This is a genomic window from Spirosoma gilvum (assembly GCF_054776815.1).
In genome coordinates this window covers 633,785-691,455 of the sequence record NZ_BAAHBH010000002.1, presented here as the reverse complement: position 1 = coordinate 691,455, position 57,671 = coordinate 633,785, and the positions used below count along the sequence as shown (strand labels likewise).

50 protein-coding genes, 1 pseudogene and 1 riboswitch (2 of these 52 running past the window's edge) are annotated in these 57,671 nt (G+C 47.8%); of the genes and pseudogenes, 25 read left to right on the top strand and 26 right to left on the bottom strand.

Annotated elements, in window-relative coordinates; all coding sequences use genetic code 11:
• From ACYVFD_RS07605 to ACYVFD_RS07575, 7 genes are all read left to right on the top strand, one after another.
• On the top strand, nt 1-1,162 hold the 3' portion of the coding sequence (locus ACYVFD_RS07605; protein WP_461089197.1) for an alkaline phosphatase D family protein. Its footprint begins 230 nt before the window's first position; 1,162 of the gene's 1,392 nt are visible here — the last part of the coding sequence; its start codon lies off the left edge, out of view; the stop codon is at nt 1,160-1,162.
• Nucleotides 1,163-1,198: 36 nt separating this feature from the next.
• Nucleotides 1,199-1,921 (top strand): glucosamine-6-phosphate deaminase, encoded by a 723-nt coding sequence (locus ACYVFD_RS07600; RefSeq protein WP_461089196.1) that lies wholly within the window; start codon nt 1,199-1,201, stop codon nt 1,919-1,921.
• A gap of 102 nt (nt 1,922-2,023) precedes the next feature.
• A complete protein-coding gene (locus ACYVFD_RS07595; RefSeq protein WP_461089195.1) occupies nt 2,024-3,355 on the top strand; it encodes an NCS2 family permease in 1,332 nt (443 codons plus the stop codon).
• 149 nt (nt 3,356-3,504) lie between these two features.
• Nucleotides 3,505-4,344 carry a 5'-methylthioadenosine/adenosylhomocysteine nucleosidase gene (locus ACYVFD_RS07590; protein ID WP_461089194.1) on the top strand — a complete coding sequence of 280 codons (840 nt, stop codon included), beginning with the start codon at nt 3,505-3,507 and terminating at the stop codon, nt 4,342-4,344.
• A 289-nt stretch (nt 4,345-4,633) separates the two neighbouring features.
• A complete protein-coding gene (locus tag ACYVFD_RS07585; protein WP_461089193.1) occupies nt 4,634-5,716 on the top strand; it encodes a lipase family protein in 1,083 nt (360 codons plus the stop codon).
• Nucleotides 5,717-5,870: 154 nt separating this feature from the next.
• On the top strand, nt 5,871-6,485 hold the full coding sequence (locus ACYVFD_RS07580; protein ID WP_461089192.1) for a TetR/AcrR family transcriptional regulator: 615 nt from the start codon (nt 5,871-5,873) through the stop codon (nt 6,483-6,485).
• Between the two features lie 10 nt (nt 6,486-6,495).
• The gene (locus ACYVFD_RS07575) at nt 6,496-7,638 is read left to right on the top strand and encodes an FAD-dependent oxidoreductase (protein WP_461089191.1); all 1,143 of its coding nucleotides are present in this window, start codon (nt 6,496-6,498) and stop codon (nt 7,636-7,638) included.
• A gap of 13 nt (nt 7,639-7,651) precedes the next feature.
• Here the strand turns inward: ACYVFD_RS07575 and ACYVFD_RS07570 are convergent, their stop codons facing one another.
• The 4 genes from ACYVFD_RS07570 to ACYVFD_RS07555 all read right to left on the bottom strand — a co-directional run bounded on the left by ACYVFD_RS07570 (nt 7,652) and on the right by ACYVFD_RS07555 (nt 11,546).
• Nucleotides 7,652-8,332: an esterase family protein gene (locus ACYVFD_RS07570; protein WP_461089190.1), complete on the bottom strand. Its 681-nt coding sequence runs from the start codon at nt 8,330-8,332 to the stop codon at nt 7,652-7,654.
• Nucleotides 8,333-8,454: 122 nt separating this feature from the next.
• Nucleotides 8,455-9,048: a GDSL-type esterase/lipase family protein gene (locus tag ACYVFD_RS07565; RefSeq protein WP_461089188.1), complete on the bottom strand. Its 594-nt coding sequence runs from the start codon at nt 9,046-9,048 to the stop codon at nt 8,455-8,457.
• A gap of 6 nt (nt 9,049-9,054) precedes the next feature.
• Nucleotides 9,055-10,134: a homoserine O-acetyltransferase family protein gene (locus ACYVFD_RS07560; protein WP_461089187.1), complete on the bottom strand. Its 1,080-nt coding sequence runs from the start codon at nt 10,132-10,134 to the stop codon at nt 9,055-9,057.
• Between the two features lie 98 nt (nt 10,135-10,232).
• A complete protein-coding gene (locus tag ACYVFD_RS07555; protein WP_461089186.1) occupies nt 10,233-11,546 on the bottom strand; it encodes an O-acetylhomoserine aminocarboxypropyltransferase/cysteine synthase family protein in 1,314 nt (437 codons plus the stop codon).
• Between the two features lie 218 nt (nt 11,547-11,764).
• A riboswitch (SAM riboswitch) is annotated at nt 11,765-11,868 on the bottom strand.
• A gap of 188 nt (nt 11,869-12,056) precedes the next feature.
• On the opposite strand from ACYVFD_RS07555, the gene ACYVFD_RS07550 reads away from it, so the two are divergent.
• Nucleotides 12,057-12,383 (top strand): DciA family protein, encoded by a 327-nt coding sequence (locus ACYVFD_RS07550; RefSeq protein WP_461089185.1) that lies wholly within the window; start codon nt 12,057-12,059, stop codon nt 12,381-12,383.
• A gap of 155 nt (nt 12,384-12,538) precedes the next feature.
• Here ACYVFD_RS07550 and ACYVFD_RS07545 read toward each other — a convergent pair whose 3' ends face one another.
• The 3 genes from ACYVFD_RS07545 to ACYVFD_RS07535 all read right to left on the bottom strand — a co-directional run bounded on the left by ACYVFD_RS07545 (nt 12,539) and on the right by ACYVFD_RS07535 (nt 16,079).
• Entirely contained in the window at nt 12,539-13,330 is a 792-nt protein-coding gene (locus ACYVFD_RS07545) for a polysaccharide deacetylase family protein (protein ID WP_461089184.1), read from the bottom strand.
• Nucleotides 13,282-14,280, bottom strand: a complete 999-nt coding sequence (locus ACYVFD_RS07540) for a glycosyltransferase family 2 protein (RefSeq protein WP_461089183.1) — start codon at nt 14,278-14,280, stop codon at nt 13,282-13,284. Before ACYVFD_RS07540 ends, ACYVFD_RS07545 begins: the two co-directional genes overlap by 49 nt.
• Nucleotides 14,281-14,474: 194 nt before the next feature.
• Nucleotides 14,475-16,079, bottom strand: coding sequence for a Na+/H+ antiporter (locus ACYVFD_RS07535; protein ID WP_461089182.1), 1,605 nt, complete (start codon nt 16,077-16,079; stop codon nt 14,475-14,477).
• 111 nt (nt 16,080-16,190) lie between these two features.
• On the opposite strand from ACYVFD_RS07535, the gene ACYVFD_RS07530 reads away from it, so the two are divergent.
• The 3 genes from ACYVFD_RS07530 to ACYVFD_RS07520 are packed head-to-tail and all read left to right on the top strand — an operon-like array spanning nt 16,191 to nt 18,938.
• Nucleotides 16,191-17,183: an ion channel gene (locus ACYVFD_RS07530; RefSeq protein WP_461089181.1), complete on the top strand. Its 993-nt coding sequence runs from the start codon at nt 16,191-16,193 to the stop codon at nt 17,181-17,183.
• Nucleotides 17,184-17,221: 38 nt separating this feature from the next.
• A complete protein-coding gene (locus ACYVFD_RS07525) occupies nt 17,222-18,127 on the top strand; it encodes a S66 peptidase family protein (protein ID WP_461089180.1) in 906 nt (301 codons plus the stop codon).
• 13 nt (nt 18,128-18,140) lie between these two features.
• A complete protein-coding gene (locus ACYVFD_RS07520) occupies nt 18,141-18,938 on the top strand; it encodes an SDR family oxidoreductase (protein WP_461089179.1) in 798 nt (265 codons plus the stop codon).
• A gap of 77 nt (nt 18,939-19,015) precedes the next feature.
• On the opposite strand, the gene ACYVFD_RS07515 is transcribed toward ACYVFD_RS07520, so the two are convergent.
• Nucleotides 19,016-20,368: an amidohydrolase gene (locus tag ACYVFD_RS07515; RefSeq protein ID WP_461089178.1), complete on the bottom strand. Its 1,353-nt coding sequence runs from the start codon at nt 20,366-20,368 to the stop codon at nt 19,016-19,018.
• A gap of 270 nt (nt 20,369-20,638) precedes the next feature.
• On the opposite strand from ACYVFD_RS07515, the gene ACYVFD_RS07510 reads away from it, so the two are divergent.
• The 6 genes from ACYVFD_RS07510 (at nt 20,639) to ACYVFD_RS07485 (ending at nt 28,170) form a co-directional block, all read left to right on the top strand.
• Nucleotides 20,639-20,974 (top strand): hypothetical protein, encoded by a 336-nt coding sequence (locus ACYVFD_RS07510; RefSeq protein ID WP_461089177.1) that lies wholly within the window; start codon nt 20,639-20,641, stop codon nt 20,972-20,974.
• A 35-nt stretch (nt 20,975-21,009) separates the two neighbouring features.
• Complete coding sequence (locus ACYVFD_RS07505; RefSeq protein ID WP_461089176.1) at nt 21,010-22,992, top strand: glycoside hydrolase family 97 protein; 1,983 nt, start codon at nt 21,010-21,012, stop codon at nt 22,990-22,992.
• A 269-nt stretch (nt 22,993-23,261) separates the two neighbouring features.
• Complete coding sequence (locus ACYVFD_RS07500; RefSeq protein WP_461089175.1) at nt 23,262-23,999, top strand: isoprenyl transferase; 738 nt, start codon at nt 23,262-23,264, stop codon at nt 23,997-23,999.
• Between the two features lie 206 nt (nt 24,000-24,205).
• Nucleotides 24,206-26,761 (top strand): outer membrane protein assembly factor BamA, encoded by a 2,556-nt coding sequence (bamA, locus tag ACYVFD_RS07495; protein ID WP_461089462.1) that lies wholly within the window; start codon nt 24,206-24,208, stop codon nt 26,759-26,761.
• Nucleotides 26,762-26,900: 139 nt separating this feature from the next.
• On the top strand, nt 26,901-27,476 hold the full coding sequence (locus ACYVFD_RS07490; protein WP_461089174.1) for an OmpH/Skp family outer membrane protein: 576 nt from the start codon (nt 26,901-26,903) through the stop codon (nt 27,474-27,476).
• Between the two features lie 22 nt (nt 27,477-27,498).
• Complete coding sequence (locus tag ACYVFD_RS07485) at nt 27,499-28,170, top strand: OmpH/Skp family outer membrane protein (RefSeq protein WP_461089173.1); 672 nt, start codon at nt 27,499-27,501, stop codon at nt 28,168-28,170.
• A 381-nt stretch (nt 28,171-28,551) separates the two neighbouring features.
• On the opposite strand, the gene ACYVFD_RS07480 is transcribed toward ACYVFD_RS07485, so the two are convergent.
• Both ACYVFD_RS07480 and ACYVFD_RS07475 read right to left on the bottom strand, forming a co-directional pair.
• Nucleotides 28,552-28,938: a hypothetical protein gene (locus ACYVFD_RS07480; RefSeq protein WP_461089172.1), complete on the bottom strand. Its 387-nt coding sequence runs from the start codon at nt 28,936-28,938 to the stop codon at nt 28,552-28,554.
• A 142-nt stretch (nt 28,939-29,080) separates the two neighbouring features.
• Nucleotides 29,081-29,209 (bottom strand): hypothetical protein, encoded by a 129-nt coding sequence (locus tag ACYVFD_RS07475; RefSeq protein WP_461089171.1) that lies wholly within the window; start codon nt 29,207-29,209, stop codon nt 29,081-29,083.
• Between the two features lie 895 nt (nt 29,210-30,104).
• On the opposite strand from ACYVFD_RS07475, the gene ACYVFD_RS07470 reads away from it, so the two are divergent.
• On the top strand, nt 30,105-30,236 hold the full coding sequence (locus ACYVFD_RS07470) for a hypothetical protein (RefSeq protein WP_461089170.1): 132 nt from the start codon (nt 30,105-30,107) through the stop codon (nt 30,234-30,236).
• Between the two features lie 129 nt (nt 30,237-30,365).
• On the opposite strand, the gene ACYVFD_RS07465 is transcribed toward ACYVFD_RS07470, so the two are convergent.
• The 6 genes from ACYVFD_RS07465 to ACYVFD_RS07440 all read right to left on the bottom strand — a co-directional run bounded on the left by ACYVFD_RS07465 (nt 30,366) and on the right by ACYVFD_RS07440 (nt 35,699).
• Nucleotides 30,366-31,169, bottom strand: coding sequence for a LytR/AlgR family response regulator transcription factor (locus ACYVFD_RS07465; RefSeq protein ID WP_461089169.1), 804 nt, complete (start codon nt 31,167-31,169; stop codon nt 30,366-30,368).
• Nucleotides 31,166-32,200: a sensor histidine kinase gene (locus ACYVFD_RS07460; protein WP_461089168.1), complete on the bottom strand. Its 1,035-nt coding sequence runs from the start codon at nt 32,198-32,200 to the stop codon at nt 31,166-31,168. The genes ACYVFD_RS07465 and ACYVFD_RS07460 overlap by 4 nt, the downstream gene beginning before the upstream one ends.
• A 38-nt stretch (nt 32,201-32,238) precedes the next feature.
• Nucleotides 32,239-33,267, bottom strand: a complete 1,029-nt coding sequence (locus ACYVFD_RS07455) for a S41 family peptidase (protein ID WP_461089167.1) — start codon at nt 33,265-33,267, stop codon at nt 32,239-32,241.
• A gap of 33 nt (nt 33,268-33,300) precedes the next feature.
• On the bottom strand, nt 33,301-34,125 hold the full coding sequence (locus ACYVFD_RS07450) for a hypothetical protein (RefSeq protein ID WP_461089166.1): 825 nt from the start codon (nt 34,123-34,125) through the stop codon (nt 33,301-33,303).
• Between the two features lie 513 nt (nt 34,126-34,638).
• The gene (locus ACYVFD_RS07445) at nt 34,639-35,328 is read right to left on the bottom strand and encodes a hypothetical protein (protein WP_461089165.1); all 690 of its coding nucleotides are present in this window, start codon (nt 35,326-35,328) and stop codon (nt 34,639-34,641) included.
• Between the two features lie 14 nt (nt 35,329-35,342).
• A complete protein-coding gene (locus ACYVFD_RS07440) occupies nt 35,343-35,699 on the bottom strand; it encodes a PadR family transcriptional regulator (RefSeq protein WP_461089164.1) in 357 nt (118 codons plus the stop codon).
• A 183-nt stretch (nt 35,700-35,882) separates the two neighbouring features.
• On the opposite strand from ACYVFD_RS07440, the gene ACYVFD_RS07435 reads away from it, so the two are divergent.
• A complete protein-coding gene (locus ACYVFD_RS07435) occupies nt 35,883-36,299 on the top strand; it encodes a PH domain-containing protein (RefSeq protein ID WP_461089163.1) in 417 nt (138 codons plus the stop codon).
• 279 nt (nt 36,300-36,578) lie between these two features.
• Here ACYVFD_RS07435 and ACYVFD_RS07430 read toward each other — a convergent pair whose 3' ends face one another.
• The gene (locus ACYVFD_RS07430; protein ID WP_461089162.1) at nt 36,579-37,955 is read right to left on the bottom strand and encodes an alpha/beta hydrolase family protein; all 1,377 of its coding nucleotides are present in this window, start codon (nt 37,953-37,955) and stop codon (nt 36,579-36,581) included.
• A gap of 537 nt (nt 37,956-38,492) precedes the next feature.
• Between ACYVFD_RS07430 and ACYVFD_RS07425 the strand changes: the two are divergent.
• The 3 genes and pseudogenes from ACYVFD_RS07425 to ACYVFD_RS07415 form a co-directional block, all read left to right on the top strand.
• Nucleotides 38,493-38,666, top strand: a pseudogene (locus ACYVFD_RS07425) (RNA polymerase sigma factor); the annotation flags it as partial.
• A 22-nt stretch (nt 38,667-38,688) separates the two neighbouring features.
• A complete protein-coding gene (locus ACYVFD_RS07420) occupies nt 38,689-38,814 on the top strand; it encodes a hypothetical protein (protein WP_461089463.1) in 126 nt (41 codons plus the stop codon).
• A 313-nt stretch (nt 38,815-39,127) separates the two neighbouring features.
• Complete coding sequence (locus ACYVFD_RS07415; RefSeq protein WP_461089161.1) at nt 39,128-39,886, top strand: PAS domain-containing protein; 759 nt, start codon at nt 39,128-39,130, stop codon at nt 39,884-39,886.
• A gap of 1 nt (nt 39,887) precedes the next feature.
• On the opposite strand, the gene ACYVFD_RS07410 is transcribed toward ACYVFD_RS07415, so the two are convergent.
• On the bottom strand, nt 39,888-41,177 hold the full coding sequence (locus ACYVFD_RS07410) for an FtsX-like permease family protein (RefSeq protein WP_461089159.1): 1,290 nt from the start codon (nt 41,175-41,177) through the stop codon (nt 39,888-39,890).
• 866 nt (nt 41,178-42,043) lie between these two features.
• Between ACYVFD_RS07410 and ACYVFD_RS07405 the strand changes: the two genes are divergently transcribed.
• Both ACYVFD_RS07405 and ACYVFD_RS07400 read left to right on the top strand, forming a co-directional pair.
• Complete coding sequence (locus ACYVFD_RS07405; RefSeq protein ID WP_461089158.1) at nt 42,044-42,370, top strand: PadR family transcriptional regulator; 327 nt, start codon at nt 42,044-42,046, stop codon at nt 42,368-42,370.
• 3 nt (nt 42,371-42,373) lie between these two features.
• Nucleotides 42,374-45,073, top strand: a complete 2,700-nt coding sequence (locus ACYVFD_RS07400; RefSeq protein ID WP_461089157.1) for an FtsX-like permease family protein — start codon at nt 42,374-42,376, stop codon at nt 45,071-45,073.
• A gap of 722 nt (nt 45,074-45,795) precedes the next feature.
• Here ACYVFD_RS07400 and ACYVFD_RS07395 read toward each other — a convergent pair.
• Nucleotides 45,796-46,635: a DUF2490 domain-containing protein gene (locus ACYVFD_RS07395; RefSeq protein ID WP_461089156.1), complete on the bottom strand. Its 840-nt coding sequence runs from the start codon at nt 46,633-46,635 to the stop codon at nt 45,796-45,798.
• Between the two features lie 628 nt (nt 46,636-47,263).
• Here ACYVFD_RS07395 and ACYVFD_RS07390 point away from each other — a divergent pair.
• The gene (locus tag ACYVFD_RS07390; protein ID WP_461089155.1) at nt 47,264-48,835 is read left to right on the top strand and encodes a hypothetical protein; all 1,572 of its coding nucleotides are present in this window, start codon (nt 47,264-47,266) and stop codon (nt 48,833-48,835) included.
• A gap of 97 nt (nt 48,836-48,932) precedes the next feature.
• Here ACYVFD_RS07390 and ACYVFD_RS07385 read toward each other — a convergent pair whose 3' ends face one another.
• The 7 genes from ACYVFD_RS07385 to ACYVFD_RS07355 all read right to left on the bottom strand — a co-directional run.
• Entirely contained in the window at nt 48,933-49,802 is an 870-nt protein-coding gene (locus tag ACYVFD_RS07385; protein ID WP_461089154.1) for an aldose 1-epimerase family protein, read from the bottom strand.
• Nucleotides 49,803-49,888: 86 nt separating this feature from the next.
• Nucleotides 49,889-50,356, bottom strand: coding sequence for a 30S ribosomal protein S7 (rpsG, locus tag ACYVFD_RS07380; protein WP_461089153.1), 468 nt, complete (start codon nt 50,354-50,356; stop codon nt 49,889-49,891).
• Between the two features lie 139 nt (nt 50,357-50,495).
• On the bottom strand, nt 50,496-50,927 hold the full coding sequence (rpsL, locus tag ACYVFD_RS07375; protein WP_020594858.1) for a 30S ribosomal protein S12: 432 nt from the start codon (nt 50,925-50,927) through the stop codon (nt 50,496-50,498).
• 160 nt (nt 50,928-51,087) lie between these two features.
• Nucleotides 51,088-51,429 (bottom strand): DUF3467 domain-containing protein, encoded by a 342-nt coding sequence (locus ACYVFD_RS07370; RefSeq protein ID WP_461089152.1) that lies wholly within the window; start codon nt 51,427-51,429, stop codon nt 51,088-51,090.
• Between the two features lie 85 nt (nt 51,430-51,514).
• Nucleotides 51,515-52,237 carry a LamG domain-containing protein gene (locus tag ACYVFD_RS07365; RefSeq protein WP_461089151.1) on the bottom strand — a complete coding sequence of 241 codons (723 nt, stop codon included), beginning with the start codon at nt 52,235-52,237 and terminating at the stop codon, nt 51,515-51,517.
• Between the two features lie 160 nt (nt 52,238-52,397).
• The gene (locus tag ACYVFD_RS07360) at nt 52,398-55,847 is read right to left on the bottom strand and encodes a pyruvate carboxylase (RefSeq protein WP_461089150.1); all 3,450 of its coding nucleotides are present in this window, start codon (nt 55,845-55,847) and stop codon (nt 52,398-52,400) included.
• A 178-nt stretch (nt 55,848-56,025) separates the two neighbouring features.
• A protein-coding gene (locus tag ACYVFD_RS07355; RefSeq protein WP_461089149.1) for a TonB-dependent receptor crosses the window boundary here: on the bottom strand, nt 56,026-57,671 show its 3' portion. It continues 853 nt past the right edge of the window; only the last 1,646 of its 2,499 coding nucleotides appear in the window; the start codon falls outside the window, past its right edge; the stop codon is at nt 56,026-56,028.

Below are 57,671 nucleotides of genomic sequence, written 5' to 3'. Positions count from 1 at the left end.
TGAAGCCGGTAAGGCAACGCCAGTTTATCTGACCAACGAAGTACAAACGAACCGGCAAACGGCTTTTACCGCCCACCTGCTCGCCGATCAGGTGGACCCCGGCAAAAAGTACGAATACGACGTGTTAATCGGGGGCCAGAAGGTGAGCCTGCCCTACCCGACCCAGTTTCAAACCCAACCCCTATGGCAGTGGCGGACCGACCCACCGACTTTTCGTTTCGGCGTCGGAAGCTGCACTTACGTCAACGAACCTGACACCGACCGGCCCGGTAAGCCCTACGGCGGAGGTTACGAGATTTTTACAGCACTGGCCGCTCAGAAACCGGATTTCATGCTCTGGACGGGCGACAATACCTACACCCGTGAAACCGACTGGAATAGCCGGACGGGCGTTCTGAAACGCTATACGCATACGCGTTCGCTGCCTGAAATGCAACCCTTACTGGCCAATACCCACAACTACGCCACCTGGGATGATCATGACTACGGCCCCAACGATGCCGACCGCTCTTACTGGCTCAAACCCGTTACCCTCGAAGCTTTCAAACTGTTCTGGGCCAATCCGAATTTCGTTTTCCCGGAAGGTTGCGCGGGTACGTTTTTCTGGAACGACTGCCAGTTTTTCCTGCTTGACGACCGAACGTTCCGTGCTCCCAACGATATGCCCGATGGACCCGAGAAAGCCTATTTCGGCGACAAACAAATTCAATGGCTGGTAGATGCCCTGACGTTCAGTCAGGCTCCGTTCAAATTTATCGTAACCGGTGGCCAGATCATCAATCCGACAAAGGCGTTCGAAAACTATAGTATTTACGGTACCGAGCGGGATCGACTCCTGAAAGCGATTACTGATGCTAAAATTCCTGGTGTGCTGTTCATCACCGGCGACCGCCACCATTCGATCCTGCACAAACTGGACCGTTCGACTACCTATCCAATCTACGATCTGACCATTTCCCCGCTGACCTCATCGGTATCGCAACCCCGAGCTGATGAGCTAAAGCAACCAACCTACGTGGATGGCACGCTGGTTACCGAACGTAATTTTGGCCTGCTGAGCGTAAGTGGGCCACTCAAGGATCGTGTACTAACGATAAAAGTCTACGACCAGAAAGGTACCGAACGCTGGACCCGCGATATTCGGGCTAATGAATTGAAATAACGGCTGCTGTTGATACGGAGCCCCAAACTACTCAGTATGATTCTTCAAAAATTTCCTGACCACGACACCCTTTCGCAACATACGGCTGAACACATTGCCGCACTCATTACTGAGAAGCCCAACGCCCTACTTTGCCTGGCCTCCGGCGATACACCCATCGAAACCTACCACCGATTTGTGGCTTTGGCGAAAGCTGGAAAGGTAGACGTTAGCCAGTGCACGTTTGTCGGCCTAGACGAATGGGTTGGTTTTGGACCGGACGATTTTGGCAGTTGCTCATATTACGTATTCCGGGACTTGTTCAATCCGCTCCAACTACGCCCCGATCAGATTCATGTCTTCGATGCTAAATCGTCGGACCTCCCAGCTGAATGTGCCAAAATCGATGCGGTCATCCGAGCCCATGGTGGGCTGGACTTACTCCTGGTCGGTATGGGCATGAATGGACATATTGCCCTCAACGAACCCGGAACACCCTTCGATTTAGGTTGTCATATCTCCCAATTAGCGGAGAGTACGATCACCGTCGGACAGAAGTATTTTGATAAAGAAACCACATTGACACAGGGCATTACGGTTGGGTTACGGCATCTGGCCGAGGCTCGTGAAGTAATCCTGCTGGTGAGTGGTGAAAAGAAAGCGCCTATGCTTCGCGAGGCACTGACCGGCCCCATCACCAACGAAGTACCGGCCAGTATCATGCAGACACACCCCAATGCATTAGTCTGGGTCGATGAAGCGGCCGGGAAATTGGTTTAATCACGGAATGGTCATTAGTTGTCATTTGCTTTGCGTCATTAATTGTCATTTCTTGTTTGTTCTGTACGAAATACTGCCTGATTAGCGCCAAATTCCTGCTTAATGACAACCAATGACCACCTAGTGACTACTAATGCCAGCAATCGCCGGACCGAAATCCTTGCCGGTATCTCGACGTTTCTGGCCACCATGTACATCATCGTCGTTAACCCGGCTATTCTGAGTCAGGCGGGTTTGCCGTTTAGTGGTGTGCTGACGGCGACGGTTCTGCTTTCCTTTTTTTGCAGCCTGATGATGGGGCTCTATGCCCGCAACCCGATTGTAGTAGCACCGGGTATGGGCATGAATGCCTTTTTTACCTTCACGGCTGTTAAAGGCATGGGAATTCAGCCTGAGGTAGCTCTTGGGGCTGTATTCTGGGCGGGTGTGTTGTTTCTGTTAATGTCGGTGCTGAACCTTCGGTCGGCTATTGTACGGGCGATTCCGCAACCCTTACGTTATGCCGTGTCGGCCGGTATTGGGCTATTTATCACCCTGATCGGCTTCGAAAACGCTAAGTTTATCGTAGCCAATCCAGCTACGCTGGTCGGTATTGCTCATTTGAACGACCCGATTATCCTCACCTTTGTGTTTGGCTTGTTGCTCACCAGCGTACTGGTCATTCGTGATGTGCCGGGAGCCATTATCATCGGTATTGTGCTGACCACATTAGTGGCCTGGCCCATTGGGCGATGGTGGGGGGATGCTTCGGCTATTAATTTCGGGCAAAAAACGCTGGTCAATTTTCAGGGCGTTTGGGCGGCCCCTGATTTCTCCCTGCTCGGCAAGCTGGATTTAATGGGTTCGCTGTCCTGGGCTCTATGGCCAGTAATTTTTGCCTTTGCCTTTACCGATCTGTTCGATAGCCTGTCTACGTTCGTGGGCGTGGCCGAAGCGGGTGCTTTACAGGATGAACAGGGAAACCCACGAAATCTGAATCGATCACTCCTCACCGATGCGGTAGCTACGACCTTAGCCGGTCTGCTGGGCACCAGTCCCGGTACGGCTTATATTGAATCGGCAGTGGGAATTGCGCAGGGCGGACGAACGGGGCTTACGGCTATTGTAGCCGGCTGTTGTTTTATCCCTTTCCTGTTTCTGTCGCCCCTGCTGTCGATCATTCCGGCTATTGCTACGGCTCCGGCGCTGGTGTTGGTCGGTGCCTTTATGATGAAACCCATTACGCGCATCAACTGGGGGCAGTTAGACGATGCCCTACCGGCGTTTCTGGCCCTGGTTCTGATTCCATTCAGTTACTCGATCACGCAGGGGCTGATCTGGGGATTTCTCTCCTGGACCGTTATCAAACTGGCAATCGGTAAGATGGAAGAACTACCCATTAGCCTGTTGATTGTTGACGTATTTTGTGTGCTAGCCCTTACGAGTGGGCATTGATTACAACCTGGCTGGTATGTTTTTTGTCATTCCGACGCAGGAGGAATCTTCGGGTGAGCAAGAAAAACATTCTTACCCGAAGATTCCTCCTGCGTCGGAATGACAAAAAACGCCGACTTTCCGGCAACAATAAACGTTTGAACAACTTCATGAATAAACAACTACAGTTCCTCTTCATCTCCCTCACTCTTTCGCTATTTCACTCGTTCACCTTTGCTCAACGTTATAAAACCAAACCCATTACAGGTCTGCTGGGCGCGTTCGGAGCCGAAGTAGCTCTGGTTAAAGAATCATTGCGGAAGCCTAAAACCGTTGTTGTCGATGGGGTTACGTTTACCTGTGGACGAATTGGCAACCAGCGCGTTGTAGTTGCCGAAACGGGAATCGGCAAAGTCAATGCGGCTATGACGACATCGCTTATGCTCGATCATTTCCGGCCTTCGCGTATCCTCTTTACGGGCATCGCCGGTGGTACGAATCCCGACCTCCAACCGGGCGATATTGTGATTGCGGGTCGAACAGCCCATCATGATTATGGCTCCATCACCAACAAAAACACGCCTACTCGCCAAACCCGCAACGCCATCACCAAAGAGTTTAACCCCGTTTATTTTCCAGCCGATTCATCGCTGATGCATTTAGCTGAAACCGTGGTTAAAACTGTTTCGCTGGAAGGAATTCCGCTGGCTTCGGGTGGTGTTTCCGACCGACCCGTTAAGGTCGTTACAGGTACGGTGGTTACGGGCGATGTGTTTGTGGCTTCGGCTGATAAGGTGAAAAGTTTGCGGGCTGATTTTGGGGCCGATGCGACTGAAATGGAGGGAGCGGCTGTAGCTCAGGTTTGCTATCAGATTCAGGTACCCCACCTGATTATCCGCAGCCTCAGCGATCGGGCCGACGCAGAAGCCCACATTGCCTACGACAAATTTTATCCGACAGCCGCGCGAAATTCAGCCAAATTGGTGATAGCCTTAGTGAAAGCTTTATAGCCATTTAGTCAAAACATTGCCTACCAGAAAGTAAGCGTATTGTTTTTTTACATCTTTGAGAATGAAGCTGTTTGAACTTTTCGAATAATTGGATTGATTTTTTGTCATTCCGACGATAGGAGGAATCTCAAACCTGACTATTGAGGAAGTTTGAGATCCTCCTATCGTCGGAATGACAAAAAAAGAAAGGCTTTTGACTAAAAAGGAAAAGTTTAAACAGTTTCAACACTAAACGACTGATCAATAAGTTATTGTTACTTATTGATCAGTCGTTTAGCAACCCTCAATTATGAAACACACGACTATTTACTTTCTTCTGGTTTTACTCCCTAAAATGCTTCAAGGACAAGCCCTAAAACCGGGTTTCGATAAGGCCGAGTATATCGAATTATTGAAAGTATCAGCGCAATTTGGCGATTCGACGTACGTAAAGGCTTTTCCAATTCCTGAGCGATTCAAACCAGTTTACCGTTCGCCCGTTGTGGGGTTGGATAACCGTTGGGATTTATGGGCCAACAATCAGGGAGTTGCCGTCCTGAGTATCCGGGGAACAACGGCCAACAGCGTGAGTTGGCTGGCTAATTTCTACGCGGCTATGGTCCCAGCCAAAGGCGAACTTCAAATCAGCGACACTGAAAAGTTTTCGTATGAACTGGCTTCCAGCCCGTTGGCGGCTGTGCATGTGGGCTGGTTGGTGAGTACGGCATTTCTGACAAAAGACATGCTTCCTAAAATTGATTCGTGCTATCGGGCTGGTATTAAAAACATGCTGATCATGGGTCACAGCCAGGGAGGTGCCATTGCATTTCTACTAGCGGCTCACCTTCGCCAACTGCAAAAACAGTCCCGAATCCCTGCCGACATTCAGTTCAAAACCTATTGCAGTGCCGGACCTAAACCGGGAAATCTACCTTTCGCTTACGAATACGAAGCCGCTACGCAGGCTGGCTGGGCGTATAATGTCGTTAATTCAGCCGATTGGGTGCCCGAAGTCCCGTTGACCGTCCAGACTGTCCATGATTTCAATCCAACGAATCCCTTTGTTGGTGCTCCAGCAATGATCAAAAAACAGAAATTTCTGAAGCGAATTGCCTTAAAATATGCTTACAACAGCCTGAGTAAACCCGCCCTAAAAGCGCAGAAGAACTACCAGAAATATCTGGGTAAACTGGCATCTAATACCGTTAAGAAAAACCTGAACGGCTACGTAGCGCCCGACTATTACCAAAGCAACGACTATGTCCGAACCGGTAACACCATCGTTCTACTAGCCGATAGTACTTACCTCGCCAAATATCCCGACAGTAAAGAGAAGATCTTCATCCATCATTTTCATCCGCCGTACCTATACCTCGCGGAGAAATTACCTTAATCCGTTCAAGCCAATTGGCCAGTACGTAATCAAGCATTCTGTATGAACCCGATGAGGCCGTAAAGTCAATTAGTATTAAAGATATTTTATTAGTAAATGAACGTTTACTTACTAAATAGCATTATCTTTTCAAATCGTCAGAAATCGCACAGCTATGCGACCAAGAAATAGTGAAAAGGAAGAATCGATTCGAACCATCGCTCTGAAAATCATTCAGGAAGAAGGGCTGGAAAATCTGAGTATGCAGAAGTTGGCCAAAGCCGCTAATGTGTCGCCAAGAACCATCTACATCAAATACGAAAACAAGGAAGACCTGCTCATCAAGCTTTTTATCGATGAGGTGTTGGGGGCTTATGAAACTGCCGTGCTGGAAAATTTCGACGAAAAGCTTGATTTCGAAATGGGCGTCAAAAGGATTTGGCAGAACAGCTTTCGGTATTTTCAACACAATCGGCAGGCGTTCGCGCTAATGCAATACGGCAAATCGTCGCCCTTATTGAACAAGGCGTTTCGGGAACGTGACATTCAGGAAGGGCAGTTCTTTGCACCTATTCATCGGTTTCTGGTCCATCATGCCAACACTGGTACGATCAGAGATTTCCCATTTGAAATCCAGCGAGCATTACTCTTCGCCCCCCTTTTCGACCTCGTCAACGAATACTTCGAATATATCGATAGACCTCAGCAGATTATTACCGAAAAACTCATGCTCAACTGCTGCGAAACGGTGATCAGTGGAATGCTAATCAAAACAGACAAACACAAGTAACAACAGACCAATGAACCCCATTACAAACAAAAAAATAGCCATCGTCGGCGGTGGTCCCGGAGGACTAACCCTAGCCAGACTCTTACAACAGAAAGGTGCCGACCTAACCGTTTATGAACGGGATCAGAATGAGCATGTTCGGGTACAGGGCGCTACCCTTGACCTGCATGATGACTCTGGCTTGCGAGCGTTAGAGGAAGCTGGATTGATGGCCGCGTTTAAAGCCGTTTATCGTCCGGGAGCCGACCGAATGCGAATTGTAGACAAAGCTGGCGCGATCTTATTCGACGACGATTTCAACTCCAGTGACGAACTGTTTCGACCAGAGATTGACCGTGGCCCCTTACGGAAATTATTGCTGGACTCGCTGCAGCCCGGTACCGTCGTATGGGATAGCCAATTGGTATTGCTAACTCCATCAGGTAATGGTTGGCAACTTGACTTTAAAAATGGCACATCGGCTTATGCCGATCTGGTGATTGCTGCCGATGGGGCTAATTCCAAAATACGACCCTTCATTACGCCTATCAAGCCTTTTTATTCTGGTGTTACCATTGTGGAGGGCTCCGTTTATGACTCCGAAATCTCAGTACCTTCTATTCACAACCTCTTGAATGGTGGAAAAATCTTCGCACTGGGCGACGAGAAAACATTGATCGTCAGCTCAAAAGGCGACGGTAGCCTGGTGTTTTATACAGGTTGCAAAACAGACGAATTGTGGTTTCGTGATAATGAAATCGATTTTAGTGACCGAGCGCAAGCCCTTAGCTGGTTCAAAGAGACATTTGCCGGATGGGATGAACGTTGGGGTGAATTGATCAACAACGCCAGTTTACCCTTGACGCTTCGTCCGCAGTACTGTATGCCCCTAGACCAAACCTGGGATGCTTTACCCAACCTGACCATGTTGGGCGATGCTGCTCACCTGATGCCGCCATACGCAGGCGAAGGAGTTAATATGGCGATGCTGGATGCGTTGGAATTAAGCCATTGTCTGACTAACGAAACATACGCCGACACCCTATCTGCAATTGCCGAGTATGAAAATCAGATGCGGACGAGAGCATCCGAAATGGCCAGGATGACATTGGAACAAACCGACTCCCTGCATTCGGCAAGTGCCATTTCTAATCTGCTTGAACTGTTTAGCTGACCAGATAGCTAAGCTATAGATATAACTCCACCATCTTTCGCCAGTCGTCGGCTTGATGCGCCCGACCGTCCCAAAGGTATAATTCATGCGATATATCTTTAGCCCAGAGAGTTTCGCTGAGGGTTAGATTGCTGTGTAGAAACGGGTCTTCTGTCCCAACTGTCATCACAATTTCCATTCGGCGAAGGTGATCGATCAGTGTTCCGTCCTGTAGGTTGGGCAGAAAATGATTGGGGCTGTGGTAATAAATCTCCTCGTCGTAATAGCCATCGAACAGCCCGCGAAACTCAGCCACTGGCTCCGACAGATTATACCGGCCACTGAATGCCGCTACTTTCCCGAACCAGTGTGGATGCCGAAAGGCAATGTTCAGGGCATGGTAGGCCCCCAGGCTACAACCATGCGAAATCATAAAGGGCTGTGGGTTTTTGAGACGAGAAAAAGTCAGGACTTCGTTCAGGATATACTGTTCGTACTGGTTATGCCTCCGAATACGGTCCTGTGGGCCAACATAGCGATTGTACACACTTTCCCGGTCAACGCTATCGACGCAAAAGAGTTGAAGCCAGCCTTTGTCGATCCGATCGGCCAGCGCGTCGACTAACCCTAAATCTTCATACTCATGAAATCGGCCGCGCCGAGTCGGAAATACTAACACTCTCGCTCCGGCATGACCGAAAACGAGTAATTCCATGTCACGGTTGAGGTTCGGACTGAACCACTTATGATACTCACGGTGCATACCATATGTGTTACGTACACATGAAAATACAACCATCCGGCTAAATAACTGTGATGAGCCAGGTAAATAAATCGTTAAAAAATTGAGACCTGCTGCTGAAGCGAGCGTTTCCAGGCCTGATACCCAGCCGGACTTAAATGAAGGCCATCACTCTCAAACGCTTCCCGGCGTGGCTGCCCATTTGGCCATAACAACGGTGCCGTCATATCAATATAGTGGGTATTCGGTCGTTTGGCCAGTTCTTTACCAATCAATTCGTTCGTATACCGAATTTGATCAGCAATACCCCAACGGGCAGGACTAATTTTTATGGATAAAAAATAAAGCGGCAAATCGGGGAAATAACGTCGCATTTTGTCGGCGAAGGTGCAGAAGAACAGATAAACTTCTTCGGGATGACGGCCATCGCCCAGATCATTATCGCCAGCGTAAAACACAACGGCTTTAGGCTGAGCGGGTAGCAGGAGCCGCTCAAAAAACCAGGAACAGGCCGCCAGTGTAGATCCGCCAAATCCCAGGTTCAGGGGATTGATTTGAGGGAAATCCTGCGCCAGTGTTGTCCAGAGCCGGATGGATGAACTACCATAAAAAACCACCCTGTCGGATGCGGGCGGTAACGTCGTCAATTTAGATTCCAACTGCCGAACTTCGGCTTCATACCAAACCATATTCCGTTATTTAACCTGCCGAACAACTTCTTCCAACTTAACTATTTCAGCAGGAGCACTAGCCATCCATTTCCGCAATATATTCGCCAATGGTCGAAACTCGATCAAAAAGCCATCATGCCCGTATAACGAATCAATTTCCTCATAGGCCGCATTGGGGATATGGCGGGCCAGAAACTGCTGCTCCGTAGGGGGAAATAACAAATCGGAACGGATACCCACAACCAGGGTATACGCTTTAATCTGCGCTAATGCGTTTAGAATACTTCCCCGGTTCCGGCCCACATTGTGCGAATCCATCACCTTCGACAGCGTCCAATAGGTAAAGGCGTTGAAACGGTCAGCCAGTTTATCGCCCTGATACCGCTGATACCCTGCCGCTTTGTACCCATCCAGTTGCTCATTGTTATCCAGTGCCTGCGTAAAGCCATATGTATCATAATTCCGATACGAAATCATGGCCATAGCCCGAGCCGCTTTCATACCATCTACTCCCGCATCGGCCCGCTTTTCGCGCCAGGTTGGGTCGGCCTCAATGGCCATCCGTTGCGCTTCATTGAAGGCAATACACCAGGGCGAAGCAACAGCACTGGCCGCAATAATAATCAGATTCTGGATCAGATTGGGTTGTAGAATCGCCCATTCCAACGCCTGTTCCCCACCGACTGAACCCCCTATGCAGGTATGAATTTTTTCGATACCTAACTCCTGCCGTAGCAAATCCAGCGCATTTACTATATCGCGAATGGTAATGGCCGGAAAATTATGATAATAGGGTTGGCCAGTTCCCGGATTTATCGACAAGGGGCCCGTTGAGCCATAACATGAGCCGAGTACGTTGGCACAAACAATAAAATGACCTACGCCCGAAGCTGGCTCAGGGTCAAAATACTTACCAGATCCAACCATGCCGCCCCACCAGTCGCCCGCATCGGCATTTCCCGTCAGCGCGTGGCATACCCAGACAACGTTCGACCCATCTTCGTTCAGCGTACCGCGCGTAGTATAAGCCAGCCGAAATCCCGGCAGGTTCTCCCCCGATTCGAGCGAGAAAGAATACTTATAATCGAAATACTGTAGCGTCAATTGAAATATTGTTTCACGTTTCAGGTTTAAGGTTTCAGGTTGGCTGACGATTTCAGTATTAATGCATCAGTCAACCTGAAACCTTGAACCTGAAACAATTAAATACTAACCGGTTCGGCAATTTGAGCGAAGGCCTGCTCGAAATCCGCTTTTATATCGCTGATATGTTCAATACCTGCCGAAACCCGTAAAACGCCTGCTTCAACCCCGGCACTGGCTTGTTCCTGTTCGCTCAGTTGCTGGTGCGTTGTCGCAGCCGGGTGAATGATCAGCGTTTTCGAGTCGCCCACATTCGCCAGGTGGCTTACTAATTTCAGACTGTTCACAAACCGATCGGCAGCGTCTTTATCTCCTTTCACTTTGAAGGTAAATACTCCGCCAAAGCCTCGTTTCAAATATTTTTTAGCCAGTTCGTTATAGGGGCTACTTTCCAGACCAGGGTAGTTGACGAACTCGACCTGATCGTGCTGCTCAAGCCACTGGGCTAATTCCAGGGCATTCTGTACAGTCCGATCAACGCGTAACGAGAGCGTTTCCAGCCCCTGAATCAGCAGAAAGGAGTTAAATGGACTTATCGCCGGACCATAATCGCGTAACCCTTCAACTCGTGCCCGAATGATGAACTGAATATTGCCAAACGGCCCATTTACGCCAAACACATCGCTGAAGACCATACCATGATACCCCTCGGATGGTTCGCTAAATTGCGGGAATTTGCCATTACCCCAGTTATAGTTTCCGCCGTCGATAATGACTCCACCAATACTGGTTCCGTGTCCGCCAATCCACTTTGTAGCCGATTCAACAACAACAGCAGCGCCATGCTCCAGCGGCCGGAACAGGTAGCCACCCGCACCGAATGTATTATCGACAATGAGTGGGATATCGTGCTGCTTTGCCAGGGCCGCAAAAGCCTCGAAGTCGGGAACATTAAAGCCGGGGTTCCCAATGGTTTCGAGATAAATGGCTTTCGTATTGTCATCGATCAGTTTGGCAAACGATTCGGGGTTATCACCATCGGCAAAGCGAGCGTCAATACCGAGCCGTTTGAATGATACCTTGAACTGATTGTACGTACCGCCGTATAAGAATGAAGTGGTCACGAAATTATCACCCGCATTCAGAATATTGCTCAACGCAATAAACTGAGCCGCCTGCCCCGACGATACCGCTAAAGCCGCTACTCCCCCTTCCAGAGCCGCCATGCGTTTTTCAAACACATCGGTGGTTGGGTTCATGATGCGTGTGTAAATATTACCAAACGCTTTTAAGGCAAACAAATCAGCGCCATGAGCCGAGTCGTTGAAGACATACGATGTCGTCTGATAAATAGGCACTGCCCTTGCATTGGTCGTAGGGTCTGGTTCTTGTCCCGCGTGTAGCTGGAGCGTTTCGAAATGAAGTTCTGACATAACAGAAAAGTTGAAAAGTTATAGAGTTGTGATGTTATTAAGTTTGTAGCCCTTGCCGCGTGTTTACTCTTTGATAAACTCCACAACTATATGACTGTAAAACTTTATAACTTTTTAGGAATACACGACAAACCCTCCCAGTTTTCGTGGCAGAAGGTGGTTGTGCTTAGTAAGCCCCGGCGGGCATACAGCGCTGACGGTAGAGCATGTGAATAAACGATTTATAGTTCCTAAATAACTTTAGGCAGGAGTTAGCACCTTGCCGTGTGGTAGGTTGCCAGCGGTTCCCGGAGCCTGATCTCTCCCCGCTTCTGTATAAATCAACGCGCGTCGGTATGATAAAACCGCGTAACTATTGACTTGATGCTGCAAGTATAACAGCCAAAGGGCGCGAATCCAAAAAACGGCTGCTAATTCTAAACATTAAAACATTTTTTACCACAACTCATTCAATTGTCATGCATGACGTTGAATCCTTATTTACTTTTGTAGTAAGAGACATCCCGCCCCATGAACCAAACCTACCGCTTCAATCGCGAAAACACTACCCGAGTCGCTGGCACCACTACTGTCAAGGACGCTATTGGGCAATTACTCAAAGCCTATCAACTGCAGACGCGCTTTAACGAAACATATCTGGAAGCATTTTGGGGGAAAATGATGGGGCCGACCATTGCGTCACGAACCAATCGGCTGTATGTCCGCGACCGGAAGCTTCATATTGAAATCGCATCCGCTCCGCTTCGCAATGAACTTGTGAATGCCAAGCAAAAGCTCATTCAACTCGTCAACAAAGACATGGGTAGCGATGTCATTGACGACGTCGTCTTTATCTAGCATACGTCAAGTAGGCTGGTAAAAAAACAGCAGATTATTTTTTGTCCTCCCGACGCAGGAGGGATCTCAAGTACCAGGCAATTCGAGATCCCTCCTGCGTCGGGAGGACAAAAAAATACACTCGAATAAGCTGGTGTAAGTTGAAACCTGAATTATTAAGCTTTTAACCCCTCCACAAATTCCTGCATCCCTTTAAATTCGCCCATCGGCTTTAGGTATTGCAGTAGCTTTTCGACCCGATCCAGCAATTCGTCCCGTGAATGCCGACGCACATAGGTTGGAATTTTTTCGTAGGCCGACAAGTCCGTAAACTCCCAGGGATGCACATACAGGTTCAGAAACCCGTCGGCTTCGAGGGTCTGGCGGCAGAGTAATTTATAGTAGCTAAACGGAAAATTTTTCAGGCTTAACCAGAACAGCGGCAACCGGAGTGTTGGAGTAACCGATGCCGGAATTTGCCAGACGCCTACCTCCCGGAACGGATGTCGGGGTTCGCCCCAGTGATTATACCGGCCGGGGAGCCAGGTCGGATGCAGCGATGAATTGTACTGATAACCCGCCTGCTTCACATCGTTCGGGTCAACAAAACCCATACGTGCCCGGCGGAAACCTGTGACAGGACGTTTGAGCAGGTCTTCCAGTGCCAGTCGGGATTTGAGCAGATCGGCCGGTTCAAAGGTGGTATGATAATAACCATGTGAGGCTACCTCATGTTTTTGAGCCAGGCGCAGGATTAATGCTGACTCATGAAGGGCGTAGTTAGCCGTTGTAAATAGCGTTGTTCGTACACCCAGTGTATCGAATCGATCAGCCAGGAGCGTTAACCCGCGCGTTGAAACGGCCACCTGCTCATCCAGCGGGATGTTGTGGCCGAATTCAACGGCGGTATCAAATTCTTCTACGTCAACGGTGAATAAAATATCTCTTCCTCGATTGGGAATTGCCATGGCGTTACAGTCTCCTCGATCTCGCTCGTGTCGCCGATGATGTAGGTAGGTCGGCCTTTCACTTCGACGAATGTTTTGCCCAAATATACGCCGATAATACCGATCATAATAAACTGAACGCCACCAATCAGAACAAGGAGTAGCACCAGGGTTGTCCAGCCCGATACGGTTTCGTTGGTAAAATAATGCTCGTACAGGGCTTCTGCTCCGAACAAAATGGCAAACAACGACATGCAGAAGCCGAGCATCACCGACAGATACAAGGGGCGTGTTGAGAACGACGTGATGCCCATAGCCGCCAGTTGTATCATCTTGCGGAACGAGTATTTCGAACGCCCTGCATACCGAGCGGCTGGCTCATATAGAATCCGGCACTGCCGGAAGCCTACCCATGAAATAGCGCCACGCAGAAACAGATCGGCTTCTTTGAACTGCTTGATGGTATCGACTACTTTGCGGTCGAGCAGTCGGAAGTCAGCAGCACCATCCTCAATCTCCAGATTCGAAACCCGACGAAGCACCCGGTAAAAGTATTTTGACGTAGTCCGTTTGAACCACGACAGCTTCGGATCTGGCCGACGAACCGTGTACACCACTTCAAAGCCCTGACGCCACTTTTCAATCAATGTCGGGATCAGTTCGGGTGGGTGTTGCAGATCGGCATCCAGACAAATGACAGCCGCTCCCCGTGCGTTATCATACCCAGCCCGCAAGGCCATCTGGTGGCCAAAATTCCTCGAAAAGGATATGAACCGGACAACAGGATACTCCTGACTCAACTGCCGCAATACATAGCGTGTCTGGTCGGAGCTGCCGTCATCAACGATCAGGATTTCGTAGGATTCGTACTGTTCCATTACCGCCATCAGTCGGTGTACCAGTACGGGGAGATTTTCTTCTTCGTTAAAAGCTGGTACAACCAAACTGATCATACCCGGATGAAATGCCATAGGTAATAAATTAGTAAGATATCGTTACGGACGGGGTTTCGAAGAAACTCGGGTATAAAAATAAGTATATTTACCTAAACTACAATAAGAAAGTAGTTACGTAATTTTTAATTCTTTTATTTATATCCTTAATACTCTATCTATTAACTACTTGTAATTTGACAAGGCTCTTTCTATGCTTATTTGTCTGTTACTCACTCGTTCGGTTGAGCTAGGGTTAACCGGGCTGCTTCCATATCCAGTTCCTGCTCCATTTTTCGGAGAATTTCGCCATCCAGCAAACTGTTCTGGCGCTGCTCTATCAGTACTGTTCGCTCCACATCAATCACTTCGAGTTGCAATCGGATCGCCTGCTGATACAATTCGGTCGGTCTATGGGTCGTGCTGATCGCCCCTCGCAGCATACCATTCAGTTCATTAATCCGTAACTCATATGTGTTTTTCACATAATTGAGTACGTCATCGTGTACCGAGCCCGCCGAATGATTGGCTTCCAGGTGCGTAATAACCTGCAATGCCATCGTTCGGCGTAGTTTACGCTCTTCCTGTTTCTCATCTATTGACTCCCGCACGTTCAGCGTTTCGACCAGTAAGGGTAAGGTCAATCCCTGCACCACCAGCGTAATAAAAATGACGATAAAGGTAATGAACAGAATCAGGTCGCGGGCTGGGAAAGGCTGCCCATTAGGCAAGGTATTGGGCAACGCCAGTGCACCAGCCAGCGAGACCACTCCCCGCATACCAGCCCAACCAATAACGGCTATTTGCTGCCAGGTGGGTTTTTCTTCTCGTTGGCGGATGCGAGCACTAAGCCAGCGTGGCACATAGGCACCAGGAAAAACCCACAGTAGTCGACTAATTACGGCAACCGCGCTAATCAGTAGTGCATAATTAATGGCTTCGGGAAGTGTATAGCCATTCAGACTGGACACGATCATCGGGAGCTGTAAGCCAATCAGGATAAATACGAGTCCATTCAGCAGGAATACAACAATTTCCCAAACCGAATTGGTCTGTAACCGACTATGGTAGGTAAATAGCTCAGACGTTCGGGCCGAGAGGAATAGCCCTGTTGTGACAACGGCCAGGACACCAGAAAGATGAAAATTTTCGGCAATCAGGTATGATCCATAGGGTGTCAGCAACGTAACAGCCGTACTGGTCACATTATCTTTACTGATCATCCGATGCACCCATATCATGATCCAGCCAATGGCTAGCCCGATCGCTACACTAGTCAGTGCAATACCAATAAATTTATAACTGGCTTCCCACAGTACAAACTGATTCGTGAGGATAGCCACCAGACCATAGCGATAAATTATCAGGCTCGTGGCATCATTGACCAGGCTTTCGCCCTCCAGGACCGTGGTAATACGTTTCGGCACGTTAAGCCCACGCATGACTGATGTAGCCGCTACGGCATCGGGGGGAGCAATGATAGCGCCTAATAAGTACCCTTGTGCCAGCGAAAAGCTAGGAATAAAGGCATGAGCCACAAACGCTACGATGGTAGACGTAAAGAGGACCAATCCAACAGCCAGCAATGATACCGACCGGCTATATAATTTCAATTCTACATTGTCGATCTGCCAGGAAGCCGCATAGAGCAAAGGCGGTAGAAAAACCAGAAATACCTGATCAGGTGACAAAATAACGGGCGGCAAACCCGGTATCCAGCCAATCAGCAGTCCGACAATAACCAACAGGATAGGATAAGATATTCGCAGCCAACGGGCCACTACTGCCAACAATGTTGTGACACCTAGCAGACCCGTTACAATTTCAATTGGATGCATTAAATGAATAGAATTGGGAATGATTGCCGTTGAGCGGTAAACAGCCGAACAAATTTGCTATAACTTTGCCAGTAAACCACGTCTGGTGACAGAGTAACAAATCTACTCGTTATGAATTCATCTCCCCGCCAGGTTTTTACTAAAACACACCAAAGTAGTCAGTTAGTTGAGCAGGAAGAGCAACGTAACGATATTGGCTTTGGCACCAAAATTACGGATTCGCGCTCACGACTAGTGAATCAGGATGGTAGCTACAATATCGTTCGCCTAAATGCCAATTTGTGGGACCAGCTAAACATTTACAATCGGCTCATCACCATGCCATGGTCGCATTTTCTGGGCTGGATTATACTGGCTTATCTGACAGCAAACACGCTATTCGCGGGTATTTACATGCTGGCAGGGGCTGGTACACTCCAGGGCATGGACGATGATTCCATCTACGGTCCGTTCTGGAAGTGTTTCTTTTTCAGTTCACAAACGCTCACCACTGTAGGGTACGGCCATATTTCTCCTAACAGTTTTCTGACCAGTTGCATCTCGGCCTTTGAGTCGATGGTAGGGTTACTAGCCTTTGCGCTGGCTACCGGTCTGCTCTATGGGCGGTTTTCCCGGCCAGTTGCTCACGTTCGTTTTTCCAGCCATGCCGTACTGGCTCCCTATCTGGATGTCAATGCCTGGATGTTTCGTGTCATCAATACGCGTCCTAACCAGCTTATCAATCTGGAAGTAACGGTAAGCCTGTCGCGAATAGAAACCAATGCCGATGGAACACCCATCCGAAAGTATTACGGACTTCATCTAGAACGAAATAAAGTTTCTTTTTTCCCAGCCAACTGGACGCTGGTTCACGCCATTACGGAAAATAGTCCACTGTATGGCCTAACGCCCGACGATCTGGAAAAATCGGATAGCGAATTTCTGATTTCGTTCCAGGCCATGGACGATACCTTCGTACAAAGCGTCCATCGGCGTTTTTCGTATCGGTACAATGAGGTACGGTGGGGTTATAAATTCAAAGCCATGTACGACAGTGCCCAAACAAGCCTTGTCACACTTGACCTCGATAAGCTCGACGATATTGAAGAAGTCCCTTTAAATTAATACGGGTTTACCGTAAACCGTAAAACGATACATTCACCTTGATTCTCCCTCCTTTTTTACGCCCCGGCGATACGGTTGGTGTAGTAGCACCGGCTAGTTGGTTTCCTTATGAAGAACTGGCCGACGGGCTTCGCATTTTACGTGACGACTGGAAACTAAACGTGATTGAAGGGGATAGTCTGCAAGCCATCGACGGCCCCTTTGCCGGTTCGGATGACCTCCGTCGGGCCGATCTCCAACGATTATTCGACAACCCAACGGTTCGGGCTGTTTTTGCGGCTCGCGGGGGTTATGGCTGTTATCGAATTGCTGATGGACTTGATTTAGCAGGCTTGCAGGCCAATCCAAAGTGGCTGGTGGGTTTTAGTGACGTCACTGTCTTGCTTAGTCTTTTCGTTAATCATCAGATTGTGAGCCTTCACGGACTGATGCCCCGTCAATTTGGCGATCCTGACCGAGTCGCTTCGCTGGAGTCGTTACGGCAGTGGCTGTTTGGCGAAGTGCCTGCTCAATACACAGTACCTCCCCATTCGCTTAACCGGATTGGTCAGGATACAGGTCCATTAGTTGGTGGCAATTTAACGATGCTGAGCAATTCAATTGGCACACCCACCGACGTTGACTTTGATGGCAAAATTCTATTCATCGAAGACATCGACGAAACGTTTTTTTCCCTCGACCGAATGATGACCCAGCTTCGACGGGGAGGACGCTTGGCGAATCTGGCCGGACTGGTTGTCGGTCAGTTTACCGATATGCGTGCTAATACATCACTTCCCTTTGGCAAGGACGCTTTCGAGATCATTTCAGATACCGTTTCGGCCTACAGCTATCCTGTGTTGTTCGATTTTCCGGCTGGTCACGTGCCGTTCAACCTGGCCTTACCGATCGGGAAAGACGTGAAGTTGGTGGTTACGGAGCAAACGGCACATATCGAATTCTAACTGTCCCACTTCCATGAGTTTCTCCAATTCGGTCATCTGGATTACGGGAGCATCGTCCGGTATCGGTGAAGCCATCGCACTGGAGCTGGCGAAGCAGAAAAATGTATCGCTGGTGCTTTCGGCCCGTCGTGAAGATGAATTACAGCGGGTGGCCAATCAAACCGGCTTACCGGGTTCCAACCTGTTGGTATTGCCGATGGATATGACTGATGTAGATCATTTGGCCGCTCATGTCGAAACGGTACGTCAGCGGTTTGGTCGAATTGATTACCTATTTCAGAATGCCGGTATTAGTCAGCGAAGTACCGTTGTCGATACCGACTTTTCGGTTTATCGGCAAATCATGGAGGTAAATTTCTTCGGGGTAGTTGCGCTTACCAAAGCGGTTTTACCGATCATGCTGGCACAGGGTAAGGGCCATTTTGTGGTAACGAGCAGCGTAGCCGGAAAATTAGCGACCAAACAACGCTCCGGCTATTGCGCGAGCAAACATGCCCTGCACGGCTTTTTCGACGCCCTTCGATCGGAAGTTTATAATGCCGGGCTTCGCGTAACGATTGTTTGTCCCGGTTATATCAGAACTGCCATTTCGGTCAATGCGCTGGAAGCCAGTGGGCAAAAACACAATAAAATGGACGAGAATCAGGAGAAGGGCATGGCTCCCGATGACTTCGCCCAACGACTGTTACGAGCCGTTGACGCCAAAAAAGAAGAAGTCTACATTGGCGGGGCCGAAATTTACGGTATCTACCTCAAGCGTTTCTTCCCCGGTTTACTATCGCGACTGCTGCGAAAACGAAAAGGGGTTTAAACACGGAGGCACTGAGATCACAGAGAGATTTAAAAGAAAAACTCTGTGATCTCAGTGCCCTCTGTGTTTCATTTTTCTTACTGCCCGCCCAGGGTCAACTCCTTAACGGCAACGCCTTTGTTAGCGAACTCCATGTAATCGGTGGTCAGGCGACATAATGATTTCATACCCAGCACAAAACCACCTTCGTCGATGTAGAAATCGGGCGTGTGGTGCGATGGCACTTCGGTTCCTTTTTTGTCTTTAGGCATTCCACCCAGGAAGAAAAAGAAACCCGGCACCTTTTGCTGGTAGAATGAAAAGTCTTCGGCACCGGTTTGCGCGGGCGTAATCTTTACGTTATTCTTACCTGCAACTGTTTCGAGCGAAGGAATCATCTGATCGGTCAACTTCGGATCGTTGTACGTAACCGGGTACATGATGTCGATTTTCACTTCGGCTTTGGCACCTGCACTTTCAGCAATATTGGTTGCAATTTCGTTGATCCGACGATGCACCAATTGTTGCGCTTCGGGGCTGAAGGTACGAATGGTACCAATCATGTTCGCTTCTTCCGGGATGATATTCTGGCGGATACCGCTATGCAATGCCCCAACTGTTACGACAGCGGCATTATCGGTCAGGGTAAGGTTACGACTGACGATCGTTTGCAAGCCCATAACCACCTGCGCCGAGGTAACGATCGGGTCTACGCTCGACCAGGGGGCCGCACCGTGTGCCTGTCTCCCTTTGATCTTAATCGCGTACGAGTCAACCGCAGCCATCGTAGCACCCGGCCGGTACTTGATAGTTCCTACTTCGGTCTGCGAATTGATATGCAGACCAAAAATGGCATCGACTTTAGGATTTTCCAGAACGCCTTCTTTCACCATCAGGTAAGCACCACCCTCTTCACCGGTAGGGGCACCTTCTTCGGCAGGCTGAAAAATAAACTTAACCGTACCTCGCAGGTCGGCCTTCACCGAAGTCAGAATTTCGGCTACGCCCATCAGAATCGCTACGTGTGTGTCGTGCCCACACGCATGCATAACTCCCGTTTGCTGCCCATTGTATTCGGTGCGTTCCTGCGATTTAAACGGTACGTCAACGCGCTCCGTTACCGGCAGTCCATCCATATCCGCCCGAAGCGCAACGACTGGACCGGGCTTCCCTCCTTTCAGCAAGCCAACGACACCCGTTTTGCCAACGCCGGTTTTGACTTCTATACCCAATGATTGCAGGTGTGCGGCAATTTTAGCCGCTGTCTGAAACTCCCGGTTACCCAATTCAGGGTGCTGGTGAAAATCCCGACGCCAGGTTACTACCTTTTTTTCAAGGCTTTCGGCCATTTTGTCCATTCGGGTATTCAACGTAGCGACCTGCCCGAAGGTCGACTGCGTAAAAAGTCCACCTAAAAGCAGTGAAGAAATCAATAAGTTATGCTTTTTCATCAAAAAAGTCAGTTTTTGAAACTTAGCTAGATCACCGTACAAGTTACGCATAAAAGCCGTAGAAAATAAGGCCATTACAGTGCTATTCACCAAAATCAATTCTTCCCAGACCTATTCGTAATTTTATATTTTCTTCTGACTACTCATCACAAAATTCTGTTGTTAGTAACCTTTTGTATAATTTCTGCGTCAAACAATTCAAAGCAGGCAATGGTATCTCAATAGCGTGTATAGCCTGCTCTATTCGTCTGTCTTATCAACGCCATTCCAATGACAATACAGTTTAGTACACAGGAGCTTGACGAAATCAGACGGTATTTAAACAGCATTGCGTCTGGAGAAACCCAAAACCAGTTGACTGAAGCTTATCAGGATTCCCAGGCGTGGACCACCCTATTTCTTTTGCTCAGGAAGTTACTGGCTTATGGAATCCATCACATTGAGCAAACGAATCAGGAAATAAGCTATACAGATTTGCAGAAAAAAACGCAGAAGCCTGGCGACATGCTGGTACATGTTCAGACGTATGTTGACGAGTTCAGCCAATTGTTAACTACGTATATTGCGCATCATTCAAATAACTTGTCCAATCAAATCAAAGCCTAACCTTTTACTCACTCTTTTTGATGCCGTATTGGACGATGAAAACAACTAGCCTGTTTTTTTTGCTAGTCCTCCTGTTGATAAAGCCCGCCATTACCCGAGCTGACGTACGCGTTTCGTCTCCGAATGGCCGCATCGTTTTTATCTTCAACCTCACCAAAACTGCCCCCACCTATCGCGTCTTATTCAATCAAAAAACCCTGATCGACAACTCAACACTAACTCTGACATTTCAGAACAACGACCTGTTTGGCCCGAATCTGACCCAACAAAAACCAACCATCGAAACCATCGACGATACCTATGAACTGGTGGTGGGAAAGGTCAAAAAGGTGCATACGATTTACCGGGAAGCCGCCATTCCGCTGATTGAAAGTGCTACGTCAGGACGATTGGCCCGACAGATTATTTTATGGGTTCGTGTATTCGATGATGGGGTAGCCTTACACTATGAGTTTCCGAAGCAGGCCGGTTGGGACTCCTATATACTCACCGACGAGAATACCACGTTTCAGCTGCCCCAGAATCCAACGGTTCGGGCCTTGTTTTTACCCAATTTCACCACCTCACATGAAGGTCTTTATACCACTATTCCATTAGGTAAAATCAAAAATGATACCCTGATGGACATGCCTGCGCTGTTTGAATTTCCGAATAAAACCTATCTGGCTATCACCGAAGCGGCCTTGGTCGATTATGCAGGCATGTATTTGGTTAAAAAGAACAGTGTGCTAACCAGTCAACTTTCCCCCTTACCGGGCCAGAAAGAGGTAAAGGTAAAAGCCACACTACCTCATCAAACGCCCTGGCGGGTTATGCTCATTAGTGATCGGATTGGTGCTCTGATTGAGTCAAATCTACTTACCAGCTTGAACGAGCCCTGTACGATTGAGGATATATCGTGGCTCAAGCCCGGCAAGACCACCTTCCCCTGGTGGAACGGAAACATAACCCCCGATACGACCTTCGCCCCCGGCAACAACTTCGAAACCCAGAAGTATTACATCGACTTCTGTGCCGCTAACCATATTGATTATCACTCTGTGGTGGAGTATGGTCTGCACGAATGGTACGTCAATGATGGTGGTGGGTTTGTACCCGGCCCTAATGTCAATGCCGCTAAAGCCGTACCGGGACTGGATATGCAACAGGTGTGCGACTATGCCAAACGTAAAGGAGTGGGTATTCGGGTATGGGTGTACTGGTCGGCGCTCTATCCGAAACTGGAAGAGGTATTCACGCAATACGAAAAATGGGGTATTAGCGGCCTGATGGTCGATTTTATGGACCGCGACGATCAGGAAATGGTCAATATTCAAAACGAAATTCTCCGATCGGCGGTCCGGCATAAGTTGCACATTCAGTTTCACGGGGCCTACAAACCGACGGGTTTGCATCGCACCTACCCCAACGAACTCACCCGCGAGGCCACCCTCAACTACGAAACAGCCAAATGGAGTGGCCTGGATACGCCCGACCACGACATCATCTTTCCATTTACGCGACTACTTGCCGGCCCGACCGATATGCACCTTGGCGGTTTCCGGGCCGTACCCGATAAGCAGTACAAGATTCAATACACCCGGCCGCTTATGCATGGTACTCGCTGCCATCAATTGGCCATGTATGTCGTGCTCGAAAGCTACCTGAACATGGTATGCGATTATCCAGATGCCTACAAAGGCCAGCCGGGCTTCGAATTCATCCAGCAAGTACCTACCATCTGGGATGAAACTCGTGTGCTGAATGCCGAAGTAGGCCAGTACATCACCGTAGCTCGTCGCAAAGGAACCGACTGGTTTATTGGCAGTATTACTAACTCAACCGCCCGCGAGTTATCGGTTAAACTGGATTTTCTGTCCGAAGGCAACTATACAGTCGAACTTTATTCAGATGCTCCCGACGTAGCACAAAATCCGAATCATCTGATCCAGCAAACGCAGACGGTTGGCCGACTGGAAGTTGTATCGCTGAAATTAGCCGCCGGAGGTGGGCAGGTTATGCGGTTGCGAAAGCAATGAAGCCTTCTTCTGGCCTAAAGCGTCATTCTTAGGCTGCCGATTATTATTTAACAAAGAAAGTCGGAGCCAGAGCAACAACCTCTCGATGGAAATTCAAGCAAATGAATTCTTGCTCCTGCCTATTAAAATAAGTTAAGACGTTGGTACTCGCGTCATCTCTATTCTTTTGATCTAATAGAATTTAGTAACTTTGCAGACTAGGCAGTCGAACAAAGGCGATCTGAAGAGATATATCTTATCTTAATTCTTGTTAAAACTCCCCACTTGGGATGAAGGAACACATTAACCCGAGCAATCTGCCCCAGCACATAGCCGTTATCATGGACGGAAATGGACGCTGGGCAAAACGGCAGGGAGCAGCTCGGGTATTTGGTCACCGCAATGCCATCAAGGCGGTGCGTGAAGTTACGGAAGGATGCGCTGAACTAGGCGTAAAATACCTTACCCTATACGCGTTTTCCACCGAAAACTGGAATCGTCCGAAGTTCGAAGTAGACGCGCTCATGACGCTCCTGGTCCACACCATTCGGGAGGAAATAAAAACCTTGATGAAAAATAATGTGCGGCTAGCGACCATTGGTAACACCGAAAGTCTGCCAACAGACTGCCGACGGGAACTGGCCGAAGCTATCCGCGAAACAAGTCAGAATACAGGTTTAACGCTGATTCTGGCGCTTAGCTATAGTGGCCGCTGGGATATTGTGGAAGCCGCTAAAAAACTGGCTGAAGACGTACGGGATGGGAAACTGACTCCTGAACAAATTGATGACGCTGTATTTAGTCATCATCTGGCAACGGGCGAAATTCCCGACCCCGAACTAATGATCCGAACCAGTGGTGAGATGCGCATCAGTAATTTCATGCTCTGGCAACTGGCTTATGCGGAATTGTACATGCCCGATGTGCTCTGGCCCGATTTTCGGAAAGTCCATTTGCACGAAGCCATTGTCAATTACCAGCAGCGCGAACGCCGATTTGGCAAAACCAGTGAGCAGCTAGTTAAATAAGCCAACTGAACTCCAACCCTTTAGGGGTAAATGGAATCTAATCAACATAATGAATGAATATAAATGAATAATGGAAAATGTAAAATGAATAATGTTTCCTAATAGCCCTACTTATTCATTTTGCATTTTCCATTATTCATTCACCTAACGTGAATACCAACTTGGAACACCGTATAAAAATCATATTGGGAGCCGTTTGTCTGCTCATGAGCCTAGTACCTGCTCAGCTTCGGGCGCAGGTACGTGTGGGTATAGGTCGCGACAATACGCCTACGCCCGCTTCTACTGAAAGTAGCGATCTGCTCAACTACGCTAACCCTAAAGAATACGAAATTGTTGGTTTAACCGTAACAGGCACCCGTTATCTGGACCCCAATTCGCTGGTATCGCTGGCCGGGCTGAAAATGGGCGACAAAATCCGCATTCCGGGTGAGGCCGTCGGTTCGTCGGTGCGCAAATTGATGGAATCGGGTCTGCTCGACAACGTGGAGTTGTTTGCCACCAATGTCAGCGACGACAAAATCTCGCTGATGTTCCGCGTTCAGGAACGTCCGCGTCTTTATCGGGTTAACTTCGTCGGGGTCAAAAAAGGCGAGCAGGACAACCTGAAAGATAAAATCAAGCTCAACCTGGGTAAGATCGTAACCAACACCATCACCAAAAATACCCAGCTGGCTGTCCGCAAATACTTCGTCGATAAGGGGTATCTGAATACCAAAGTCAAAATTACAACCATTCCTGACAGTGCGCGTAACAATGCGACCATGCGGGTAAGCGTTGATAAGGGCCAGAAAGTTAAAATTGCCAAAATCAACTTCGAAGGACTGGATGAGATTGACGAGGATGCAATACGGATGAAGATGAAGAGCACCAAGGAAATGCGCTTCGGTCGACTCTTTTCCCCTTCAAAGTTCATCCCCAAAAAATACGAAGAGGATAAGCAAAAACTGCTTGAGTACTACAATAAGCTCGGCTACCGCGACGCAGCCATCGAGCACGATACGGTCATTAATAACGGGAGCCGGACCATCAGCATCAACATGAAGGTGAATGAAGGTCATCAGTATTACTATCGCAAAATCGATTTTTCGGGCAACTACCTTTACACGGCCGATCAGCTCCGTCAGGTGCTGGGTGTCAATAAAGGCGATGTATATAACCCGGAAGATCTGGAGAAACGCCTGAATGGCAATCCAGGGCAGGATTTGAGTTCGCAGTATATGGACCTGGGCTATCTGTATTATAATGCACAGCCCATTGAGCGAGCTATTGAAGGCGACTCGATTGACCTCGAAATCCGAATTTTCGAAGGAAAGCAGGCCACCATCAACAAAGTTATTCTGAACGGTAATACCAAAACCAGTGATCACGTGGTGATGCGTACCATTCGGACGTTGCCCGGTCAGAAATTCTCGAAAACCGCTCTGATTCGTACTCAACGCGAATTGGCAACTCTCGGCTATTTCGACCCCGAAAAGATTGGTATTAACCCCGTTCCCCAAAGCGATGGAACAGTGGATATTGAATATTCTGTCGAAGAAAAGCCGTCCGATCAGATCGAATTATCGGGTGGCTGGGGTGGTTACGTCGGTTTCGTAGGAACGCTAGGACTGACATTCAACAACTTCTCGGCCCGCAATATTCCGAACTTCAACGCCTGGAAACCACTGCCTGCCGGTGACGGCCAACGGGTACAGTTACGCTTCCAGGCCAACGGCAGCCAGTATCAGGTATACTCCCTGTCGTTTACCGAACCCTGGTTAGGCGGGCGCAAACCAAACGCTTTTTCAGTAAGTGCCAGCCATACGGTGTACCGGACGTTCTACGATCCACTGAACCCTTATAGTATCTATCAGAGCTTACAGGGTCGTACGCCAACAGGTTCCTATACAAACACAGCTATTACAATTGGCTTGGGTCGTCAGTTGAAGATTCCAGATGATTACTTCTCGCTGACTAACTCGCTTTCTTATCAACGATATGACCTGAACAACCTTGACCTATTCTATATTGGTTATAAGGATGGTATTTCAAATAACATTACGTTCAACACGACATTATCGCGCAATAGCATCGATAATCCGCAGTTCCCACGGAATGGCTCTTCGTTCACGCTGAGCGGTTCCTTTACTCCTCCGTATTCAGCCTGGCGCACATCCACTGCGGCCGAGGCACCAAGAGATAAATATAAGTTTGTCGAATACCACAAATGGATGTTCGATGCTAGCTGGTTCCAGACAGTGTTTGGCAAACTGGTCCTAAATGCCCGTGCTCACCTGGGCTTCCTGGGTAGCTACAACAAGCGCACTACGATTGGTCCGTTCGAACGCTTCGTATTGGGTGGATCAGGCCTAGCCGGCCAAGGGCAGTTTGCACTGGCGCAGGACATCATCGGTTTACGGGGTTACGACGACCGGAGTGTGTACACAGCCGACTACGACCGGGCTGTTGACCAAACGTCTCGTAGCCAGGGCGGTGTAGTATACAACAAATTCGTTGCTGAACTTCGCTACCCCGTTTCGCTGAACCCATCGGCCACCATTTTCGTACTAACCTTCCTGGAAGCCGGTAACAACTGGGCCAGTTACAAACAGTACAATCCGTTCGATCTGAAGCGATCGATGGGCTTTGGTGCCCGTATCTTCATGCCTGCCTTTGGTCTGATCGGTATTGACTACGGGTATGGTTTCGACAAGATTCCGGGGGTTAAAGACAAAGCATCGGGCCAGTTCCACTTTACAATTGGGCAGCAAATCAGATAAGATTTTAGACGGTTTGACGTTAAATGGATTTACGAGCCAGGCTACCGGAGCGGTACGGTTTTTGTAACGGTTTGTTCGCCAATTGCTCATAAATCCATTTGACAATCAACACCTTCCCGTAAAAATTACCTGATTCCTGATGAAAAAAGTCCTGTTTTTTGTATTTTTGTATGCTATTGCGCTAAGTATTCCTGCTCAGGCCCAGAAGTTTGGCTACATTGATTCGGAATACATCTTTAGTAAAATGCCTGAATACCAAAAAGCGCTCAGCGAAATCGACAAGTTTGCTGACAAGTGGTCAAAAGATATTCAGGACAAGTACGTCGACATTGAAAAATTGCAAAAGGCGTATCAGGCCGAAGAAATTCTGCTGACTGAAGATATGAAGCGCGATCGCCAGCGCGTCATCAGCGACAAAGAGCGTGAGGCTCGTGAGTACAACAACAAAGTCTTTGGCTATCAGGGGCTTTTGTATGAAAAAAAGAAGGAGCTGATGAAAGCGCCTATGGAATTGATCAATCGGGCAGTTGAAAAAATATGCCTGCAGAAAAAATTAGATTTCATGTTCGATAAGGCCTCTGATTTTGTTATGCTTTATACGAACCCCCGGCACGATTACTCTGATTATGTGATGGAAGAATTGGGGCTTGATACTAAACCAATAGCCACCCCAACCAATCCAATAAACAAAACAACCATAGTAAAACCGAAGTAAGCTAAAACAACTAAAATTCGAAATGAAGAAAAACCTCGTCATGGCGTTTGCTGCGGCCCTTCTGATGGGCGGTTTGAACGCACAGGCACAAGCCCCAACAACAACGCCCACTACGGCCTCCGCAGCGGGTCCGCTGAAGTTAGGCTATACGAACATCGATTACGTTCTGTCGCAAACTCCTGAAGCAAAAGATATTCAAAACCAACTGACCATCCAGCGTACGCAAACAGAAAATGAACTGAAGCGGATGCAGAAGGAGTTGGAAGACAAATACAGTGCCTATGAAAAAGGAGCTGCGCAGATGACGGATGTGATTCGGAAAGACCGCGAAACGGAATTGCAGAGCCTTCAGGCCCGAATTCAGGAATTCGGTCAAACCTCGCAGCAGTCGCTTCAGAGCAAGTATCAGCAATTGGTGAATCCTGTTGTTCAGAAGATCCAGAAAGCCATCGACGCTGTAGCGAAGGAAAGTGGCTTCCAGTATGTATTTAACCTGGACGCTGGTGCCAACACCATCCCCATTCTGCTGGTAGCTCCTGAAGAGAACAACATCACCGAACTTGTGCTGAAAAAATTAGGCATCGACCCTGCTAAAGCAGCCGCAGCTGCTAAGCCAGCTACGACAGGTGGCAGCACAGCTCCGACAACTAAGCCTGCTACGCCCGCAGGTGGTACAGCTCCTAAGAAAAACTAATTTTTCTTACCAATACAAAAGCGCTTTATCAATCTGGTAAAGCGCTTTTTTTATTCCCCTACTTTAAGAAACTGTCTGAAAACCCTATGGCCATAGAAAAAGGCATCCGATAAAAAGGGAATTTTGTAGCGACCAAACTTCAAAAAGCACTTCTAAGATGCCTTCAGTACCAAACTAATCGGACCGCCGACGTGGCAGAAAGCCCACAAAAAGTATCCCACTGAACTCTCTAATTAACAATGGAAACACCTAAAAGACAAGTCGGTGCCATGATGAACAGAAGGCTCAGATAACTATTTTCTGACAGATTCTTAGTAAGAAAACCCTTCAGCTTTTAACTGATCTAGTTGATACTTCAGTCTTGGGTAAGCTGCTGAGAAGTCATAGGTCTGATTGACTAAACCGTTTCAGTCGCTCATTGTACTGGTCGAGAAGCGCATCCGTAACCGAGCCAGCCTGTTCTAGCTCGAAGAGTAAAAAATCGGTTCGATCAACCCCCTCAAGCATGCCTTCAAACTTTAGTTCCCCTTCGACCCAAGTGGTTGTTTTTTGTAGTTCTTTGGCTTGAGCCAGTACCGCTTCTACAATGACCCTAGTCCGCTGGCTGCTTTGCGTGGTTAGTAATAGGGTTCGAACGAGCCTTGAGTAATCTTGATAGCTCAACTGGGGACCGGCTAATTCGGTATGCAGGCACTGATTAATCAGTGTATGAATCAGTTCTTTATATGGGGACAAGGCAAGATCTTCGGGGCGTAGGCGAGAAGTCACAGGTCAGTGGAGGCTTTTAGAAAAAACAGGCAATGAAACGGTTTTGTTGCCAAAGGGCAGGCTCTCATAGCTATTAATCCAATTCGTTGTGGTTGTTCATCTCCCATCAGCTGTCAAGTAAATTTACGGTCAGGGGAGCCAATCAAGGAGGATCATCTGTGGGAGGAGTGGGCTTTGTTAGCTCGTTCGACAAGCCAACAAAGCCCACGACAACTTTTACATGCTGCCGTTTCTGCTGGCCTTTTTGGGTATGGCGGTTCAGTGCCGGCATTGTCGACCCGATTTCTTTACGGTTGGCGTACTCTTCCTACTGACGGGCGTTGCACTCCAGGTACTCCTAAATCCCCCCCCTTCTGAACCCCCATGGACGCGACTACATTTACGTAGGACCCTTCTATTTCTTTGCCATCTGGCTTGGACTGGGCTTGGTGGCTATGGTCGATGTTGTCCGTGCGCTCATGCCACTTCTCTAAACCAGTTGCAATGCATAAGGCTCGTTGAACATCTTCCTAGTAATACCCGCTATCATAGCTAGTTGACAAGCGATCACAAATACTTAGAAAATTGATAGCGTCTTCTACGAGTTGTTTCTGACCGACTGATGGATCAGGCTGGGAGGTAGGCTGATCAGGTATATTTTCCATATCAATAAAGGTAAGCAAAAGGCCAATGAAAAAGCCCCATCCGCTGAAGGCTTGGGGCTGAAGAAACATAGTAGATATAAAACGGCAATTGAGGAGTTTTATTGTGCAGTATGAAACAGAAGCGGACTTATTTATCAATTTTTTCCTGAGCCAGATTAGCAAAACAGTGATAAATCGTTAATTAAAAATTCTCACTAACTCATGAGCCCTTAATAAAAGATACGTTGATTCGTGAGACGACAATTTGAGATTTTTGAACCTAAAAAGATTCTGTGTCTAATAAGGCCAGTACACAGTCACAATGAAATGGGCGTTTAAGAGTCGAGTCGGCTTATACACGCATTAGTGCTTCAGCTGATTAAGCGCTTAATTTAATGTGAAGTCAACACTATTCTCCAACTAATCGGATGCCGATCAAAATCGATACATAGCCGACAAAATCGGGTAGATGACAGAGTTTATTTCGGTTTTGGTAAGGGGGAGAACAACTTTGATCAAATCATTACTCAAACCTATTGGATCATGAAGATGCTGCTCCTGCTGCTGGGCCTGGTTTATTGTCAACCAATCGTTGCTCAACTCAATCGGATAGCCAAGACCATTCAAAAACAGGCTTTTCAAAAGCCCATTCGAAAAACCCAACACCTAGTCTGACTAGAGAATTTAAATGAACGGTATTAGTGCTTTAAAAACTAATCTTACCTGTTGAATTTAGTAAGGCGATTTAGACGGTTCGGCTTATTGCCTTCCGACGAAGCTTCGGTGTACCCTGCCCTTACCAGACTATTCACCTAACCACCGCCGAAACGCCATAGCCTTTTCCCGACTGATAATGACATCCTCATCGGACGATGGGCTGAGATCTACTTTAAGTTTACTGGTGAAATAGAAATGCACTTTCTGCACGGACTTATGACTGATAATAAACTGCCGATTTGCTCGATAAAACTGGCGGGGGTCGAGCGAGTGTTCCAGCTCATCGAGCGAATAGTCGATCGCATACTGCTTGTCAGACTGCGTTTTGAGATAGGTTAATTTATTGGCAGAGAAAAAATAAGCTACTTCCGCTACCTCCAGAGGCACTAATCGCTGACCCATGTGCACCAGAAATCGATCCCGAAATAAGGTAGTCGGGGGCTGGTACTGATTGATCTGGCGAACCAGTTCCTCTATTGGTATCAGCAGACTACTAGTGCCGCTGAGTTGGTTTGGATGACTGCCGCCATACGTTTGACGTAACTGCCGAAATTTATCCAGGGCTTTGGTGAGGGCTGCTTCTTCAATGGGTTTTAGCAGATAATCCACACTATTTACTTCGAAAGCCCGCCGGGCATACTCATCGTAGGCGGTCGTAAAAATAATTGGACTGGTTACCTTAACCTGGCTAAAGATGTCAAAACTCTGTCCATCGGATAGTTCGATGTCCAGTAAGATCAGGTCGGGACGGGGCGACTGGCGCAGATAGGCGACCGTTGTTTCAATGCTGTCTAATACCGTCAAGACAACAATATCGTCGCCTGCCCGACTCAGCATGGCTTTCAACTGGCGGGCGGCAACCGCTTCATCTTCAACAATCAGGATGTTCATGCCGGTGTAGTTTTAAGGAGTGGAACGGAGACCTGAAACGTTGTCTCGGTTTGATGGATAACGATATCGGCCTGGTTCAACAGCCGGTATTTAGCCGCAATGTTAGTTAGCCCCATTCGGTTCGAGACCACGGCGGATTGTTTGGGTTGTCGATTATTGACGACGACAACATTCTGGGCCGCATCCGTATAAATCCGAATCGTAAGTGGCTGACTGGAAGACACCCGGTTGTGTTTAACGGCGTTTTCGACCAGCATCTGCAGGGTTAGCGGGGGAATAAGGTAGGCCAGCAAGTCAGGTGCAATGTAGACCTCCAGGATTAACCCTTTTTCAAAGCGGGTTTTAAGTAGATCGACGTAAGCCCGTATAAACTCCAGTTCTTTCGTCAGCGGAATAACTAATTGCTCATTACTCTGTAACAAGTAGCGATATACCTGCGAGAGGTTGATGATGAAGGTGACGGCCTGCTCTTTTTCGTCCTCCATCACCAATCCCTGCAGGGTGTTGAGGCTGTTAAACAGAAAGTGCGGTTTGACCTGTTCGCGAAGTGATTCAAGCTGGGTTTGCAGGGTAATTTTCTTTAGTTTTTCGGCTTCAAAATAGGTCACCCGCCACTGTCGGTAGAGATACAATCCTTCATAGATAGCTGCAATGGGAATGACACAGAAGATACCCACGGCAATATTATACAAGTACCGCAAAGGAGTATAGTGGTAGCCCCAGATCATTGTCACATCGTAAATCGTTGAGGTGATCAGTCTGAACAGACCAGTGATCAGAACAAACCAAACTACCTGAAAGATAACCCGTTGCTGCGTCTGACTCAAGGTTGGATACCGCTTTCTCGACCGGTAAATGCCGTACCGACTAATGGTCCACAGCAGCGACACTTCAACTAAGCTAACGCCATAGTCGAGCCAGAAGGAAAGGCCGTGCTGCCGGTTAATCTGGTCGTAGAAAATCCAGTCGCCCAGCAAAGCAATTACCGGTATACCGACCAACCGGAACCATCGATCATTTAAACGAATCATACGGATAGGTTCTGTGAAACCAATATACGTGAGTAGGCTTAGCGGAGCAACTCAAGGGCCGTTTCCAGCGCCCGGTCGTGGCCCGCTTTTAGTTCTTCGGGCTTATTCGTAACGACCACTTTAGGCATAATACCGATACCTTCGAGGCTATGACCATTAGCGTCCCGTACGTCGGCAATAGGAACCCGGAAGCTCCAGCCATTGGGTAAATCACGCGTTACCGCGTCCGAAAAAGCACCGCCCGTTACGTCGCCTACCTGCGTTACGGTTTTGTTCTGAAGCATGGCCAGCATAAATGTTTCACCCGTACTGTAAGTCATTCTATTGGTGAGCACAACGATTGGTTTGATGTATTGAAAACGGCCGGCTGGCTCGGTGTAAAAACGCAGTTCGGGCCCAAAATCAGTATGTCGGGGACCATTGCGCAAGCGGGCGGTGAAGGCTAGGTGACGTTCCGTCGCAAATCGATTCGCGATGTATTGTCCTACCCGGTCTTCCCCACCCCCATTTTCACGCAGATCAATGACTAAGCCCTTTGTGTCCTGAAGGTAGGTTAGAACCGAATCCATTGTTTTCTCATACGTATCTATATTCTGTTCAAAGCCTTTCAGCAGTATATAACCCACCTTGTCAGGTAATTTGCCGCAGACAAATTCGCGGCTAATGGTTCGGCTTTCGGTCAGGTATCGTTTTACCACGGTGCCATCATAATCCGTTACCTGAGTACGTCCCAGAATGCCCCCATTGTACCAGGGTAGTTGCGTATTGGCAGTTGGTCGCAGATAAACGTGGTTATCATCGAGGTGATTGAGAAGAGCCACCAGTACCCGGTAGAGTTCCGCATCGGTCGTCTGCTGATTTACTTGCGGCCGATAGGTTTGATAGAGGGTGTTCCAGTCGAGGTTTTTCGGCTCAAAAGCCCCATACAGTTTATCATATTCACCCCACAGATGGTCGAAATTAGTGATGGGCGTATTGGGTAATTGGGGACCGATAAGTCGGTTGGAGCAGGAAGTGAACAGGGTACTAACCCACAACAAAAAGAAGAATGTGCGGAGATTTTTCATGGTCGTATTGTTCGTGGTCGTCTGTATTGTTACTTAAAAATGGACTTCGCCCTCCAGGGAGACAGAACTGGTCAGGGCGCGAATCGGGCGCGGGCCCGGATAGGATAGATAACGAGCACGGTACGTGGCTCCCATACTAAACCGTGGGCTGATGCGATATGAATACCCAAACTGTACGTTCATATTGCCCAGCCTATTCACTGTGGCGGGATGCGTACCCTGCTTAAAATAGGCGGTAACGTTATTGTCCCTCGCAGACTTAGGGAAGCTGGCCCAAATGGCGCGGGTGATCAAGCCCACAACGGCCATATCTACCCGTAAGGTCAGGCTGTGGTTTGCGGCAAACATATAATCACTCTGGATGATGGGCGACAGCGTGGCAGTATTGACGACCCAGGGGAAATTAGCCACTTCATCGGCATACAGCAGTGACTCCTGAAAAGAACCGCCTACCCAGGTAGTAAACCGGGTTGGTTCAGCCGGACCGATGCGCCGGAGGTAATCCACTTCGAGATTTACATGATACAATTCTGACGAAATCTGGTACGTATAGGAGTTGCCGTCGCCAAACTTTGTTGTGTACGTCCGGGCACCAAAACGCTGGGGGTTCATAGTACCTGCCCCACCGGACAGCCGCAGATTGAGGTGTGAATTTTCGGAATGATGACGATAGGATAGCCCAAACAGTGGTTTAACCAGACCGGTATACCGAAGCGGAGAGGCTTGCTCATCAAGTGAATGAAGCCGGAATGTGCCTATAGACAGCCCGATGCTGTTGCGGTAAGTTTGTGCCGAAGCGGTGAGTCCTAGCTGGGTTACACTAGCGAACAAAAGAAACGTTTTGACAAGTGCGTTCATTTAGACGATGTTGTTTGCTTGAGATCGCAAAATTGACCTGTATACTGCCCAGCTCAAAGATTTGGCCGATGAGGTGGAAAAGATCCATAGTCAACCTGAAAAGAGAAAGGCCGAACTGAAAATGAATTTCAGTTCGGCCTTTCTCTTTTCAGGTTGACTCATTCGCAATTGGAGGCTCTTTCCAGTCTATAGTTTCCTTCTTACTTCCCCGTCAATCGGCGGCCCGTTCGCGGCTCACCACGACTTCACCCGAGTAGGACGGGCTGTATCGTCAATTCAGGTTGTGGTCAAGGTCAAACTACAAATGGATCTGCTGCATAGCGTTGATGCTTGTCAGGAGCTGACGTTTAGCCTGGAAAACAAAGCAGGATAGTATTCATGAGACTGGTTTGTTTGGATAGATAGTGAAAAATCATTGTCTTGCAAAAACGCTCCCAACTGAGACGACGAGAGATTTGATTATCTATAATTCGGGCGTTTATTAAATCAGTAACCCGTTTGGGTAACTAGTATCTACCTGGTTTGGTACGACGAGTCAGGGGATGTTTGCATCGAGAAATCCAAGAGCCCCAGATACAAGGTAGCCGCCGTTGACCACAGGGCGGAATAAATTAAGCCTTTCACCAACAAGGACATCTCCAGACTACTAATGCCTGAATAAAGAAACAAAGTACCAACCCACAAGAAATACGTAAACAACCGGATCAACAAGGTGGGGAAGCGGACTACACCCACTTTCTTAAGCCGGGGAGCAACCCGTTGAAGTAAAAACCAGCTCAGCATCATAACCCATAGACCACTCACCCATTGAGCTGAATTCCATAGAATATTCTCTCCAGATGCCCCTAAAAAATCAGCCATGAAGCCAACATACAAGTTTGCAAACGTAACCAGGCTGACTACCAGCAGCGTTCGAACTCGTTTGGGCGTAGCGAATTGACTTTTCACCAGTGCCCACCAGTCCCGGAACAAACTTCTCAAAAACACCTTCCGATAGGTCCATTCCATCTTCTGGATGTGAGTGGGTCCACCAAAGTCATTAATCGTGTGCTGAAGGGCCTCCTCAAAAGAAAGTGAGTCGGCGATCCTGGCTTCCACGGAAACAACAAAGTGATCGGTCATCTCCTGGATAAAGACGGTTTCAATTAACTGACATTTCTGAGTCAGAAAGGTAGTAATGCGAGCCTGTTGGGCCTGTGTCATAGCGGTGAGGTTGATTAGGTAGTATGAAGAAGATTGAGATCACTGGGAGTAAGTATGCGTTGCAACTGATGGAGAAACAGCTCAATCTGAGCGAGTTTATCCACCGCGTTACCTTGTTGATCCTGGGCAATGGCATAGTATTTACGGGCTCGACCGTCGACGATTTGGGTTTTGGTGATCAGCATGCCATCGGCTTCAAGTTTGTACAAAGCGGGATAGAGAGCTCCTTCGGTAATTTTAAGCTGGCCATCGGTGAGTTGCTTTACTTTCTGGCAGATCTCATAGCCGTACATCCACTCGGTCTGGGCCAGCAGTTTAATGATGATGGCACTAAGACTGCCCTTAAGTAGCTGGTGCGAAGTAGTATTCATGTTTAAATATACTAACATTTTATATACTACTGATTCTTGGGTATAGTTTTTTATTTAAATCTCATAAACCGTTCACCACTGAAACAAATAATTAATGTTATTTTATTCATAGCTTCACTATTGTTGCCGCTTTTTCCTATCTTACTCTTAGGCAGCGATGCAGAACGATGAAAAGGTGAAACGATGAAAACTTATAAATCGAAAGTTGGGCTTGAGCTAGCGATTCCCTTAGCTGGTTTACTGGTTGCTATAGGTTGCTTAATGATTGTTAAAGGGCTTTGGGCCGGAGCGGGCATTATCTTGTTTGTTTCACTTTCGATTGCCCACCTATTTTTGACGACACACTATAAACTAGATGAGTACACGCTTAAAATTCAATCAGGCTTTTTCTTCCGCAAAGAGCTGCCTTATACTTCAATCAGAAAGATTATCGAAACCCGAAACCCCATCAGTTCCCCTGCTCTATCGCTGGATCGAATTGAAATAGTCTATAATCGATTCGATAGCGTGCTGATCTCTCCTGAGGATAAGATGAACTTCATCGCTGAACTGCTCCATCGAAAGCCGGACATTGAGGTTCAGCTAAAAAGTAAAGCATAAGTACAAGCGCTAAAGGAAGAGCTTTGGTTAACTTCACTGATAGTATCATAAAACGCTCCCTCATAAGACAAAGGTGATCAATGTGGTGTTTTACGCGATACAACCGACCTGTCGTACTTCCTCGGAAAGTACACAAATTGGCCTCGTAAAAATAGGGGGACAGACTGAGGCCAGTTAACTCGCTAAACGTTGAGTAGTTAATGAGTGAGCTAAATCCGGCGGATAGCATTGACGGCAACAAAATGAACCGGACCTGTACAGCTGTAGCTTAGGTAAACGTTAGTAAACAACTTGTTTGCTGACAATACCCGCATAACGGCTGGCAACCGCGTCAAGCTGGGACGGACTACCGTTTAACGTATGATCAAAAAACGCTGCCAATAGGCTGACGGTTGCCCGATGCGTTTTTGTTGGTACTTGACCAAAGCTTAAGGCGTAACCTGCCAACAGGCGGGCAGGAGGGGCTAAGAGGAGCGGCACATCCGTAAAACTGTAATGGTCGGCATCGGTCAGTTCGTAACGATGACCACCCCCAAATTGCTTGAATAACAACTGATTGCCGGCTTCATATCGGGCGAAACGACCGATTTTATCTTTATGACTTTCGATTAATAGAAACGGACGAGCCCCCCTCGATTTGGGCAATCCGCCGTACAGGGTGCCATCTATATTGACCGCTGCTTTAATTCGTGAATCATGAGCCATCGCAGCACCACCCGTGGCTCCCCCAAAGGAATGACCAGCGATACCAATCCGATTCAGGTCAAGTGAAGAGAAGAAAGTAGGGGAAGATTGTTTACTTTCTAATTGGTTGAGTACGAACCGCACATCGGCCACCCGGATGTCGAGCCGATTTTTCATAAAGCCAAGTCGGTCTGGAGCACCCGGTTGAAAGTTCTCAATCGTGGTGGCCAGTTTCCCGTTAGCTAGCCCAGTAATGGCTGATTCATAAGGATGATCCAGACAGAAAACCACGTAGCCATGACTGGCCAGGCCAACAGCAAGACTCGTATAAAACGCACGTGCGGCTCCATAGCCCGGTAGAAAAAGCACAACAGGCCATTTTTGTCGAGCTTTAGCGGGGGTTGCCTTCGATACCGCATAAGTATCCATTTGATCGTAATGGTCCAGTAAAAAGCTCGGTAGAACACTCACCCTGGGCGGCAAATTAGGCAACCCATCCAGATACATTGAGTGGATACCTTTTTCGTTGGGCTTTGCTGGATACCAGGCTTGGACAATGACATTTCGTTTGTCAAAGGGGTCTGTGGTTATTTGTTCAGTTCTGGTTGAATCCACCCAGCGAAAAACTTGGGTTCCCACAGCATACTTGCCTAAAGGTTCTGTTAAACTAGGGACAGGTAAAAACATAGCCCAAGGCATCAAGGCAACCACCAGCAACACCCCTAAGCTAATATGCTGAAGTCTTCGATAGGATACTGAGTTGAGATAGGCTATGATGATCAACAAACCGAGTTGCCAATAGGCTGGCATGTATTGCCAATAGAAACCTTTCCAAAACAATTGAATCACTACTAATAGGACCAATAAGCCAATTGAGCGGGTGAACAGGCTATTGGCCCGCTTAAAAGCGACTATTGCATAGACCGTCGTTAGTACCAGTAGTACCAAAATCAGGCAATCCAAGCTATTCATCGGTTCGTAGTTAAGATACTGCTAAGAGCTAAACCAAAAAGCATTCTACCAGATTTGATCCTTATCCATCGCGTTGAGGATACCTGTAGCGCTGATTACCCAGCAAAGCAGACTGATCAACTGAGGCAAGGGAAGGAAAAACTAGTCATCGTTAGTTGATACATTTAGGGCAAAGCTAGCCATAGGTTCAGCCAGGTGTTGTTGAAACGGACAAAAGGAACAAAGAGCGGATAATCGGTGGCCGTTTCAAGCAACCTAAGCTGTTCCGCTTTTACTGTTACTGGAGGTTGGCAAACGAAAGTGTACAGAGGCTGCATCTGTCGATCTTGCAGGTTCAATACATAGTCTCACAAGAAAGCTCCTACTTAAGACGCAGGAGTTTCCATGTATCTGTTTCTCAAATGGGGTGTTTTAAGAGATAGTAAGCTTCATAGGGCACCTTTCCACCTACCCATCTTGAAGAGCGCCAAAAATATTTTTGCCTAACCTTGTGATTTTCTCCCTTGGTCTGCGAATAATTAGACAAACCAGTCGCCCATGCCATCAACGCCTAAAACTGAGCGATTCCTCGCCGTTCTACAGACCCATAAAGGCATCATCTACCCCATCGCCCGGGCTTATTGCCCCCAACCCGAGGATCGACAGGATCTGGTGCAGGACATCGTACTTCAACTATGGAAAGCTTTAGATACCTATTCTGACCAGTATTCTACCTGGATTTATCCGCATTGCCTTGAATGTAGCCATTTCCTACTACCGGAAAGAAAAACGACGTCAATCCCTGAATCAACCCCTTTCTGACCGACTGCTCTTTTTGGTGGAAGATACGCCTATCGATGACGTACTGCAATCGGGATAAGCGGTGGTTCCAGTTGTTGTTCAATGATCGCGAATGCCCCCATGCTGAAGTCAATGGACCTGTTGAGTCAGATTGAAGTCTATCAATCGGTGGGAGGAAAAGGCTTTAAGCTTCAAATAGCTGCTTTTGTTGGCCGGGAATCTTCGTGAAGTAAGAATTTTAGTAACTTTTCAGAGCAAATCAGGTTGCCTAAATGACTCCCCCCAGCAGGCCTACAAAATTGGCTTAGCGGCTAGTCGGTAACCCGTAGACTCTTGCTCCGTCTAGAACGTAAAGTACCACGGTAGCCCTTTATTAATCGACTCTGATCCCCATGACCACCAGTCTGCTTCTACCAACTGACCAACTGCTACAGGCCCTGATTCAAGATAGTCAGCTCGGCCTTATCCTGTATCGGATTATCCGGGATTCGACGGGACATCCCCTTGCGTTTTGCTATCAGCTGGTTAATTCCGTAGCGGCATCACTGTTGGGGGCTACTCCGCAGGAACTGGTAGGTAAAAACTGTCAAGAGGTGTTCCCCCAGGGCGACGACCTGCGCGCTTACTACAACCAGGTCGCCATGGATGGACAGAACCTGCGCATCGATTATCAGTTACCCCAGGATGGACGCTGGTTCCAGGTGCACATCACCAGCCAGGGGTATGACACGCTGTTGTGTTTTTTTACCGACATCACCGAGCGGGTGGAGGCCGAGCAGGCCTTGATCAAAAACCTGACTTTGTTACAGGAAACCGAAGCGTTAGCCGCTATCGGCAGTTGGGATTATGATCGATCCACGGGGAGTTTTTTCTGGTCGACGGGCATGTACCAGTTATTTGGCCTCGAGTTGGGGAGTCCTGTCTCGACGCAAACGTATCTGAGCCGAGCCACAGCGGCTGATCAGGCCTCGGCCCAGCGTTTAGTCGAGCTGATGCTTGGCTCGATGGAGCCCTTTGAGCAAGAGCTTTCTATTGACCGGCATGGCCAAGAGGTCCGTATTCTGATCAAAGGCGTCGTTCGGGCGGATGGGGAAGGAGCCTTTAGCTGGGTACTGGGTATTGGCAAGGACACTAGTGCGTCCGATCAGTAGCTCACTGTCTCAATTTCGTAGGCCGATCGGTAGGATGAGTCCCTATTTTATAATACCCTCCCACTTGAGACGAAGTGAGGTTTAAGTACCTATAATTCGGGCGATTGTTGAGAAAGGCAAAATCAACCACAGCATCGACGATAGATCGATACTGTGGTTGACTGCATTGACAATGCGGTTTAAGTTTGGCAAACAGGAAGCCTTGGTAGCCCTGCAAATAAAAAATAGTAGGTTTAATGGGCTCGAAGGGCGATTTCATGACCATATTCTTGACCACTCCCAGAATCTTGAAGGTGCCCACCTCATTAAAGTCGCTCTTCCAGCGGATTAGTTCACCTACTGGCGATTCTCCGGATTGGTTTGTTAACCCCATTTCGTCAACAGTGGCTTCATTGAGAACCAAACCCGCCGAATCCGTCGCCAAGGTACTGGAGAAATCCCGCCCAGCCACAAACTGCCAACCAATGGTTTTACCATAATCAGCGCTCACCCGTACGGTACCAAAACTAGGATTTAAAGCCGGATCTTTTCCACACCAGCTAAAACCACCGTTCATGGCTCCAATGTCGGTCACCCGGCTAGAAGATTCCGCTACCTGAATCACCAGGCCTGTTTTGAGCAACTCGGCCATAATCAGCTCAGATTTGCCATCAAATTCAGATGTACTTTTGCGGAATTCGAGCAGGTTTTGACGTGAATAGCCTACGGGACGGTCTTTAGCGAACTGAATTTGCCGGTACACAACCAGCGTACCAATAAGCAGGATGGTGGAAACCGAAAATTGAATGACAACCAGCACCTTCCGAGGAGCGGCCTCTCCGCGGCCAGCCAACCAGTTACCCTTTAAAACACGAATGGGTTGAAATGAGGATGGAAAAAGCGTCGGATATATGCCGGATAGCAAACTGGTGACCAGTAGGAAAGCGCCAATCAAGGCCCAAAAAACGGGGTATCTCCACAACAGAGCCAGGTGTTTGTCTGCCACATAATTAAACCAGGGTAAAGCTAGTTCTACATCGACAAGGGCGAGAACTAAGGCGATGGTGACTGTCAATAAGGATTCGGTAAAAAACTGGTTCATCAATTGGCGACGCATCGACCCAATAGCTTTGCGGATGCCGACTTCTCGAGATCGTTTTTGACTGCGGGCCGTGGCCAAATTCACATAATTGATGCTGGTTAAGCCCAGTACAAACAGACCAATCAGTCCGTACACCCAGACATAGCGGAGGGCTGGGCTGGTGACCACAGCGCCATTTTCATACGTAGAAAATAAGTGCCAATCGCGCATGGGTTGCAAAAACAGGGTTGGCTTGAAGGCCGCCTGTTGAGGATCGACATGCGCTTGTTTTAGAGTTTTGATGCGGGCCGAAACCCGCTCAAAGGAGGTATGGGGAGCGAGGTGGACATAGATCTGCAGAAAGTCGTTGTTCTAGTCTTGCTGGCGGTCACGAATGTAATCGTAGGAAGCCAGCAGCAATTCCCAGGGGCAATAAAGGCCACCTCGTTGAACTCCGAGTTAGCGGGAAAGCCCTGTATGTCAAAAGTTTGTTTCGAGAGCATACGCTAGAAGAAACAAGACGATTTTGATGAGAAACACTGCTTCAGTGACGGCATGAATCTTCTTTGGAAACCGCATTGTAATTTGACCGTTCCGGCGGCCCGGCTCAAAGGTACGCTTGCTCTACGCTATGTCTTTTTTGTGTTTCTATCAACCAACTTTCACACAACTTAGACTAGTTAGTAAAGAACAGGCTTAACTGCTTATTTGATACCAGCCAGCCCAGTAATTATATCTTATTTAGCGAAACATAGCCTCTTCGTTTCAAGCGGGAGCTTTTTTGAGATGAAGGAAATCGTAGGTTACAACAGGTAGTACGCAAGTTTGCGCTCCAACTCCCCTATTGGACTCATAAAAGAAAGTCGGCTCAATAGCTTATCGTTTTTAATGAAGGTAGGTTAGTTTACGACTTCCGGTACTGACAGTGGGTCTATATTCGCTCATCTCTATAGTTCGCCAGCGGACATCACCTGTACGTTTTCGGACAACTAAAGTCAAGAAAATTCCCTACAAGCTACTGATAAACTGATAGTTATCAGTGTGGCATTTGATTTGTTTAGCAAATAATAAGAAAATAAATCGATCCGAGAGACACCATGGGTAGAATGTATCTGGGGGAATTTAAAGAACTCGTCCTGTTAATGGTGGCCAACTTCAATGGGGGAGCTTATGGGCTGTCTATCGCTGAAGAATTAAAACAATGTACCGACCGGTCCATTAACCTCAGTGGCATCCATGTCGCCTTGTATCGGCTGGAAGAAAAAGGCTTTGTCACATCAGATCTGGGCGGGGCTACGACCGCTCGGAGAGGTCGTCGTAAGCGACTTTTCTCGATCACGGCTTACGGCAAACGAACTCTGGATGAACTGCGGCAAGTCCGCAATGACCTCTGGAGATCTATTCCCAACCTGGCCGTTTCGTAAACCATGGCACAACGTCCACCTACCCCTTTGCCCCGTAACGACGGACCGCCAGCCTGGGCAGATCGGTTACTCCGGTTTATCTGTCCAGTCGAGCTTCAGGAAGAACTACTCGGCGACTTGCATGAACAGTTTGAGGAGCAGGTAGCTCGGCTGGGTAAATCGACGGCACGACGGCGCTATATCTGGGAAGTCATCCGATTTTGTCGACCTTACTTTATTCGCCACCAATTGCGAGCACAGTTGACGGATTTAAATTCAGCGCCATCACTACTCAATCCGAACATGTTCCAGAACTATCTCAAAATCGCATTCAGAAACCTATCCCGAAACAAGGGATACTCGGCCATTAACATTGGTGGGTTGGCAGTAGGCATGGCCGTAGCTATACTCAATGGACTTTGGCTATGGGACGAATTATCGTTTAATACCTACCACCAAACTTATAATCGCGTGGCTAAGGTCACCGAGCAAGGTATTACCAGTGAAAAGAAGCCCTACCGGGGAACGTATTTACCCTATCCAATAGCTGGTGAGCTTAAAACCAAGTATGGGGATTATTTCAAGCATATCTTATTAGCCTTACAGCCAAATGATTATATACTGACAGTTGGCGAAACGAAACTCACGCAAATGGGGCAGTTTATCGAATCTGGTGCTCCGGATATGCTGGCGCTAAACATGCTTGAAGGGACTCGAAACAGCCTTGCCGACCCCCATTCGATCATCCTGTCAGCCTCAGCAGCACAGGCCCTCTTTGGCAATACTGACCCGCTGAACAAAGTGGTCAAGGTCAATGCTACTATGGATGCACGGGTGACGGGGATTTACGAAGATTTACCCTATAATACAGAGTTTCGTGATGTAAAATTCTTCGCTCCCTTTAGTTTATGGACCTCCGTAAACCCATGGGTAAAGGAACAGGGCTGGGACAATTGGTTTGTCTATACTTACGCCCAGCTACAACCCCAGGCGGATTTTGATCAGGTTTCTAGTCTCATTAAAGATATCGAACTAAGTAATCTCAAAAAACTACAAGGTAAGCAGGAGCAGATCGCACGGCACCCACAAATTCGCCTACTACCTATGAGCCAGTGGCATCTGCGTGGAGGTCGTGATATGACCGATAATAGCCCAGTGCAGATGGTCTGGTTGATCGGTTGCATTGGTGTGTTTGTGCTGCTGTTGGCTTGTATCAACTTCATGAATCTGAGTACGGCCCGCTCCGAAAAACGCGCCAAGGAAGTTGGCATTCGCAAAGCGGTAGGGTCACGTCGAGGGCAACTGATTGGCCAATTCTTTAGCGAATCGTATTTAGTAGTTATACTGGCCTTTGGCCTATCACTCCTGCTCACACTGATTGCGTTGCCACTGTTTAATGATATTGCCGCCAAGCAAATGGCTATTCCCTGGACTGCTCCTTATTTCTGGCTGATCAGTCTAGGCTTTATGCTGCTGGCAGGCTTTGTAGCGGGTAGCTATCCGGCGCTCTATTTATCGTCGTTTCAGCCCGTTAAAGTGCTTAAGGGAACGGTTGGCCTAAGTGCGTTTCGGCTGGGGCAATTAGGCGTCACCCCACGTAAAGTACTGGTCGTCATGCAATTCACTGTATCTGTTATACTAATAATCAGTACAACAATCGTCTACCGGCAGCTTCAGCACGCTAAAAATAGGCCAATTGGCTATAGTCGGGATGGCCTTTTGTTGATTGAGAAGAAGACCAATGATTTTAATGGAAAGCATGAGCTTCTCAGAAGTGAACTGCGAAATACCGGTGTAATAGAGGAAGTGGCCGAATCGAGGAGTTCTGTCACTAACATCACGATGTGGAATGCAGGCTTTTCTCGAAAAGGGACTGAGATTAATTGCCCAAATGGTTGTGGTACGCTGTCGGTATCGCCAGAATATGGTAAAACAGTAGGCTGGCAGTTTATGTCAGGACGCGATTTTCAGCGAGGATTGACGTCAGATTCTATGGGACTGGTTGTCAACGAGTCCTTTGTCAAATTAATGGAAATGGCTGGATCACCTGTTGGGGAGATACTAACCTGGTCACCAGGCTGGCGTCCCGCTAAAACCTATAGTATTTTGGGTGTGGTGAAAGATATGGTCTCAATGTCGCCCTATGAGCCAACCATTCCGACTGTTTTTCTAATAGAAAATTTTAATAACTGGATTAATATCCGAATCAAGCCGACAATAAGCGCTTCGGAAGCCTTACCCACGATTGAAGCGGTCTTTAAGAAACTCATTCCCACAGCTCCTTTCGACTATAAATTTGCCGATCAGGAATATGCGCTAAAGTTTTCTACCGAAGAACGAATTAGCAAGCTAGCCGCTTTTTTTGCGACGCTCGCTATATTTATTTCCTGCCTGGGTTTATTCGGGCTGGCATCCTTTACCGCCGAGCAGCGTACCAAAGAGATTGGCGTTCGGAAAGTACTGGGTGCATCAGTCATCAACCTATGGGTAATGCTCTCAAAAGAGTTTTTGCTATTGGTCCTTATTGCCTTTTGCGTTGCTACGCCCATTTCCTATTATTTTCTGGGAAATTGGCTTCAGAAGTACGCGTATCGTACAGAGCTGTCGTGGTGGATTTTTGCGGCTTCAGGAGTAGGGGCTTTGGCTGTAACTCTATTCACAGTGAGTTATCAAAGTATCAAAGCGGCTTTAATAAATCCTGTAAAAAGCTTGCGTAGTGAATAAGGGATTTATTAGAATATTCAGCAAGTCATCATCCATCTACATGATGAGTAGATTTACCGTTTCGTACAAAATTCATCACTTACTCAATCAGAGGACAGAACCATCTCAAGAAGGCGCCTTATTTGAGAAAAGCTGATTAATGATGCTATTCGCTTCGGAATGACTTTACTGGATTCGCCATTTGTACAAGAGGCTCCTGCGATCCCGATTTGTTGGCTTCGCTCATCAATGAGGATAATTGACCAGGTAGCCCGGCAGGTTAGGTGAAGTAAGAAGACCATCACCCCGGTTAAAAAAATAGATTTCATGATTGGTTAAAAGCAGTTTAGCCGTAAGTGGATTGAGCTGGAAACTGTCTTTCTTCCAGAAGGTTACAGTTGGTTCAAAACTAAATGATGTTGGGACTTGCTGAATTTGCCTCCTAACATGGGCAATAGGGTTTGGGGAAAGCCAACTGAAAGACGGGACCGCCCGAGCGGTTGTTTGATCTGATAGTCTCAGTATCCGGTGTTGGCCCCGTCATTACTACCGAGTTGCTGATTGCCACCAATGAGATACAGGCCATCAACGAACCCAAAAAACTAGCGTCTTCGGTCGTCCGATTGTCATGCTGGAGTAGCTCTGAATACCGTTCAGGTAGTAGTACCCGAGCCGGGCGGCAAAACTAAAGTGAGTCATCAGGCGGCAGCGGCCGACCGTCCGTAAACGGTTTAAAAGCTAAATCACTTTTCATAGGGATTGACTTCGCCTTCATGTCGTAAATGTCTTTGCTGGAAGGGATTGCGCAGAATCAAATCGATCATCATCGTCATTGTTGTATTGAATGGACTTGAGGCTTCACTTCGGTAGTTTTGATATAAAAAACCTACGTCAATATCCAGTTTCAGGGCCCCTCTCGTCTGATGTCGAAAATAGCCAGCCAATCGGTTTTCCGTTAATAAGAACGGTTTAAACGCTGGTATCCCATCTTCCTGATTGCTAAGATTCTGCTTATCAATGGCAGCCAGTACTTCGTTGCTTAGGATTAAAAAATTCTGCTTTTGACGGCCCAGAGGCATCCTGGCCTGAAGCATGTACCGAAATCTTAATTCGAAAGGAACTTCCCAGGATTGTTTATACTGGGGCGTATAAAACCAGCGAAAATCCTGACGAGCCTGGTGAATAAGCTCAAGTTTACCGGCATAGTGGGTGTAATATAGGCGAAACGCAGGCCGAATCTCATTGCGAAACGCCGGTAATTTAGTCGAATAGTAACTTCGATTAGTATACCCGCCGGAAAGCGCCAATTTCCAGCGATTTGTCAGTTTAAAGACGAATTCCTGAGAGATGACCTTCAGACCCTGATAGGCTACAGGCTGGGTGTCATCAGCACCGCTATGCCGACCCAAGCCCAAATTGGTTACCGACACCCAGCGAGTACCCAGTTCCTGATTGATGCCAAGCGCCACCCAGCTTGCCAACTGTCCACCCTGTGTTTCGGACCCAATCTGCCCCCACGTTTTTTGAGAAATAGCCCAACCAGACAGCACCAACAGTCCTCTGAAAATTAACCTTTTACCCATTAACCGCAAACCTACATTTTTTCTTCCATCATTTTGAGCGCTTCCTCATCCTGATGTTCGACAATTTGCGCTTTCAGCTGTATCGATTTAAGCCAATTAATCCAAATACCCTATGGTAGGCAAACGGCTCTACGGGCAAACTTGATCGGTAGCCGAAGGGCCTTTTTTCCAAAAGTATTTTACCTGGGAGAGAAAAGACATACATATAGTGTTGATTTTAATGTCAGTACACCTTAAGTTGGTCAGATTTGAAGTGCCATTATTTGAGGTGGTAAGCAATTCGATACATGCAATTGAAGAATTAGGTTCTTCAAAAAACGGCTACTGGTTCCACCATTGCGTTCCGACTTAGACCTATATTGCCATGTTACCCATGATGCTCAGAAAGCCCAAATAACTATTTTCAGAGAGTTTCTTAGGAATGAGTAGAACCCACCTTATACATTAGCAGATTATCATCAATTAATTATAGTTTTCATACGGGTATAAACTCAAAAAAAGCCAATTATTTCAGAGTAAAAGGAAGTAATAAATAAGAAAAATCTTAAAACCGACGATTATCAGCCGATAGACGAAATCTTGGTCGTATTTTTGCGTTTTTTATGACAGACTACCCTCGAACGTCCTTATGACCCGAACTGTCGGTATAGTATCCTTGATGTTGCTTCTTATATCATTTGTGAGCAGCTATGCACAGGAATCAAAGCCATTACAACTCGTCTTTCCAACTCAAAACAACTGGAATACCGTTTCAGAAGGAACATCCGTCCGGTTTGATCTAAAAGCGACAGGTTCAGTAACCGATACACTAGCATTTTCATTCGGTAGTGATCCAGTAGAAGGCATGCATCTGGATTCGCTAGGCCATTTTACCTGGGCGCCCGGTTTCGATCTGGCCGACCGGATTCAGACAACGAAAACCTACCCTGTCACCTTTGAGGTACGAAACAGTCATGGCCAAGTAGCCTCACATACTGTCGACTTTAAAGTGCAACATGTCAATCGCCCACCGGTGATCGACGAGTTACGCCCGTTTTACGTAAGCTACCGAACGCAGAATTCCTATAAAATGGATTCGCAAATAGTGCATGACGATGATGGGGACCCAATCGTATTCATTCCGATTACGGATCAGATGCCGGAAGGTAGTAAACTCTCGTCGCAGGGCGAACTAACCTGGACCTTATCATTGAATCAGTTCAATCGGCTGAAACAAAACCCGCAGTACATCGAATTCTGGGTAGAAGATCAGCCTTCTAAAGCGCGTACCAAAGGTCGGCTTAAGGTAGAGGTGACGCAGATGGACCTACCACCCGATATATCCGTTATTCCGAAAGAATCGCATTACAAACTCCGCGAGAACGCTACCGTCAACCTTAAATTCTACCTATCTGACCTCAACGGAGAAGATGATGTCTCGACCTTCGGATTTTTATCGGATAATCAGAACATTCCCAAATCAGCACTGATCAAAAATACGAATAACCAATATGAATTTATCTGGCAGCCTGGCTATGATTTCGTCAAAGATCCGTATGATTCGCTGAATGTTCAGATCACGTTTTACGTGCTGGATAAAGCGCAAAACCGAGAAGAGAAACGAATTACATTTACGATTCTCAATACGGTAAACGAAGCTGAAAAAGACCGCTACTACTATGCGCAATACCGGCAGGCACTAGTACAAGCCTGGGGATTAGTGGAACAGCTCAGCGAAAAGGAAGAACAGCTCAAACGCGACTACCGGAAAGCCAAAGGCGGAAAACGCAATCGGTCGGTAGCTAATGCGTCGTTAGGAGCAATAACGGGCGTATCACCCGCCATTACGGCCAATGACCCAAATTCTCAAAAGATTATTTCAGCGGTTGGCGGCACAGCGGTTCTAACCATGGGTACCCTCGAAGCCACTGAAGTCATTGGGAAATCGATGAAAGATCTGCTTGATCGCTACAATTATGTATTGGGTAAGAAAAGCGAATTACAGAATAAGGGCGATGTATTTGCCCGTGAATTTGCCCTGAAATCATCCCGACGTAGTAACGAATTCATCAAGAAGCTGGACGATTTTCGTAATTCAATGAGTTTAAGCGGTCTGGTAGCCCTGGAGTTGGACGCCAACTGGCAAAGCAAAAAAGACTCATCAGACAAAGCCATTAAAAGGACGTTCAAAGACTTTACCCCGCTTGAAGAAACGCAATAGTAGTTTACAGGCTTCTGTCTTTAGTCTTCAGTTCGCTGACGCAAGTATTATTGATGCGTCAGCGAACTGAAGACTAAAGACAGAAGCCTGTAAACTGTTAGACGATTTCTACCGTAAAAGCAGCCTCAAACACATCTCCCTCGCCCACTTTCTGGATAGCTTCTTTTTCCTGAATGGGTTTGAGTTCCCCTTCGCTGTCGGCGCAGCCTAACCAGGGTTCAATACAAACAAAGGGGGCACCCGGTTTGGCCCATAGTCCTAAATAAGGGAAATCTGGAAAACGTACGGTCACGGTATGATCATGGCGTTCGCTCCGAATGGCAACACGACGGGAAGCCAGGTTTTTGAAAACCAGCGCATCCTGATCAAACAAATGCCGGGTCAATGGCAATCGATTTCCTTCAGTAGGAACAGGTCTAGTTTCGCCCGTAAAGTAACCCGCAGCCGACAGCATATGGGTTTCTAGTGGTTCTTCCTTTTCAAATTCAATAAAATAATCCTCGTAACTCTCGTTTACGTAAAATGGAACGTTGAATGCCGGATGCGCGCCAACGGAGAAGAAAATCGGTTTATTATCTTCATTCACAACCCGATAGGTCACTGTTAGTTGAGACTCCTCAATCTCATAGATGATCTGAAATTCAAACGCATACGGATAATGCACGCGAGTAGCGCTACCTGAACGCAACTGAAACACAGCGTGAGTAGCCGAAGATTCGATGGTTTCAAAAACCGACTGACGAGTAAATCCGTGGCGTTCAATCGGATATGTTTTCCCATCGACAAGCAGTTGATTATTCAGGCAACCACCGACCACCGGAAATAGGTTAGGTGCGTGCCAGTTCCATACCATTGGGTCGGCTTGCCAGAGGTGCTCAATACCACTCGGTTTATGCAGAATCGAGGTAAGTTCAGCCCCTTTCGGGCGAATCGAAACACGGAGGATGTCGTTTTCTAACGTAGTCATAGCGCCAAAAATAACAAAAGCCACCCAATAGTGGGCGGCTTTTGTCAGATTCAACAGCCTTCGGGAACTGGAACTGTTGAGTTGGTTTAGAACCGGAAGTGCGAGAACGCCTTGTTGGCTTCAGCCATACGGTGCGTATCGTCCTTCTTTTTAACAGCAGCGCCTTCGCCTTTTGCAGCGGCAACGATTTCGGCTGCTAACCGGTCTACCATGGTTTTTTCACCCCGCGAACGAGCGTACCGGATAAGCCATTTCATGCCTACCGCGACCTTCCGGTCTGCCCGTACTTCGGTTGGTACCTGGAAGGTAGCTCCACCGACGCGACGGCTTTTTACTTCAACTGATGGCATTACGTTATTCAATGCCTTTTTCCACGTATCGAGCCCGTTTTCGTTGGTGCGCTTAGCTACTACATCGAGGGCATCGTAGAAAATTGAGTACGCCAGGCTCTTTTTACCTTCGTACATCAGGTTATTAACAAATTTGGTTACGAGGACCTCCTTAAATTTTGGATCAGGTAACACGTAACGCTTGGGCGGTTTCGCCTTTCTCATGTGTTCTTCAGATTTTTGGTCTTACTCTGCCGTGTTTTTCAACGGGCAGTCAATTTTTTAATGTATAATGACTAATGAACAATGTACAATGATGGCTGTTGCAGGCCATTTTTCATTATACATTTTACATTATTCATTCTTACTTTTTCTTACCTTTTGCTGGAGGAGCACCTTTGCCGCCTTTAGCTGGGGCCTGACCTGGTTTCGGACGTTTGGCACCGTATTTCGAACGGCTTTGCAGACGACCATTTACACCAGCCGTATCGAGGGCTCCCCGAACGATGTGATAACGAACACCTGGCAAGTCTTTTACCCGACCACCCCGGATCAGCACGATCGAGTGCTCCTGTAGGTTATGGCCTTCACCTGGAATGTAAGCGTTCACTTCCCGGCCGTTCGTCAGACGAACCCGGGCAACTTTACGAAGAGCCGAGTTTGGCTTCTTCGGCGTCGTTGTGTACACACGGGTGCACACACCCCGACGTTGCGGGCAGGCATCCAAAGCTGGTGATTTCGACTTGTCGATCAGCTTCTCACGCCCTTTACGCACTAATTGTTGTATAGTAGGCATTATTGATTTTGGTTACGAAAAAACAGTCTTCCCGAATTTTGAGGTGCAAAGATAGGGAAAAATAATATAAGTTGTAGAGTTGTACGGCTATAAAGTTGTAGAGTTAGCCGCCTGGTAGTTAACTCTACAACTTTATAGCCGTACAACTCTACAATTGCATTTATGCTTGCCCGACGGGACCGCCAAAACCACCGGATGGAAACCGGAATGAGTCATTTGGCTGGTTAATGCCTCCGTAAGCCTCTTCGAAGCGACTTATGTTTTCACGAAGGGCATCCAATAATCGCTTGGCATGCTCAGGCGTCAGGATAATCCGGGCTTTAACTTTCGCTTTGGGAACGCCCGGCATCAGGCGGATAAAATCAAGAATAAATTCACTGTTGGAATGCGCAATCATCGCCAGATTGGCATAGACACCCTCGGCAATCTCTTCGCTCAGTTCGACATCAATTGATCCTTCCGGGTTTGGGTTTTGCTGCTGTGTACTCATACTATTTATCATTGGCAATTGCTGTTAAAGGACTTATGACCTACCAACAATTACTATATGTTTGCAGATTTAAATGGTTTGTGTTAAAGCCTTAGCTTTAATGGGCCAAATATACCTGCATTATTTCATTAACAGTAAGCGTACGGCTGTATACTTGTACATCATCAATTTTCCCTGCAAAATACCCACTATTCTCTGCTGGAAATAAATGGGCTCCAATATTAAGTCGTTTGGTAGGCTCAGTGTATTGTCCACTAGCGGTTGATTTCTGAACACCATCCACAAACAGCGTAAACGAATTCCCTTGTTTTACTAATACTACATGGTGCCAGTTTGTATCATTAAACACCACTCCGGAGTTATCCAAATTACAACTTATACCGCCCAGCAGGACAGCCAGTTTATTCCCTTTATTACATAGTCCATTGCTCATAATCACGCCGAAGCCATTCAGCTTAGGATTTCCATAATACATAATGACGGCGTCCTGATTGAAGTTGTCGGCTTTTACCCAGCAAGCCATTGTTATGGTAGAACCATAATCGATATTATCCACATATACCACTGAATTGGCTCCATTAAACTGATAGGCCGAATTAGGCGTTTCAAATCGATCAGTAGTTGGTGTTGCACCCACCACCTGAGCTGTATTATTATTTCCGCTTCCATCAGTACCGCCTTCTGAAAAGCGGTAACAGCTCGCTACACCGCTTATGGGTGAACATGGTGTTTGTGGAGGAAATTGGTGGTCTTGAAGAGAACAAGCATCCAGAAAAAGCCAGACGAAGAAACAGATAGAAGCGTAAATGGTGTTTTTCATAGAATCTTAAATTTGCGCGGAAAATGGCCTAAAACTATGAATTATAGAATTTCAATAGTAACCAGAGTAAAAAAAATATATCATTCGGTGCTAATGGGTAATTAAACAAACTCCCACTTAACTACGAATGATATATTTGACTTCAGGAGACTATATTAAACTACGACATTTCCAGTACGCAGTCGTCCTGCTCGACAACGGTGCCCTCTTTAAGCTTTATGCCAGCAATTGTACCTTCTTTAGAAGCCGCCACGATACTTTCCATCTTCATGGCTTCGATCACGAACAGGGGCTGATTTTTCTTCACGACCTCGCCGGTTTTGACCAGAATTCGGGTCAAACGGCCCTGCAACGGAGCGCCCACATCACCCGCGTTAGCGACCTTGGCATGTTGTTGTTTTTCAACCTTCGAGGCTTTATCCCGTACCTTCACCTGGCGGCTCTGTCCGTTCAATTCGAAGGTGATGGTTCGCATACCAAACTCGTCGGGCTCTGATTTGAAGAGTAACCGAACGAGGATATTTTTACCCTCTTCGATATTGATCAGGATTTCTTCGTTTTCCTTCAGCCCATAGAAGAAAGCGGGCGTTGGAATGATACTGACGTTGCCGTATTGCTCATTAGCCTTATAATATTCGTCGTATACCTTCGGGTACATCTGGAACGACAGATAATCGACGAAACCATCATTGAGCGGGTATTTTTCCTGAAAAGCTTTAAAATCGGCGTCGAAGTCGATGGGCTTCAGGTGGCTGTTCGGTCGGTCGGTAATAGGCTCCTCCCCTTTGAGGACCACCCGTTGAATATCCTCCGGGAAACCGCCAACGGGTTGCCCCAGAATTCCTTTCATCAGTTCTTTGACCGACTCTGGGAAGGCCAGCGATTCGCCCCGCTCAATCACATCTTTGGCTGTCAGGTTATTGGCCGTCATGAAAATCGCCATATCGCCCACTACTTTCGACGATGGCGTTACTTTTACAATGTCGCCGAAGAGCCGGTTGGCTACCGAATAGTTCTTCTTCAGCGTTTCGAACTTATCGCCCAGACCCGTAGCGATGGCCTGCGGTTTTAGGTTGGAATACTGACCACCCGGAATTTCATTCTCGTACACTTCGGCACTGCTGGCTTTCATACCCGATTCGAACGGGTAGTAATACTCCCGGACGTCTTCCCAATAGTTGGAATAATCGTTCAGCGACGACAGGTTCATGGGGCACTCCCGCTCGTGGCCCTGCATCATGGCAACTACTGAGTTGAAGTTCGGTTGAGAGGTCAGCCCCGACAAAGCGCCCAACGCACAGTCGACAATATCGACTCCCGAATCAATGGCTTTCAGATAGGTAGCCGCCTGAATACCTGCCGTATCGTGCGTGTGCAGATGGATCGGAATATCCACCGCTTTTTTCAGTTCACGCACCAGCACCTCAGCCGAAAGAGGTTTGAGCAAACCGGCCATATCTTTAATGGCCAGCAAATGCGCCCCTTCGTCCTCCAGTTGACGGGCCATGTCGAGGTAATACTGGAGCGTATACTTGTGTTGGTTTGGCGACAGCACATCCCCTGTGTAGCAAATGGCCGCTTCGCACAACGCATCCGTCCGTTCGCGAACGGCACGGATACTTACTTTCATCGCTTCGACCCAGTTCAGCGAATCGAAAATGCGGAACACGTCAATACCCGTTTCCCACGATTTCTCGACAAACTTTTCGATCAGGTTATCCGGATACGCCGAGTAGCCAACGGCATTGGAGCCCCGAAACAGCATTTGCAACAGCATGTTCGGCATCGCTTCACGCAGGGCCGCCAGGCGTTTCCACGGGCTTTCGTAAAGGAAACGCATGGCTACGTCGAAGGTAGCGCCCCCCCATACTTCCATCGAAAATAGTTCGGGGTGATTTTTGGCAAATCCTTCGGCCGCTTTTAGCAGATCCTGCGTCCGAACCCGTGTTGCCAGTAGTGACTGGTGGCCATCTCGGAAAGTCGTATCGGTGTACAACACGCATTTCTGATCCCGCACCCATTCGCTGAATTTATCCCGACCCAACTCTTTCAGACGATCGCGATTGCCTTTGGGATATGGACTATAGGTATCATACGTCGGGACAATTGGCGTACGAAAAACCTTGCTGTCGTCTTTCTTTTTTACTTCCGGATTACCGTTGACAATCACTTCGGCCAGATAATTTAATACCCGCGTCGAACGGTCCTGTGGTTTCCGGAAGTCGAATAGTTCAGGATGCGTTTCGATGAACGATACCCGTGCTTCGCCCCGCTGGAAAATCGGATTTCGGATCACATTTTCCAGGAAGCCGATATTGGTTTTCACCCCCCGGATTCGGAACTCGACCAGTGCGCGCATCAGTCGTTGACAGGCCCCTTTAAGCGTCCGTCCCCGCGCCGAAACTTTCACGATCATCGAATCGAAGTACGGCGAGATTTTCATACCCGCGTAGCTACTGCCCTCATCAAGTCGAATACCGAAACCGGCGGCATTCCGATAGGCCGTAATGGTTCCAAAATCGGGTTTGAAGCCGTTGGCCGGATCTTCGGTCGTAATCCGGCACTGGATAGCGTATCCGTTCAGCGGAATCTCGTCCTGATGGTTGATGTAGATGCCATTGTCGGAAAGCCGATAGCCCATCGCAATCAGAATCTGCGTTCTGACGATGTCGATGCCGGTTACTTCTTCCGTGATGGTATGCTCAACCTGAATCCGTGGGTTAACTTCAATGAAGTAGATGTGCTCGTTCTTATCGACCAGAAATTCGACGGTTCCGGCGTTCGAGTAATTAACCGCACGGCCTAACTGTAGCGCGTATTCATAGAGTTTATTTTTCGTTTCCTGCCGTAGCCCAAACGAAGGAGCCACCTCGACCACTTTCTGGAACCGCCGTTGTACCGAACAATCGCGCTCGTAGAGGTGAACGATGTTGCCGTGCTGATCACCCAGCAACTGTACCTCGATGTGCTTCGGATCTTCAATGAATTTTTCAAGGAAAATCGTGTCGTCGCCAAAGGCGTTGCGGGCTTCGTTTTTGGCTTCGGTGAACGCTTTCGGGAAATCATCAGCGTTCCGAACTACGCGCATACCGCGCCCACCGCCACCGGCAGCCGCTTTTACCATCACCGGAAATCCGATGCGTTCGGCTTCGGTCAGGGCAAACTCCGGCGACATATTCTCTTCCCGCGAATCAGGAATCAGCGGAACACCAGCCGTCGTTGCCAGATTCTTGGCCCGAACTTTATCGCCCAGTGCATCCATAGCCTCGGGCGAGGGCCCCACGAAGATGATTCCCTCTTCCCGACAACGCCGGGCCAGTTTTACATTTTCCGACAGGAATCCATAGCCGGGGTGAATGGCATCGATTTTATGCCGTTTGGCCAGCATGATAATGCCTTCTACATCCAGATACGGTTTCAGCGGATCTTCATCGCGACCGATCTGATAAGCCTCATCGGCTTTATAGCGGTGCAGCGAATAACGGTCTTCATACGTGTAAACGGCAACCGTTGTAATGCCGAGTTCGGTAGCAGCCCGCATGATGCGGATGGCAATTTCGCCCCGGTTGGCGACAAGCAGACGTTTAATCGGTCGGATGTATTCTTTCATGGAATCTTAATGAAAGCGGCTTTTGGCTATAAGCCTGTCAAAAAACATGGCAAGATGGTTGAAAATTTTGAAAAAGTCCTCCTGCACCGTACAATCTTTGGAGAAGTCAGATTTTTCTAAGAATATTACAGAAGCCTAAAGGTATATTCAGAGATCGATTTTAATCTCCAGAAGCTTTTCACAAAAAATTCAAATACAATTCTACACCGAAATAACGCGGGCGGCTCCAGGCGATTTGATTGCCCCAGTCATATTCCCAACCGTGTTGAATAAACGTCTTGTTGGTCAGGTTCTTCCCCCAGAGGGCGATACTCCATTTGCCATTCCGCGGTGCCAGTGATAGCCGTCCGTTCACAATCGTAGCGGCCTGCCGGGCGATAATTTCGGAGTTCGAAATGTCGTTGAAGGCTTTGCCTGTGTGGTTAATGTTCATACCCAGAAAAACCCGTAGCTGTTCGGTAAGGGGAAGGGTATATTCGGGAGCAAGGGAAAACGTAAAGTCTGGCGCTTTCAGCAGGTGGTTACCCGCATAGTTCACGGCATTGCCATTGTCATCAGTACCAAACGGGAAATCGATATATCGGAAATGCAGATATCCGGTTGACACATCGATCCGGAAATTTTTCAGCATGCCCGAAAATTCAGTTTCGACACCCCATCCCTGCGTTTTTGGCGCGTTGGCTACCCGAACACGGGTTCCCTGATCGAGCAATTCCTGTTTGTTGATATAGTCGGTATAAAACATAGCCGCATTGAAACGGGTGCGCTCGCTGAACTTGGATTTAAAACCCAACTCGTAGTTATTGACAAATTCGGGTTTGAACACAAGGCCTGTGCCTTCAGGGTCGGTCGTAACTGATGTGTTAAAGCCTGCTCCTTTAAAACCCCGAACAAACTTGGCGTACCCCATCATGAAGGGTGTGAAGCGATAATCAAGGCCCAGGTCATAGGAGAAGACATTATTATCCGCATTTCGTTCGACAGGCACCGACGAGTTGCCAACATTGACGGCATACATACCAATCAGATCGAACGGCTGACCGCTGTAATACTGGTTCTGAACCTGTTGCCAGTACGCTAGTCGCCGACGCTCGGACGTGAATCGCAGACCAACGTTCAGCCGTAATTGTTTGGCCAACTCATAACTTCCTGATGCAAAAGCCGCCAGACTGCGTGAATGAATCGTGCTGTTGGTCGTGTACCCTTCGCTTGTAAATAGCTCACCATTCTGAACAGGTGCTCCAAGAATCGCTTCAGCCACCGGCACAAAGTCTTTCTGAAGCGAAAAGGTATCAATGGCCGTGATTTGTTCATTTAAAAAATACAGTCCACCAATGTAGGAAAATCGCTCTTCGCGAGGGGAGTGAATCCGAATTTCCTGGCTAACATTTCGAAGTTTCTGTGTCCGCCCCCAAAGCGATACATCGGCGGCCGATACGTCGTTATCGCCAAAATAGGCATCCGACGAGTTGTTAAAGGCAGTAATGGACGTAAGTGTATTTCGGCCTAGCTTAAACTCACCCTTTGCAACGGTCCCGTATTGCTGTCGATCGAAGGTGTTTGGCACACTTTGGTGGGTTGCCATGCCTTCATCTGCCGAAATACCAACAGGGTTGTAGTCGGGTTTACTGGCGTAGACGAAAGTATTTTCGGCATCACCATCTTTACCATAATACGCTCGCAAGGTGATCGTTGCATTCGAATTCGGTGTATACAGCAATGAACCCCGAAATCCATAAAAGTTGGTTTTATTGACGTTCTCAATCGCTGGAACCTTATCGGTAATATAGCCATCCCGGCGGGTATAAGCGCCTGTCAGTCGAA

Coding starts and splice junctions, on each gene's coding strand:
- bamA (WP_461089462.1), top strand. CDS start 24,206: ATGAGCCTAGTACCTGCTCAGCTTCGGGCGCAGGTACGTGTGGGTATA.
- ACYVFD_RS07390 (WP_461089155.1), top strand. CDS start 47,264: ATGACCCGAACTGTCGGTATAGTATCCTTGATGTTGCTTCTTATATCA.
- ACYVFD_RS07455 (WP_461089167.1), bottom strand. CDS start 33,267: ATGAAAAATCTCCGCACATTCTTCTTTTTGTTGTGGGTTAGTACCCTG.
- ACYVFD_RS07365 (WP_461089151.1), bottom strand. CDS start 52,237: ATGAAAAACACCATTTACGCTTCTATCTGTTTCTTCGTCTGGCTTTTT.
- ACYVFD_RS07500 (WP_461089175.1), top strand. CDS start 23,262: ATGAAGGAACACATTAACCCGAGCAATCTGCCCCAGCACATAGCCGTT.
- ACYVFD_RS07590 (WP_461089194.1), top strand. CDS start 3,505: ATGAATAAACAACTACAGTTCCTCTTCATCTCCCTCACTCTTTCGCTA.
- ACYVFD_RS07445 (WP_461089165.1), bottom strand. CDS start 35,328: ATGACACAGGCCCAACAGGCTCGCATTACTACCTTTCTGACTCAGAAA.
- ACYVFD_RS07450 (WP_461089166.1), bottom strand. CDS start 34,125: ATGAACGCACTTGTCAAAACGTTTCTTTTGTTCGCTAGTGTAACCCAG.
- ACYVFD_RS07565 (WP_461089188.1), bottom strand. CDS start 9,048: ATGGTTTGGTATGAAGCCGAAGTTCGGCAGTTGGAATCTAAATTGACG.
- ACYVFD_RS07460 (WP_461089168.1), bottom strand. CDS start 32,200: ATGATTCGTTTAAATGATCGATGGTTCCGGTTGGTCGGTATACCGGTA.
- ACYVFD_RS07465 (WP_461089169.1), bottom strand. CDS start 31,169: ATGAACATCCTGATTGTTGAAGATGAAGCGGTTGCCGCCCGCCAGTTG.
- ACYVFD_RS07470 (WP_461089170.1), top strand. CDS start 30,105: ATGAAGATGCTGCTCCTGCTGCTGGGCCTGGTTTATTGTCAACCAATC.
- ACYVFD_RS07440 (WP_461089164.1), bottom strand. CDS start 35,699: ATGAATACTACTTCGCACCAGCTACTTAAGGGCAGTCTTAGTGCCATC.
- ACYVFD_RS07580 (WP_461089192.1), top strand. CDS start 5,871: ATGCGACCAAGAAATAGTGAAAAGGAAGAATCGATTCGAACCATCGCT.
- ACYVFD_RS07490 (WP_461089174.1), top strand. CDS start 26,901: ATGAAAAAAGTCCTGTTTTTTGTATTTTTGTATGCTATTGCGCTAAGT.
- ACYVFD_RS07545 (WP_461089184.1), bottom strand. CDS start 13,330: ATGGCAATTCCCAATCGAGGAAGAGATATTTTATTCACCGTTGACGTA.
- ACYVFD_RS07535 (WP_461089182.1), bottom strand. CDS start 16,079: ATGCATCCAATTGAAATTGTAACGGGTCTGCTAGGTGTCACAACATTG.
- ACYVFD_RS07360 (WP_461089150.1), bottom strand. CDS start 55,847: ATGAAAGAATACATCCGACCGATTAAACGTCTGCTTGTCGCCAACCGG.
- ACYVFD_RS07430 (WP_461089162.1), bottom strand. CDS start 37,955: ATGAATAGCTTGGATTGCCTGATTTTGGTACTACTGGTACTAACGACG.
- ACYVFD_RS07405 (WP_461089158.1), top strand. CDS start 42,044: ATGGGTAGAATGTATCTGGGGGAATTTAAAGAACTCGTCCTGTTAATG.
- ACYVFD_RS07595 (WP_461089195.1), top strand. CDS start 2,024: ATGACAACCAATGACCACCTAGTGACTACTAATGCCAGCAATCGCCGG.
- ACYVFD_RS07505 (WP_461089176.1), top strand. CDS start 21,010: ATGAAAACAACTAGCCTGTTTTTTTTGCTAGTCCTCCTGTTGATAAAG.
- ACYVFD_RS07395 (WP_461089156.1), bottom strand. CDS start 46,635: ATGGGTAAAAGGTTAATTTTCAGAGGACTGTTGGTGCTGTCTGGTTGG.
- ACYVFD_RS07435 (WP_461089163.1), top strand. CDS start 35,883: ATGAAAACTTATAAATCGAAAGTTGGGCTTGAGCTAGCGATTCCCTTA.
- ACYVFD_RS07570 (WP_461089190.1), bottom strand. CDS start 8,332: ATGGAATTACTCGTTTTCGGTCATGCCGGAGCGAGAGTGTTAGTATTT.
- ACYVFD_RS07410 (WP_461089159.1), bottom strand. CDS start 41,177: ATGCGCGATTGGCACTTATTTTCTACGTATGAAAATGGCGCTGTGGTC.
- ACYVFD_RS07575 (WP_461089191.1), top strand. CDS start 6,496: ATGAACCCCATTACAAACAAAAAAATAGCCATCGTCGGCGGTGGTCCC.
- ACYVFD_RS07370 (WP_461089152.1), bottom strand. CDS start 51,429: ATGATAAATAGTATGAGTACACAGCAGCAAAACCCAAACCCGGAAGGA.
- ACYVFD_RS07520 (WP_461089179.1), top strand. CDS start 18,141: ATGAGTTTCTCCAATTCGGTCATCTGGATTACGGGAGCATCGTCCGGT.
- ACYVFD_RS07415 (WP_461089161.1), top strand. CDS start 39,128: ATGACCACCAGTCTGCTTCTACCAACTGACCAACTGCTACAGGCCCTG.
- ACYVFD_RS07585 (WP_461089193.1), top strand. CDS start 4,634: ATGAAACACACGACTATTTACTTTCTTCTGGTTTTACTCCCTAAAATG.
- ACYVFD_RS07555 (WP_461089186.1), bottom strand. CDS start 11,546: ATGTCAGAACTTCATTTCGAAACGCTCCAGCTACACGCGGGACAAGAA.
- ACYVFD_RS07540 (WP_461089183.1), bottom strand. CDS start 14,280: ATGGCATTTCATCCGGGTATGATCAGTTTGGTTGTACCAGCTTTTAAC.
- ACYVFD_RS07485 (WP_461089173.1), top strand. CDS start 27,499: ATGAAGAAAAACCTCGTCATGGCGTTTGCTGCGGCCCTTCTGATGGGC.
- rpsG (WP_461089153.1), bottom strand. CDS start 50,356: ATGAGAAAGGCGAAACCGCCCAAGCGTTACGTGTTACCTGATCCAAAA.
- ACYVFD_RS07385 (WP_461089154.1), bottom strand. CDS start 49,802: ATGACTACGTTAGAAAACGACATCCTCCGTGTTTCGATTCGCCCGAAA.
- ACYVFD_RS07400 (WP_461089157.1), top strand. CDS start 42,374: ATGGCACAACGTCCACCTACCCCTTTGCCCCGTAACGACGGACCGCCA.
- rpsL (WP_020594858.1), bottom strand. CDS start 50,927: ATGCCTACTATACAACAATTAGTGCGTAAAGGGCGTGAGAAGCTGATC.
- ACYVFD_RS07510 (WP_461089177.1), top strand. CDS start 20,639: ATGACAATACAGTTTAGTACACAGGAGCTTGACGAAATCAGACGGTAT.
- ACYVFD_RS07515 (WP_461089178.1), bottom strand. CDS start 20,368: ATGAAAAAGCATAACTTATTGATTTCTTCACTGCTTTTAGGTGGACTT.
- ACYVFD_RS07600 (WP_461089196.1), top strand. CDS start 1,199: ATGATTCTTCAAAAATTTCCTGACCACGACACCCTTTCGCAACATACG.
- ACYVFD_RS07530 (WP_461089181.1), top strand. CDS start 16,191: ATGAATTCATCTCCCCGCCAGGTTTTTACTAAAACACACCAAAGTAGT.
- ACYVFD_RS07475 (WP_461089171.1), bottom strand. CDS start 29,209: ATGCCGGCACTGAACCGCCATACCCAAAAAGGCCAGCAGAAACGGCAG.
- ACYVFD_RS07550 (WP_461089185.1), top strand. CDS start 12,057: ATGAACCAAACCTACCGCTTCAATCGCGAAAACACTACCCGAGTCGCT.